Annotated in this window: 61 protein-coding genes and 5 tRNA genes (2 of these 66 running past the window's edge); 52 read left to right on the top strand and 14 right to left on the bottom strand. The window is 58.1% G+C overall.

Translation table 11 applies throughout. The features are described 5' to 3' along the window. From DW732_RS05780 to folB, 21 genes are all read left to right on the top strand, one after another. Positions 1–225 carry the 3' end of a GAF domain-containing SpoIIE family protein phosphatase gene (locus DW732_RS05780; RefSeq protein WP_118099036.1) on the top strand. It extends 2,121 nt beyond the left edge of the window, so the window shows 225 of its 2,346 coding nt (coding positions 2,122–2,346); its start codon lies beyond the left edge, outside the window; its stop codon occupies positions 223–225. Between the two features lie 81 nt (positions 226–306). Next, complete coding sequence (locus tag DW732_RS05775) at positions 307–1,053, top strand: anti-sigma factor antagonist (RefSeq protein WP_117735335.1); 747 nt, start codon at positions 307–309, stop codon at positions 1,051–1,053. Between the two features lie 105 nt (positions 1,054–1,158). Next, positions 1,159–1,234 (top strand) — tRNA-Gly (locus tag DW732_RS05770). Between the two features lie 35 nt (positions 1,235–1,269). Then, positions 1,270–1,343, top strand: a tRNA-Cys gene (locus DW732_RS05765). 42 nt (positions 1,344–1,385) lie between these two features. Continuing rightward, positions 1,386–1,461 (top strand) — tRNA-Gly (locus DW732_RS05760). Positions 1,462–1,605: 144 nt separating this feature from the next. Next, positions 1,606–1,681, top strand: a tRNA-Gly gene (locus DW732_RS05755). Positions 1,682–1,684: 3 nt separating this feature from the next. Then, positions 1,685–1,759 (top strand) — tRNA-Val (locus tag DW732_RS05750). A gap of 156 nt (positions 1,760–1,915) precedes the next feature. After that, entirely contained in the window at positions 1,916–2,545 is a 630-nt protein-coding gene (locus DW732_RS05745; protein WP_147326617.1) for a 4'-phosphopantetheinyl transferase superfamily protein, read from the top strand. Positions 2,546–2,573: 28 nt separating this feature from the next. After that, positions 2,574–3,191 carry a TetR/AcrR family transcriptional regulator C-terminal domain-containing protein gene (locus tag DW732_RS05740; protein WP_118099035.1) on the top strand — a complete coding sequence of 206 codons (618 nt, stop codon included), beginning with the start codon at positions 2,574–2,576 and terminating at the stop codon, positions 3,189–3,191. Between the two features lie 321 nt (positions 3,192–3,512). Next, positions 3,513–4,799, top strand: a complete 1,287-nt coding sequence (locus tag DW732_RS05735; RefSeq protein WP_233502238.1) for a thiolase family protein — start codon at positions 3,513–3,515, stop codon at positions 4,797–4,799. A 38-nt stretch (positions 4,800–4,837) separates the two neighbouring features. Further along, on the top strand, positions 4,838–5,260 hold the full coding sequence (locus DW732_RS05730; RefSeq protein WP_117583871.1) for a Zn-ribbon domain-containing OB-fold protein: 423 nt from the start codon (positions 4,838–4,840) through the stop codon (positions 5,258–5,260). Between the two features lie 105 nt (positions 5,261–5,365). After that, the gene (locus DW732_RS05725) at positions 5,366–5,599 is read left to right on the top strand and encodes an acyl carrier protein (RefSeq protein WP_055251381.1); all 234 of its coding nucleotides are present in this window, start codon (positions 5,366–5,368) and stop codon (positions 5,597–5,599) included. A gap of 5 nt (positions 5,600–5,604) precedes the next feature. Beyond that, on the top strand, positions 5,605–6,612 hold the full coding sequence (locus DW732_RS05720; protein WP_117735332.1) for a phosphate acyltransferase: 1,008 nt from the start codon (positions 5,605–5,607) through the stop codon (positions 6,610–6,612). Between the two features lie 3 nt (positions 6,613–6,615). Further along, positions 6,616–7,728, top strand: a complete 1,113-nt coding sequence (gene buk / locus DW732_RS05715) for a butyrate kinase (protein ID WP_117735331.1) — start codon at positions 6,616–6,618, stop codon at positions 7,726–7,728. Positions 7,729–7,802: 74 nt separating this feature from the next. After that, the gene (locus tag DW732_RS05710; RefSeq protein ID WP_117743879.1) at positions 7,803–9,002 is read left to right on the top strand and encodes an MFS transporter; all 1,200 of its coding nucleotides are present in this window, start codon (positions 7,803–7,805) and stop codon (positions 9,000–9,002) included. Positions 9,003–9,102: 100 nt separating this feature from the next. Continuing rightward, positions 9,103–9,573 carry a hypothetical protein gene (locus tag DW732_RS05705; protein WP_117763796.1) on the top strand — a complete coding sequence of 157 codons (471 nt, stop codon included), beginning with the start codon at positions 9,103–9,105 and terminating at the stop codon, positions 9,571–9,573. A 565-nt stretch (positions 9,574–10,138) separates the two neighbouring features. Beyond that, positions 10,139–12,361, top strand: coding sequence for an anaerobic ribonucleoside-triphosphate reductase (nrdD, locus tag DW732_RS05700; protein WP_117743877.1), 2,223 nt, complete (start codon positions 10,139–10,141; stop codon positions 12,359–12,361). Positions 12,362–12,787: 426 nt separating this feature from the next. Beyond that, a complete protein-coding gene (gene nrdG / locus DW732_RS05695; RefSeq protein WP_118099034.1) occupies positions 12,788–13,369 on the top strand; it encodes an anaerobic ribonucleoside-triphosphate reductase activating protein in 582 nt (193 codons plus the stop codon). A gap of 66 nt (positions 13,370–13,435) precedes the next feature. After that, positions 13,436–13,993: a GTP cyclohydrolase I FolE gene (folE, locus tag DW732_RS05690; RefSeq protein WP_022094399.1), complete on the top strand. Its 558-nt coding sequence runs from the start codon at positions 13,436–13,438 to the stop codon at positions 13,991–13,993. 2 nt (positions 13,994–13,995) lie between these two features. Continuing rightward, positions 13,996–14,577 (top strand): HD domain-containing protein, encoded by a 582-nt coding sequence (locus tag DW732_RS05685; protein WP_199406644.1) that lies wholly within the window; start codon positions 13,996–13,998, stop codon positions 14,575–14,577. 43 nt (positions 14,578–14,620) lie between these two features. Beyond that, positions 14,621–15,106: a dihydroneopterin aldolase gene (folB, locus tag DW732_RS05680; protein ID WP_117735325.1), complete on the top strand. Its 486-nt coding sequence runs from the start codon at positions 14,621–14,623 to the stop codon at positions 15,104–15,106. Positions 15,107–15,112: 6 nt separating this feature from the next. Here folB and DW732_RS05675 read toward each other — a convergent pair whose 3' ends face one another. Together DW732_RS05675 and DW732_RS05670 are read right to left on the bottom strand one after the other, a co-directional pair. Continuing rightward, positions 15,113–15,889, bottom strand: a complete 777-nt coding sequence (locus DW732_RS05675; RefSeq protein WP_158564884.1) for a M48 family metallopeptidase — start codon at positions 15,887–15,889, stop codon at positions 15,113–15,115. Positions 15,890–15,963: 74 nt separating this feature from the next. Continuing rightward, positions 15,964–16,977 (bottom strand): dipeptidase, encoded by a 1,014-nt coding sequence (locus DW732_RS05670; protein ID WP_117735323.1) that lies wholly within the window; start codon positions 16,975–16,977, stop codon positions 15,964–15,966. A 120-nt stretch (positions 16,978–17,097) separates the two neighbouring features. Here DW732_RS05670 and DW732_RS05665 point away from each other — a divergent pair, with 120 nt between their 5' ends. The 3 genes from DW732_RS05665 to DW732_RS05655 all read left to right on the top strand — a co-directional run bounded on the left by DW732_RS05665 (position 17,098) and on the right by DW732_RS05655 (position 18,989). Further along, complete coding sequence (locus DW732_RS05665) at positions 17,098–17,526, top strand: peptidylprolyl isomerase (RefSeq protein WP_117735322.1); 429 nt, start codon at positions 17,098–17,100, stop codon at positions 17,524–17,526. A 3-nt stretch (positions 17,527–17,529) separates the two neighbouring features. Next, positions 17,530–18,108 (top strand): urease accessory protein UreE, encoded by a 579-nt coding sequence (locus DW732_RS05660; RefSeq protein WP_118099033.1) that lies wholly within the window; start codon positions 17,530–17,532, stop codon positions 18,106–18,108. A gap of 83 nt (positions 18,109–18,191) precedes the next feature. Then, a complete protein-coding gene (locus DW732_RS05655; RefSeq protein WP_158567364.1) occupies positions 18,192–18,989 on the top strand; it encodes an HAD-IIB family hydrolase in 798 nt (265 codons plus the stop codon). Positions 18,990–19,064: 75 nt separating this feature from the next. Here the strand turns inward: DW732_RS05655 and DW732_RS05650 are convergent, their stop codons facing one another. The 5 genes from DW732_RS05650 to DW732_RS05630 all read right to left on the bottom strand — a co-directional run bounded on the left by DW732_RS05650 (position 19,065) and on the right by DW732_RS05630 (position 22,580). Next, positions 19,065–19,445, bottom strand: coding sequence for a Fur family transcriptional regulator (locus tag DW732_RS05650; protein WP_118099031.1), 381 nt, complete (start codon positions 19,443–19,445; stop codon positions 19,065–19,067). 61 nt (positions 19,446–19,506) lie between these two features. Then, the gene (locus tag DW732_RS05645) at positions 19,507–19,908 is read right to left on the bottom strand and encodes an acylphosphatase (protein ID WP_117735319.1); all 402 of its coding nucleotides are present in this window, start codon (positions 19,906–19,908) and stop codon (positions 19,507–19,509) included. Between the two features lie 2 nt (positions 19,909–19,910). Further along, the gene (locus DW732_RS05640) at positions 19,911–21,017 is read right to left on the bottom strand and encodes a Gfo/Idh/MocA family protein (RefSeq protein WP_117763795.1); all 1,107 of its coding nucleotides are present in this window, start codon (positions 21,015–21,017) and stop codon (positions 19,911–19,913) included. A 75-nt stretch (positions 21,018–21,092) separates the two neighbouring features. Further along, positions 21,093–21,578: a ribonuclease HI gene (rnhA, locus tag DW732_RS05635; protein WP_117763794.1), complete on the bottom strand. Its 486-nt coding sequence runs from the start codon at positions 21,576–21,578 to the stop codon at positions 21,093–21,095. A 63-nt stretch (positions 21,579–21,641) separates the two neighbouring features. Then, positions 21,642–22,580 carry a LysR family transcriptional regulator gene (locus DW732_RS05630; RefSeq protein WP_118099030.1) on the bottom strand — a complete coding sequence of 313 codons (939 nt, stop codon included), beginning with the start codon at positions 22,578–22,580 and terminating at the stop codon, positions 21,642–21,644. A 277-nt stretch (positions 22,581–22,857) separates the two neighbouring features. On the opposite strand from DW732_RS05630, the gene DW732_RS05625 reads away from it, so the two are divergent. The 3 genes from DW732_RS05625 to DW732_RS05615 all read left to right on the top strand — a co-directional run bounded on the left by DW732_RS05625 (position 22,858) and on the right by DW732_RS05615 (position 25,648). Further along, entirely contained in the window at positions 22,858–24,168 is a 1,311-nt protein-coding gene (locus tag DW732_RS05625; protein WP_118099029.1) for an O-acetylhomoserine aminocarboxypropyltransferase/cysteine synthase family protein, read from the top strand. Between the two features lie 312 nt (positions 24,169–24,480). Continuing rightward, positions 24,481–25,254 (top strand): hypothetical protein, encoded by a 774-nt coding sequence (locus tag DW732_RS05620; RefSeq protein WP_118099028.1) that lies wholly within the window; start codon positions 24,481–24,483, stop codon positions 25,252–25,254. Positions 25,255–25,441: 187 nt separating this feature from the next. Continuing rightward, a complete protein-coding gene (locus DW732_RS05615) occupies positions 25,442–25,648 on the top strand; it encodes a hypothetical protein (RefSeq protein WP_118099027.1) in 207 nt (68 codons plus the stop codon). Between the two features lie 108 nt (positions 25,649–25,756). Here the strand turns inward: DW732_RS05615 and DW732_RS05610 are convergent, their stop codons facing one another. Both DW732_RS05610 and DW732_RS05605 read right to left on the bottom strand, forming a co-directional pair. After that, entirely contained in the window at positions 25,757–26,671 is a 915-nt protein-coding gene (locus DW732_RS05610; protein WP_233539377.1) for a ketopantoate reductase family protein, read from the bottom strand. 123 nt (positions 26,672–26,794) lie between these two features. Beyond that, positions 26,795–27,565, bottom strand: coding sequence for a cyclase family protein (locus DW732_RS05605; RefSeq protein WP_118099025.1), 771 nt, complete (start codon positions 27,563–27,565; stop codon positions 26,795–26,797). A gap of 162 nt (positions 27,566–27,727) precedes the next feature. Between DW732_RS05605 and DW732_RS05600 the strand changes: the two genes are divergently transcribed. From DW732_RS05600 to DW732_RS05575, 6 genes are all read left to right on the top strand, one after another. Next, positions 27,728–28,918: an aldo/keto reductase gene (locus DW732_RS05600; protein ID WP_117763790.1), complete on the top strand. Its 1,191-nt coding sequence runs from the start codon at positions 27,728–27,730 to the stop codon at positions 28,916–28,918. 91 nt (positions 28,919–29,009) lie between these two features. After that, positions 29,010–30,029, top strand: coding sequence for a Gfo/Idh/MocA family protein (locus DW732_RS05595; protein WP_118099024.1), 1,020 nt, complete (start codon positions 29,010–29,012; stop codon positions 30,027–30,029). A 151-nt stretch (positions 30,030–30,180) separates the two neighbouring features. Then, a complete protein-coding gene (locus DW732_RS05590) occupies positions 30,181–31,050 on the top strand; it encodes a deoxyribonuclease IV (protein WP_117735309.1) in 870 nt (289 codons plus the stop codon). 143 nt (positions 31,051–31,193) lie between these two features. Beyond that, positions 31,194–32,054, top strand: coding sequence for an ABC transporter substrate-binding protein (locus DW732_RS05585; RefSeq protein ID WP_117794482.1), 861 nt, complete (start codon positions 31,194–31,196; stop codon positions 32,052–32,054). Positions 32,055–32,221: 167 nt separating this feature from the next. Next, entirely contained in the window at positions 32,222–33,532 is a 1,311-nt protein-coding gene (locus DW732_RS05580) for an ABC transporter permease subunit (protein ID WP_117799029.1), read from the top strand. Positions 33,533–33,544: 12 nt separating this feature from the next. Next, positions 33,545–34,297, top strand: coding sequence for an amino acid ABC transporter ATP-binding protein (locus DW732_RS05575; RefSeq protein ID WP_117629740.1), 753 nt, complete (start codon positions 33,545–33,547; stop codon positions 34,295–34,297). A 132-nt stretch (positions 34,298–34,429) separates the two neighbouring features. Here the strand turns inward: DW732_RS05575 and DW732_RS05570 are convergent, their stop codons facing one another. Next, complete coding sequence (locus tag DW732_RS05570) at positions 34,430–34,849, bottom strand: flavodoxin (protein WP_118099023.1); 420 nt, start codon at positions 34,847–34,849, stop codon at positions 34,430–34,432. A gap of 46 nt (positions 34,850–34,895) precedes the next feature. Beyond that, the gene (locus DW732_RS05565; protein ID WP_118099022.1) at positions 34,896–35,600 is read right to left on the bottom strand and encodes a DUF3793 family protein; all 705 of its coding nucleotides are present in this window, start codon (positions 35,598–35,600) and stop codon (positions 34,896–34,898) included. 177 nt (positions 35,601–35,777) lie between these two features. Between DW732_RS05565 and DW732_RS05560 the strand changes: the two genes are divergently transcribed. Continuing rightward, positions 35,778–36,161, top strand: coding sequence for a heavy-metal-associated domain-containing protein (locus DW732_RS05560; RefSeq protein WP_117735304.1), 384 nt, complete (start codon positions 35,778–35,780; stop codon positions 36,159–36,161). On the opposite strand, the gene DW732_RS05555 is transcribed toward DW732_RS05560, so the two are convergent. Both DW732_RS05555 and DW732_RS05550 read right to left on the bottom strand, forming a co-directional pair. Beyond that, on the bottom strand, positions 36,148–36,615 hold the full coding sequence (locus DW732_RS05555) for a hypothetical protein (RefSeq protein ID WP_233539376.1): 468 nt from the start codon (positions 36,613–36,615) through the stop codon (positions 36,148–36,150). The genes DW732_RS05560 and DW732_RS05555 overlap by 14 nt on opposite strands. Beyond that, on the bottom strand, positions 36,608–38,113 hold the full coding sequence (locus DW732_RS05550; protein WP_233502232.1) for a DNA repair protein: 1,506 nt from the start codon (positions 38,111–38,113) through the stop codon (positions 36,608–36,610). The genes DW732_RS05555 and DW732_RS05550 overlap by 8 nt, the downstream gene beginning before the upstream one ends. A 238-nt stretch (positions 38,114–38,351) precedes the next feature. On the opposite strand from DW732_RS05550, the gene DW732_RS05545 reads away from it, so the two are divergent. The 3 genes from DW732_RS05545 to DW732_RS09790 all read left to right on the top strand — a co-directional run bounded on the left by DW732_RS05545 (position 38,352) and on the right by DW732_RS09790 (position 41,167). Further along, on the top strand, positions 38,352–38,876 hold the full coding sequence (locus DW732_RS05545; RefSeq protein WP_158567363.1) for an iron-containing alcohol dehydrogenase: 525 nt from the start codon (positions 38,352–38,354) through the stop codon (positions 38,874–38,876). 199 nt (positions 38,877–39,075) lie between these two features. Further along, positions 39,076–40,770 carry a glucose-6-phosphate isomerase gene (gene pgi / locus DW732_RS05540; RefSeq protein WP_118099021.1) on the top strand — a complete coding sequence of 565 codons (1,695 nt, stop codon included), beginning with the start codon at positions 39,076–39,078 and terminating at the stop codon, positions 40,768–40,770. A gap of 148 nt (positions 40,771–40,918) precedes the next feature. Continuing rightward, entirely contained in the window at positions 40,919–41,167 is a 249-nt protein-coding gene (locus tag DW732_RS09790) for a hypothetical protein (protein WP_147356363.1), read from the top strand. Positions 41,168–41,367: 200 nt separating this feature from the next. On the opposite strand, the gene DW732_RS05530 is transcribed toward DW732_RS09790, so the two are convergent. Next, a complete protein-coding gene (locus DW732_RS05530) occupies positions 41,368–42,012 on the bottom strand; it encodes a hypothetical protein (RefSeq protein ID WP_199569761.1) in 645 nt (214 codons plus the stop codon). On the opposite strand from DW732_RS05530, the gene DW732_RS05525 reads away from it, so the two are divergent. From DW732_RS05525 to DW732_RS05455, 15 genes are all read left to right on the top strand, one after another. Then, a complete protein-coding gene (locus tag DW732_RS05525) occupies positions 41,930–42,448 on the top strand; it encodes a type IV secretory system conjugative DNA transfer family protein (RefSeq protein WP_233539375.1) in 519 nt (172 codons plus the stop codon). The two genes, DW732_RS05530 and DW732_RS05525, sit on opposite strands and share 83 nt — an antisense overlap. 289 nt (positions 42,449–42,737) lie before the next feature. After that, positions 42,738–43,412 (top strand): deoxyribose-phosphate aldolase, encoded by a 675-nt coding sequence (deoC, locus tag DW732_RS05520; protein WP_117743505.1) that lies wholly within the window; start codon positions 42,738–42,740, stop codon positions 43,410–43,412. A gap of 149 nt (positions 43,413–43,561) precedes the next feature. Continuing rightward, positions 43,562–44,404, top strand: a complete 843-nt coding sequence (locus DW732_RS05515; protein ID WP_117735297.1) for a Cof-type HAD-IIB family hydrolase — start codon at positions 43,562–43,564, stop codon at positions 44,402–44,404. Between the two features lie 64 nt (positions 44,405–44,468). Beyond that, positions 44,469–45,128: an HAD family hydrolase gene (locus DW732_RS05510; RefSeq protein WP_369831507.1), complete on the top strand. Its 660-nt coding sequence runs from the start codon at positions 44,469–44,471 to the stop codon at positions 45,126–45,128. Positions 45,129–45,278: 150 nt separating this feature from the next. Further along, the gene (locus DW732_RS05505) at positions 45,279–46,022 is read left to right on the top strand and encodes a GntR family transcriptional regulator (RefSeq protein WP_117735295.1); all 744 of its coding nucleotides are present in this window, start codon (positions 45,279–45,281) and stop codon (positions 46,020–46,022) included. Between the two features lie 218 nt (positions 46,023–46,240). After that, positions 46,241–47,704: a YfcC family protein gene (locus tag DW732_RS05500; RefSeq protein ID WP_117735294.1), complete on the top strand. Its 1,464-nt coding sequence runs from the start codon at positions 46,241–46,243 to the stop codon at positions 47,702–47,704. 9 nt (positions 47,705–47,713) lie between these two features. After that, positions 47,714–49,297, top strand: a complete 1,584-nt coding sequence (locus tag DW732_RS05495; RefSeq protein ID WP_117735293.1) for an amidohydrolase — start codon at positions 47,714–47,716, stop codon at positions 49,295–49,297. A 1-nt stretch (position 49,298) separates the two neighbouring features. Continuing rightward, complete coding sequence (locus DW732_RS05490; protein ID WP_117629752.1) at positions 49,299–50,150, top strand: sugar phosphate isomerase/epimerase; 852 nt, start codon at positions 49,299–49,301, stop codon at positions 50,148–50,150. A gap of 62 nt (positions 50,151–50,212) precedes the next feature. Continuing rightward, on the top strand, positions 50,213–51,181 hold the full coding sequence (locus DW732_RS05485; RefSeq protein WP_118099018.1) for an SIS domain-containing protein: 969 nt from the start codon (positions 50,213–50,215) through the stop codon (positions 51,179–51,181). Between the two features lie 13 nt (positions 51,182–51,194). Beyond that, a complete protein-coding gene (locus DW732_RS05480; RefSeq protein ID WP_035138847.1) occupies positions 51,195–52,058 on the top strand; it encodes a PfkB family carbohydrate kinase in 864 nt (287 codons plus the stop codon). A gap of 122 nt (positions 52,059–52,180) precedes the next feature. Then, entirely contained in the window at positions 52,181–52,981 is an 801-nt protein-coding gene (frlD, locus tag DW732_RS05475) for a fructoselysine 6-kinase (protein ID WP_117637477.1), read from the top strand. A 27-nt stretch (positions 52,982–53,008) separates the two neighbouring features. Next, positions 53,009–53,869: an amidohydrolase family protein gene (locus DW732_RS05470; RefSeq protein ID WP_233539374.1), complete on the top strand. Its 861-nt coding sequence runs from the start codon at positions 53,009–53,011 to the stop codon at positions 53,867–53,869. Between the two features lie 2 nt (positions 53,870–53,871). After that, a complete protein-coding gene (locus tag DW732_RS05465) occupies positions 53,872–54,300 on the top strand; it encodes a secondary thiamine-phosphate synthase enzyme YjbQ (RefSeq protein ID WP_117735290.1) in 429 nt (142 codons plus the stop codon). Positions 54,301–54,333: 33 nt separating this feature from the next. Next, positions 54,334–55,143 (top strand): BtpA/SgcQ family protein, encoded by an 810-nt coding sequence (locus DW732_RS05460; protein WP_117786628.1) that lies wholly within the window; start codon positions 54,334–54,336, stop codon positions 55,141–55,143. 6 nt (positions 55,144–55,149) lie between these two features. Continuing rightward, positions 55,150–56,274: the 5' portion of an FGGY-family carbohydrate kinase gene (locus tag DW732_RS05455; protein ID WP_118099017.1), read on the top strand. The gene runs 393 nt beyond the window's last position; the window shows 1,125 of its 1,518 coding nt (coding positions 1–1,125); its start codon is at positions 55,150–55,152; its stop codon lies off the right edge, out of view.

The raw sequence follows: 56,274 nt of genomic DNA, 5'->3' as shown, positions 1-56,274 counted from the left end.
GGTGACATGCTCTTTATGTATACCGACGGAACGATTGAAGCACGCGATTGCTCGGGTGCTTTCTTTGGCGAGCAGCGCCTTCGCGACCTTCTGCTCTCTGTCTCGGGTGAGGGCGTATCGGGAATCTGCGGTAAGGTCTTGGGCGAGCTTGACCGCTTTACCGAGTCGGCGCTGGACGATGACATCGCGCTGGTTTCCCTTGAATTTTTACGAGGTCGATCGTAGACCGCGACGCTTGACGGGCAAAATCTTCGCAGTTACAGATACGTATGCATCGAGCGAACTCTTTTGGGGAACCATGGTCGTATGAATGAGTGGAATGACATAGCGGTTTTGACGCCACCGGGCGATATCGACATCGCCTCGGTGACCGCGTTGCGCCGACGGTTGGATAATTTGATCGGCCGGGGCGTGCGTCGTGTTGTCATCAATTGCCAGACTGTGAGCTTCATCGATTCGACGGGCTTGGCGTTTTTGCTCACGCGTGCCAGGGAGCTCATGAGGCGCGAGGGCTTGCTTTCGCTTGTTAATGCGTCCGATGAGGTCGTTCGCTTTTTGGAGATTGCCCGACTTGTCGACATCCTCCATGTTGCAGGGCCGCCGCGCGAGTCAATTCCTGCCATTCCGGTGGGGGAGTTGCCGCGCTGGAGCAAGAGCGTCGAGGTGCGCCAGGGCATCGAGAATCTTCCGTACTACCGACACCGTATTGCCGAGCTGCTTGAATCGCTTCCGCTGCGTCGTGACGAGCGCTATGACGTCGCATTGGCATCGGGCGAGGCGCTGGGCAACGCGTATGACCATGCGGACGGTATCGGATGCATCCTGACGGTTCAGGCCTACGGCGATCGCGTCGTGATTGAGGTCGTCGACCGTGGGGCGGGCTATTCGATCGACGGGTCGAGTGAGCCGGTTACGACTGAGGAACGCGGGCGTGGAATCAAGCTCATGCGCATGTTGGTCGACAACGTGGAGGTTGCCCGTCGTACGGATGGTGCCGGTACGCGCGTTCGGATGGTCAAGCTGTTTAGCGGAACGTTGGAATCGTGCGCCTAGTAAATCGTTTTGACATGTTTATCTGCCAAGAGCATGTGGCGGACAACTTTTTTGAAAAAAGTACTTGCGTCTTTTGGGCAACTCGCGTAAATTAATAACCCGCAAGCGGACATGGCTCAGTTGGTAGAGCACAACCTTGCCAAGGTTGGGGTCGCGGGTTCGAGCCCCGTTGTCCGCTCCATTGCATTTCCGGACCGTCTCAAGCGGTCCTTTTTCGGCGAAGTGGCCAAGTGGTAAGGCAGAGGCCTGCAAAGCCTTTACCCCCGGTTCGAATCCGGGCTTCGCCTCCAGGCAACATCCGGGCGCTCCGGCGCCCGTTTTGTTTTACATATGCGGACATGGCTCAGTTGGTAGAGCACAACCTTGCCAAGGTTGGGGTCGCGGGTTCGAGCCCCGTTGTCCGCTCCAAGCGCAACAGCCCGACTACCACGGTAGCCGGGTTTTTTCGTACCCGTTGTTTCGTACCCGTTGCTTGGCCTCGAACTTTTTTCAAATTATTCGAAAATAGTTCTTGCATTTGGGTGGATCATCCCGTATATTAAATCCTCGCAGGCGGACATGGCTCAGTTGGTAGAGCACAACCTTGCCAAGGTTGGGGTCGCGGGTTCGAGCCCCGTTGTCCGCTCCATTTGGGCGTTTAGCTCAGGGGGAGAGCGCTTCCCTCACACGGAAGAGGTCAGAAGTTCAAATCTTCTAACGCCCACCAAATGTTCGCAGCTCAGAGGCTATGTCCTCTGGGCTGTTTTGTTTTGGTCGCCAAATGGGTCGCCAAATCGCCGGCAAAAGGTACCTCGATTCATGAAAGAGCGGTTCTGAGCGTCTGTTTAGCCTTGTCATCTCAATCGAGTGGGGGTTGACCATTTTGAATATAACCGTACATCTCGTTGATGTTTCTGCGATCGATCTCGGCGAGACCGTTGATATGGCATTAATCGCGGGACGCTATGCCTTACGTGCTTCCAACGGTGATCTCCCAATTGCGTCTCGGAGGGAAGCTGCAGGCGTGGGTCTGCTGCTTCGCGACGCCCTGGGTGTCTTCGACGACACCCAGCTTGCGCGTTCTGCTTTCGGCAAGATCGAGCTTGCGGATGGGGAGGCACCCTCTATTTCCATTTCACATGGTGGAGGCATGGTTGTCCTCGCTGTTTCCGATGTTGCTCGGTCGGTTGGAGGACCTATTGGCGTGGATATCGAGGCGATCGATGAGATTGCTCCCGTTGCGGTTGGGCGTATGGTGAACGATGACGAGCGCGCGTGGATTAACGCTGCTCCCAATTTGCAAGAACGCAATCTTCGCATGAGTCAGACGTGGACGAGCATCGAGGCCATCCTCAAGGCTGAAGGCGTGGGGTTTTCGATTGACCCTCGCAAAGATGGCATGCCCGGCGGATGGAATACTTCGTCGGTGACATACGGTCGCTGTCTCATCTCTTGTGCGGCACGCTCTAAGCCTCGTATCGTCGTCAAGGAGCATGCCTTTCGGGTAGCATAGGAGCCAATCGCCAATAGGGAAGGCCGCCATGTCACTGAACGCTCAAAACGATATTGCTTCACGGATCGAGGATGCCGTCTTTGAACTTATGGCGACAACTCCGGTGCAGTCGATTAAGGTGGCCGAGGTACTTCGCCTTGCCCATACATCCAAATCGACGTTCTATCGCTGTTATCGCTCTGTCGATGATGTGGTTAAACGTTTTGAAGATAAGCTGCTCCAGAATATGCAGGACATCAATGATGTTGCGCTGGAGGCTCGCTTTGGCGATGCGCAGCTGGACCCTACGCCCACGATGATCAAGCGCATGGAGATCCTCAAGACTAATCGCTCGAAAGTTTTGGCGCTTAACAGCGATAACGGCGACCCCGTGTTTGCTCACAAGGCAACGATCTTTATGCATGACTATTTTCGCAATCGGCTTCGCTCGACATTTTCCGATGAAACGGACCTCGACCTGTATCTAGCATTTGCGCTTGCGGGCCACCATAACCTCATTCAGTATTGGCTCGAGGCCCGGCCCGACCTTGAGGCGCGCACCGTTGCCGCCGCCCTCAATCGCATGTTCTACGCACCGCTCTTTGTCGACGATGCATCGCGTCATCAACACCCACGTATTCCCGATTTTGAAAGGCCAGTCGCGTGAGCGGTCGATATTTGGGGATAAACGGTTGTATTCAGGGCGAGTTTTAGATATCTCTGATCATTAGCTCAAATAATACGAGTCCGTTTATCTGCTATTTGGAACGCTTAGCCCCGATGCGTCCCATATGATGGGACACATCGGGGCTTTTTGTCTCACGTGTCTCGTTTAACCCCTCATAAACTAAAGCTACGTTCAAAAGAACCACTGCAGTAGTTCAACGTGTGACGGCACAGAAAAGCCGCGAGCGCTCTCTCACCTTCGCTCGCGGCCGGACTGCGCCATCACTCCGTACACCTTCACATGATTAGGATGTGATATTCAGTGGTTACGCTCGGAAAGAACATGCGCAGCGTCTCGATTGTAGGCGTGGGCTGCACCCCGTTCAAGGATTTTGAGGAGCATCCCGAGACCCAGGGTATTGGCGAGGGCGAGGCGTTTGGCTATGCGGCCCTCGAGGCAATTGCCGATGCCGGTCTTGAGCCCCGCGATATCGACTTTTTCTATCACGGCAGCGCCAATCCGTATCTCGTTGGCGATTGCATTACCCCCAACATGCAGGTTGCCGATTGGTTTGGCGTTCGTGCCAAGGGCTCCGTCCATCATTCCGAGGCTTGCTGCACGGGTTACGTCGCCCTTGAGCAGGCCGTGATGGCGGTTGCTTCCGGTGCTTACGACGTTGTCCTTACGGGTGCCTGCGATTTGGCTTCGACTCTTCCCGTCGAGCATATGCCCTCCCATATTCGTCAGGACTTTACGCTCGACGTCATGATTCCCTCGCTCGATAAGATCTATGACCGCGCGTATGGTCGCCCGCTCGACGGCGCCTTTGGCGTGTCGTTCGACAACTGGATCAACGAGTATTCGATGCAGTACGACCTTACCGCCGATCAGATTGATGACGCCCTGAACGGCCTTACCAAGAGCCTTCGCCGCGGTGCCGTCCTGAATCCCCTTGCCTGGTACGAGACTACGGTCGAGGAGGACGCGAAGGCAGCCGGGTTCGATACCGCCGACGAGTATCTCAAGAGCATGTATAACCCGCGCGTTACGCAGTACCTGCGTGTTACCGGCTTTGAGAAGAAATGCGACGGTGCCGCAGCTGTTGTCGTGATGCCCACGGAGAAGGCCAAGGCCATGGGCGTGCCGTATGCGCCTATTGAGGTTTTGGGTACGGGCGCTTCTGCGGTCGAGGCCGGCCTGCTTCACAACGAGCACTGGGCTACCGAGCTTGCCGCCAAGCAGGTCTACGACCTTACCGGCGTGAGCCCCGACGAGATCGACCTGTTTATGTGCAATGACTTCTTCCTTGCCTCCGAGATCGTCTCGGCTGAGGAGTGCGGCTATATTCCGCGCGGCGAGGCTTGGAAGTACGCGATCGATGGTCGCACCGCTTTTGACGGCGATAAGCCCATCAACCCGCACGGTGGTCGTTGCAACTTCGGTCACGCCCATGGTGCATCCGGCATCGCCGATATCGTTGAGGCCGTCAAGCAGATGCGTGGCGTCGCCGGTGCTACCCAGATGAAGAAGGTTCCCGAGACGGCGTTCCTGCGCGGTTTTGGCGGTTCTCAGAACGTGCGCTGCCAGATTCTTCGTACCGTCGCCTAAGCGACCGCGGTTTTCGATTTCCCATAAGGAGTATTCTCATGCAACTCAAAGATATGGAGCCCGTGGTCAAGAAGTTCTACACGGGTCTTGAAGAGGGCATCTATTGGGCGCGCCAATGCCCCGAGTGCGGAGCCGTCGAGTTTCCGCCCCACCTTGCCTGCAATGCCTGCGGCTATCACAAGACCGATTGGGTCCAGGTTTCCGGTCACGGCCATCTGATCGATTTTACCTTGCCTGGTCCGCAGAACGACAAGCCCTACCTTAAGGAGTATGGCAAGTACGCCTACGGCGCCGTTGATATCGACGAGGGTTCTCAGTACACCTACGTCATCTACGGCATTACCAAGAAGAAGGCCCCCGAGATTCGCGCCAAACTCATGGCGGGCGAGACCGTTGGCGTCCATGCCAAGGTCATCGACCGTCCGGGCTACAAGGAGCTTACGTTCGAGCTTGACGACTAAGTTTTCACCCTTGTAACAATTCGATTCCTCTCTTAGGCCACGGCGGGACCCATGTCTCCAGCCCGCCGTGGTCGCCCCTCTTTTTTATCTTAGAAAGGCTTTGCCATGAACGAAGAACTCACTCAGCAGATCTGCGATTTTGCCAAGTCCGCCTACAACTATGACGGCGATGTGACCCCCGAGACGACGTTCGAGACCCTGGGCAAGGGTTCGATGAAGATGATCGCCCTGACGTCCATGATCGAGAACGAGCTCGATGCCGAGGTTCCCGTTCGCGAGGTCATGGTCATGAAGACCATCGGCGAGCTTATCGAGCGCACTGCCGAAGAGATGGAGTAACTGCCATGGACCTGATGCAGACCCTGCGCGAGCAGGCTGCCGCCAAGCCTATGCGCGTTGCTTTTCCCGAGGGCGAAAACGAGACCATGATGCAGGCGGTCGCAAAGATCGCCGCCGAGCATCTTGCCGAATGCGTGCTGGTTGGCGACGGCGGTAAGCTCAAGGAGCTTGCCGACGAGCGTGGTATCTCCCTTGACGGCATCGAGATTGTCGATGTGACCGACGAGGAGGCGAACGCCGCTTGTTGCGAGCGCTACCTTTCTCATCCGGATTGCAAGTTTAAGCCCAAGGGCGCTGCGCGCCGTATGACGCGTCCGCTTGAGCGCGCCCTGATTTTGCAGGTGCTCGGCGATGTCGACGTTATGTTCGCCGGTATCGATAACGCTACGGGCGATATCATCCTGGCGGGTCAGGCCATCGTCGGTCTTGCTGACGGGGTGGACACTGTGAGCTCGTGCGGTATCGCCGACATTCCCAACTGGAACGGCGGCGAAGGTGGCCTTTTGGCTTTTGGCGATTCTGCCGTTTGCGTTGACCCCACGAGCGAGGAGCTTGCCTCGATCGCGATTTCGTCGAGCGAGACGGTGCGCTCTCTGACCGGATGGGATATCCGTTGCGCGTTGCTTTCGCATTCGACTGACGGTTCGATGGACAATGAACTTGTCGACAAAGTGCGCCGTGCTCGCGAGATTGCCAACGATCGCCGTCCCGATCTTGCCATCGACGGCGAGTTCCAGTTTGATTCGGCAATTAACCCCAAGGTTGCGGCCAAGAAGGTGCATCGTGAGTCCGCTGTTGCGGGCCAAGCCAACGTGGTCATCTGGCCCGATATCAACGTGGGCAATATCGGCGTCAAGATCATCCAGAATCTGACCGGCGCCAATGCTTACGGTCCCATGCTTCAGGGCTTCAAGAAGATCGTGTGCGATTGCTCGCGCTCTGCGCCCGTCGATGAGATCGTCGGCAACGTGGTGATGAGCTGCGTGCGCGCTCAGGCGCTTAAGGAGGCTTAAGGTATGTCCGATAAAAAGACTCCCTGGCGCATCCTGGTAATCAACCCGGGTTCCACTTCCACGAAGGTGGGCGTTTTTGAGGGCGATGAGTGCAAGCTCAGTAAGAACGTTGCGCACGATGCGAAGGACCTTGCCCAATTCGACGGGGTTTCGGCTCAGATGCCGTATCGCTGCGATCTGATTCTCGGGGCACTGGAGGAGGCGGGCCTAAAGCTCGAGGTCTTTGATGCTTTTGTCGGTCGCGGCGGTGGCTTGCTTTCGCTGCCCGGTGGTACGTATGCCATCAATGAGGTCATGCTCGAGCATGCTCGCGTTGGCGCAAATGGCATTCAACACCCGGCGCAGCTGGGACCCCAGATTGCCTACGAATTTGCCGTGAAATGTGGCAAGCCCGCCTTTGTGGTGAATCCTCCCGATACTGACGAGCTGTGCGACCTCGCACGTATGACGGGCATTAAGGGCGTGTATCGAAACGTGCATCTGCACGCCCTTAATCTCAAAGAGACCGCCATCCGCCATGCGGCAAAGCTCGGTTGCCCCTATGATGAGTGCAACTTCATCGTTTGCCATATCGGCGGCGGCATCTCTATCTCGGCTCATCTTAAGGGCAAGATGGTGGACGGCAACGACATCGTCGGCGGCGAGGGCCCCATGGCACCGACGCGCTGCGGATCGGTTCCCGCGATCGAGGTCGCAAAGTACACCGCGGAACACGGCCTTGATGTCGCCCGTGCCCATTGCATGAAGACCGGCGGTTTTGTCGATCTTTTGGGTACCTCCGATGCCATCGAGGTGTGCGAGCGTGCCGCTGCGGGCGATAAGGCTGCAGCTCGCGCCTGGGATGCAATGGTTTACCAAATCTGCAAGTGGATTGGCGAGATGGCCTGTGTGCTGAAGGGCGACGTCGACGGCATCTTGCTCGGAGGTGGCATGGTCCACAGCAAGGAGCTCGTTGCCTCGATTGAGGAATGCTGCTCTTGGATCGCCCCCGTGTCGGCTTATCCCGGCGAGTTTGAGCTCGAGGCGATGGCGTCTGGCGCTTGCCGCGTGCTCGATGGTGTCGAGGAAGCGCTCGTGTACAGCGGAGAACCCGTGTTCACCGGATTCAACGACTAATAGTGCTGTGTTTGGGGCGGCCGCTGGTGATGCCTGGCCGCTCCGACCCTTTTCTTTAAGTGTAAGGATGGATCATGGATAAAAGCAAGATCAAGTACCTGGTGGGCATTTATGCTGCCGCCATGTGCATTATGGGCATGTTGGTGCCCGTCCCCATCGTGGCCTCTGTCGCGGCGGCGTTTCCCAACGAGAACATCGCTGCCGTTCAGATGATTATCGGCATCATCCCGTTGATGATGGCGCTGTCCGCCATGCTCGTGTCTTCCCAGCTCGCTTCGCGCGTGTCCAAGAAGAAGACGACGCTCGTCGGTCACGTTATCGTGATGCTGGCAGGCGTCTCGGTGCTGGTGTTCCACGACTCGCTCGGCCAAGTCTTAGCGGCTTCTGCTGTCATGGGCCTTGGTCTCGGTGCCGTGCAGAATTCAACGGACGCTCTTATCGCGGATTACTTTGGCGGAAAGCAGCGTTCGTTTGTCATGGGCATCTACTCCACCTTTGTTGCTCTTGGCGGCATTATCTGGACCATGGTGTCCGGTATTTTGGGTTCCGCCGAATGGTTTCATAGCTATGCGGCGTACTTCATCATGATCATTTTCATCGTGATTGAGGCTGTTTGTCTTCCCGAGGGTCATCTTGAGCCCAAGCGCAAGGTCAATGTGTTTGCCAATATGCCTAAAGAGGTCGCGATTATCACGCTCATGAGCTTTGTGTTCGTACTCACGTTCCAGCTCTTCAGCTCCAACGTTTCGCTGCTTGTTGTGGGTCGCGGCTTTGGCGGTACCGTGGAGGCCGGTCTTGCCTCTACCGTTATGACCGTTGCCGGTATTGCGGCTGGTCTTTTGGTCGGTCCGCTGTTTGCCAAGTTTAAGAACCTGGCTATGCCGATTGCGTGGGGCGTGACGCTCGTTGGCCTGGGCCTGACGCTGGTTGCGCCCGCCTTTATGGTGCTGTGCGTTGCGGGCTTTGTCGTTGCGCTAGGCAAGGAGACCTACGTGCCGCTGGAGGGCAATTTTGCCGCCGGCAACTCTGCCCCCGAGGGACGTGCGTTTAACCTTGCCATTGGCATGGCCGGCATCAACTTTGGCATGGCACTGTCTCCCATTGTGTTTGAGGCCGTGACGTCGCCGTTTGGTGCGACGATTGACCAGAAGTTCATCGCCGGCATGATCGTCTGTGCGGCTTGTGTCGTCTTTGGCGCCATCAAGTATCGCAAACTCACCCCGGCCCAGCTTGCCGAGGCCGAGAAGATGGCGGCCGGCGGCGAGGCGGAGTAGCCGTTCGAGTAGTTGCTTTGCCGCACATCATGTTTTATCGGGGCCGCCGACATATGCCGGCGGCCCTCTTTCTATCAATGACTTTGAAAGGCTTACGGCTATGAAGTTACCTGTCAACCGCGTTACCGGTATTCTCAACGGCTTCTTTAACCCGCTATTGCTCTGCGCGTTTCTCCCCATCATTGAAGGGGCGCCCGGCTTGGATCTGACGAGCCCCACGGGCTTTTGGGGACAACTCATCGTGGCCACGGTGATCGCCGAGGTTCTGAGCGCACTCCCGCTGTTTGGCAAAACGGTTGGTATGTGCCTGGACTTTTTTGGTTTTGAGCGGGGGAGTGCGTCACACAAGATCGCCGGTACGGTCATCGGTGCCACGCTCCTTTTTATGGTAATCGGTTTTGGCGAGATTGCCTTCCGGGGAGGATTCGGAACGATTGAAGGCCGTACGTTCTTCGCGCGTTGGGCAGGTCTTGTCACAAAGGGGTGGGCTTTTGTGGTTATCGCCGGCGTGCTGCTCGATCCCTTTACAGCGGCTCTCGGCCGCATGGCAGCTCGCGAAGAGAAGAAATAGTTCCTCGTCTATCGAATGCCGGCGGACGGGGTGCCGGGGCTGCAGTCTTCCGAGCGTTTGCAGTCCTGTCACTCCGTCCGCCGGCATTCGACCGCAACATGTTGGTCAAGCATAATCTTTTGGATTCTTTTGGCGTGAGCGGCTTGGTTTTGGTAGGATTTGTCGGCGGCTTGACTAAGGGGGTTTTATAACTGCCATGCAGGTAGCCGTGTTGGTAACGTTTTACCGACTTGCCAAGAGCCCCTCATAATTTATGTGTCTGCAAAATGACCAATTGCTTTGACCTGCTAAAACACTATATGTTGTGTTTGATCTAAAAAAAGAATACAGGATATAGATGCGTCTTTGTCGTATGATAGATGGCGGACAGAGAACGAAGACCTTAACTGCCTCTTTTGAACGTGTCCCTGAGCCGCTTGATCGGCTCCTGGGCATGTCCGCATGGAGGCATATGGTTTATCGAGAACACAGATTGCGCGACGGCGCCGCAAGACAGGGGCACGCCCTGCCGGGCATCGTTTGGCTCTGAAGCGCAATGAGACTACGACGCGAAAGAGGCAAGAGGATGAAGATCATCAAGCGCAGCGGCACCGAGGTCGTCTTTGACATCGAAAAGATCGTCAATGCCATCCGCGCCGCAAACTTGGAGGTCGAGGAGAGCTCTCGTCTAACCGACCGTCAGGTGGTTTATGCGGCACAAAACGTTGCCGAGGCATGTGAGAATGCCGGACACACCGTTTCGGTCGAGGAGATCCAGGATTTGGTCGAGGACGAGATCATGCGTCTCGACTGCTACGAGGTTGCCCGCCACTACATCATCTATCGCTATGTTCAGAGCCTGAAGCGCCAGAAGAACACGACCGATGACAAGATTCTGTCGCTCATCGAGTGCAACAACGAAGAGGTCAAGCAGGAGAACTCCAACAAGAACCCGACCGTCAATTCCGTCCAGCGTGACTACATGGCCGGCGAGATCTCCAAGGATCTGACTCAGCGTGTGCTGCTGCCCCAAGAGATCGTGGATGCCCACAATGAGGGCCTGATCCACTTCCACGATTCCGACTACTTTGCCCAGCACATGCATAACTGCGACCTGGTGAACCTGGAGGATATGCTCCAGAACGGTACTGTTATCTCGGGTACGCTGATTGAGAAGCCGCACAGCTTCTCGACGGCCTGCAACATCGCGACACAGATCATCGCCCAGGTTGCATCCTCCCAGTATGGCGGCCAGTCCATCTCGCTGACCCATCTCGCTCCCTTTGTTGAGGTGAGCCGTCAAAAGATTCGCGGCGAGGTCACCCGCGAGCTCGAGGAGCTCGGCGTTTCCGCATCCCCCGAAAAGGTCCGCGAGGTTGTTGAGGACCGTCTGCGTGACGAGATCCGTCGCGGCGTCCAGACGATTCAGTATCAGGTCGTGACCCTTATGACCACCAACGGTCAGGCGCCGTTCGTGACGGTCTTCATGTATCTCAACGAGGCTCGTTCAGCGCAGGAGAAGCACGACCTTGCCATGATTGTGGAGGAGACGCTCCGTCAGCGCTATGAGGGCGTTAAGAACGAGGCCGGCGTGTGGATCACTCCGGCGTTCCCCAAGCTTATCTACGTGCTCGAGGACGATAACGTTTACGAGGATTCCCCGTACTTCTACCTGACTCAGCTGGCTGCGAAGTGCACCGCCAAGCGCATGGTGCCCGACTACATCTCCGAGAAGAAGATGCGCGAGCTCAAGCTGTCGAAGGGCGAGACCGCGGGCAACGGCGACTGCTATACCTGCATGGGTTGCCGCAGCTTCCTGACGCCCGACCGCTCTGGTAACGGATTTAACAACGTGGCCAACGCGCTGAACTATGACCCGAACAAGCCCAAGTACTACGGTCGCTTTAACCAGGGCGTTGTGACCATCAACCTGCCCGATGTCGCGTTGAGCTCGCATCAGGACATGGACAAGTTCTGGAAGATCTTCGACGAGCGTCTTGAGCTGTGCCATCGCGCCCTGCTGTGCCGTCATGAGCGTCTGATGGGTACGCTTTCGGATGCCGCACCGATTCTTTGGCAGTACGGCGCCCTGGCGCGTCTGAAGAAGGGCGAGACGATCGACAAACTGCTCGTGGGCGGATACTCCACCATCAGCCTGGGCTATGCCGGCCTGTATGAGTGCGTCAAGTACATGACGGGCCACAGCCACACCGAGAAGGAGGGCACGCCCTTTGCCATGGCCGTCATGCAGCGCATGAACGACAAGTGCGCCGAGTGGAAGGCAGAAAGCGATATTGACTTCTCGCTGTACGGGACCCCGCTTGAGTCGACGACCTACAAGTTCGCCAAGTGCCTACAGCGTCGTTTTGGCATCATCCCAGGCGTGACGGACAAGGGCTACATCACCAACAGTTACCACGTCCACGTGTCCGAGGAGATCGACGCATTCGACAAGCTCAAGTTCGAGGGCATGTTCCAGCAGCTTTCGCCGGGCGGTGCCATCTCCTATGTCGAGGTTCCCAACATGCAGGACAACCTCAAGGCTGTCATCCGCGTGATGCAGTACATCTACGACAACATCATGTACGCCGAGCTCAACACCAAGAGCGACTACTGCCAGGTGTGCGGCTACGATGGCGAGATCAAGATTGTCGAGGATGACGGCAAGCTGGTGTGGGAGTGCCCCAGCTGCGGCAACCGCGACCAGGAGAAGATGAACGTCGCCCGTCGTACGTGCGGCTACATCGGTACCCAGTTCTGGAATCAGGGTCGAACCGAGGAGATCCGCGACCGCGTGCTGCATCTCTAATAACCATCTCAGGCTGTCCCGTAGCGAGGCCCCGGACCTTTACTCGCTATTTCGGACAGTCCTGGCTCACGACGGAGGCGCCACTGGCGCCTCCTGTTCGTGCGGAACTCATATCGAGCAAAGGTCCGGGGCCTCGCTACGGGACAGCCAAGTTGATGTAGCTGAGATGCAGCATGCGGTCTGCTCACCCCTCGAAGTTCTTAGCGGAAATGAGTTGACTTGCAACAACGCTTTGCTTGCGATGACGGTTGAGCTGCAACCCAGTTTTTATTGGACCTCGAACCCTATGCTCGATGTTCGCTTCGTTCATTGAGTTACCCTTTGCATGAGGCCGGGACATATCGTCCCGCCCGCAGTTTCGCAGGCCGCAGGCCGAGAATGTTTGAGGACGGGATGATATGTCCCGGCCTCCCGGGAGAGTTACCTATGAACTATGCGAACATTAAGTATTTCGACATTGCTGATGGGGAAGGCGTCCGCACTTCTCTGTTTGTGAGCGGGTGCCGTCGTGGGTGCAAGAATTGCTTTAACTCCGTCGCGTGGGACTTTGCCGCGGGCGAGCCGTTCGATCGTGCCGTCGAGGACAAGATTATCGAGAGCCTCGATCATCCCTTTATTGACGGCCTGACGATTCTGGGCGGCGAGCCTATGGAGCCCGAGAATCAGGCGGGGCTCGTTGAGTTTGTTGAGCGTGTTCGTGCCGCTTATCCTGCGGGGTCAGGAAAGACCATTTGGTGTTTTACCGGCGACGTGCTCGAGGAGCTTATGCCGGGCGGTCGCCACCATGCCGAGGCAACGGATCGTATCCTTGCCTGCCTCGATATGTTGGTGGATGGCCCGTTTGTTCAGGATCTGTACGATATCTCATTGCGCTTTAGGGGTTCGAGCAACCAGCGCGTGATCGATATGAACGCTACGCGTGCCCGTGCTGAGCGCGAGGGCGTTGCGCTTTGTGATGCGGTTGAACTTTGGCGTGATGATCCGGTCTATTCGACCCATACTATGTAGCTTGTGGTCGATGCCGGAGGGCGTGGTACCATAGCGCGAACGTGAAATCGGAAAAGTGAGGCCCAGATGGTCGATCAGGAAAAAGTCGAGGCCGCCATTAAGCTGTTGCTTGAGGGCATAGGCGAGGACCCAACTCGTGAGGGCCTGCTGGAGACCCCGGCGCGCGTTGCCCGTATGTATGGCGAGATTGCCGGCGGTATGGACCAGAGTGCCGAGGAGCATCTGTCCAAAACTTTTGCCGTCGCTTCGAACGATTTGGTTATCGAGCGCGACATCACGTTTTACTCGCTGTGCGAGCACCATCTGCTGCCGTTTTATGGCAAGGCTGCGATCGGCTATATCCCTAACGGTCGCGTGGCTGGGCTTTCTAAGCTTGCTCGCACGGTTGAGGTCTACGCCCGCCGTCTGCAGCTGCAGGAGCAGCTGTGCGCGCAGGTTGCCGATGCCCTCATGGATTATCTCGCTCCCCAGGGAGCGATTGTGCTCATGGAAGCTGAGCATATGTGCATGACCATGCGCGGCGTGCAAAAGCCTGGCACCAAGACCGTGACGCTCGCTCGCCGCGGCGTCTTTGAGACCGATCCCGCGCTCGAGGAGCGGTTCTTTAGGATGCTGGGCCGCTAGCCATGAGAGTCGTCAACGACTTTACATCGAAGACCGATGAGGGAACGTCGCGTCGCGGCTTTATGGCTTCGGGCCTGGCCCCTTTTGGATCCATGCCTCGCATCGATTACATTTGTGCCAACGGGCTGTTCCGGCGGCACCTGGGCAATATTGCACAGCTGGAATCGGGGCGCATCTTCTGCCGCCACGGTATTGACCATCTTCTCGATGTCGCTCGCATTATGTGGATCAAGAATCTCGAGGAACAGCTCGAATTTGACCGCGAGGTCATCTACGCCACGGCACTTCTTCACGATATCGGCAAAGATGAACAGTATGAATCGGGTATATCCCATGATGTTGCAAGCGAGCGCGTCGCTGATGCAATACTCGCCGGCATGCCCGGTGACGTGGCGTTTGAGCCGGCCGATACCGCAGCCATTAAGACGGCCATTTTGGGCCATCGAAAGTTGCGCGTGAACAGCCAACCGCTTGAGCGTCTGCTCTATGCAGCCGACAAAGCGTCGCGTGCCTGCTTTGCATGCCCCGCGCGCAATGCTTGCAATTGGAGCGATGATAAAAAGAACCTGTCGATTCGCGTGTAGTTAGTTTGCGCGGTCGGGGTTCTAAACGAAGGAGACGATCGCGATGAGTAACAAGAAACTGCCCGAGAATGCAACCAAGGTTGAGGGTGCCGAGCTCGCCCGCCGTGGAAGGGGCGAAATATCCACCGCAACGGCGGTGCCTCACGTGAGCTATGACGATTTGCGCCATGCCGATCGTATTGTCATTGACGGCCTTGAGGTTTTTGCCAACCATGGCGTGTATCCCGAGGAGAACGCGCTGGGTCAGAAGTTCATCGTTTCTCTGGTGCTCTATGCCGACCTGCGCGCGGCGGGGGAGCACGATAACCTGGATGCCTCGATTGACTATGGCTCGGTGTGCCACGATGTCGATGGCTATCTGCGCGAGCATACGTTTAAACTCATCGAAGCGGCAGCCGAGGGGACAGCCCAGATGCTGCTACGTCGTTACCCCCTGCTGCTTGGTGTGCGCATCAAGCTCGATAAGCCGTGGGCTCCTGTTGGCCTGCCTCTGGCAAGCTGCGGCGTCGAGATCGAGCGCGTGCGCTAACCGGTTCTAATACGTCTCTATGGGTGGCTGCTTGAGCCGCTGCGACAGGGCTCTATTGTTGGGGCAGTACGTGTCGAGCAGGGTGTGGAACCGCTGGTTGTGGCTCGGCTCGAGTAGATGGACGAGCTCGTGGGCAACAACCATGTCGAGGCATTCGACAGGGTAGGCGGCGAGCTCGCGCGCGATGCGAATGGCGCCGGATTTGGGCGTGCAGGAGCCCCAGCGCGTCTTCATACTGCGCACGGAGGCGCGGGAGACGGCGACGCCCATTGCGATTTCGTATGCGTGCACAATATCGCGCAACGCTGCGGTGACTTCGGACGTATAGAGCTGGTCGATGCGGGCCTGGAGCTCATCGGGCGTTAAGCCGTCGAGGGCTGTGCGCCGCTTTGCTTGTGTGCTCCCACTTGGCTCGTCGGCACCCATAAAGCTTGCGAAGGTGGCCTGCTTGGGCCGCGGTGCGGGTGATGCAAAGTTATGATCGAGCGCGTCCTGTACCGTGATGGGCTTGCCCCAAAGCGCAATGATGGACGAGGGACTGCGCGGCTCTCGCGCCGTCGCCTGACGTTGCTCGCGCTGGACAAGTCGGCTGATAATCCAGGCGCTGTTGCGCTTCACAAACGCTTCGATACGCTCGCGGCTGGCGCCGATCGGTGCGCTGGCGTGGACCTCGCCGCTCGATGTGACGCGTAGGTTGAAGTTCTTGACGCGCTTTTTGGTAACGACGACGGGGATGGGCGTCCCATCCGGTCGGGATACGGAAATCGTAAACTGCTGCGTCAAAAGCGGTCCTTCAGATTGGGGACGGGCTGGCATGTCGACCGTTCGGCATGCCGGCCCGCTCAGGGGATGTGAAATTAATAACGCTCAAAGAAGGCAAGTGCGTTGTCGCTGCAGAGCTTCTGCATCACGGTCTTGCCAAAGTGCTTGGAGAGCATGTTCTGGAATTCTGGCATCTTGCTGGCATCGGAGAGGAAGGCGGGTACCTTGGCGCCGTCCCAGTCGCCGCCGAGCGCGATGACGTCCTCGCCACCCAGGTCAAGCCAGTGTTCGATATGCGCCGCCAGCTGGTCGAAGGTGACGTCCGCGGCGGTCTCGTCGGTTGCGCTGTTGGATAGGAACTCGCTGCAGTAGTTGAGGCCGACGATGCCGCCCATGTCGCGAATGGTGCGGAACTGGTCGTCGGTGAGGTTGCGCTTGACGCCGCAGACGGTGCGGGAGTTGGAGTGGCTGGCGACGAAGGGGCGCGTGGCGCGGGCGACAACCTCGTTAAAGCACTCATCGTTGAGGTGGGAGACGTCGAGCACCATGCCGGCGTGCTCCATCTGCGTAAGCGCCTCGATGCCGGCGGCGGTGAGGCCGGCGTGGGTGTCGTGGCCGCTCGCGAGCGGTCCCTGCGCGTTCCAGCTAAGCGAGGACATGAGTACGCCCAGGCTCTTGAGCACTTCGATCAGCGCGGGGTCCTCGGCAAAGAACGTGGCGTTTTCGATGGTATGGATGCAGGCGACCTTGCCGTCTTTGAGCGCGGGGCGAATGTCTGCGGCGCTGCGCACGTTGACCATACGGTCGTGATTGAGCATGGCCTGGCCGCTCATGTGCGCCATGATCTGCGCCTGGAAACGCGCTGCGTGGGCGGCGGGAATCTCGTCGGGGACAAACGTGGCGAAGCACTGTGCCCACGGCGTGTTGCCGATCTTTGCGAGCGAGATGGCGCAGGCGTTGCCCTCGATGAGGTCGAAATCTTGCGGATGCGTTTCGTCGCCGGGGAAATAACCGTCGGTGCCGGCGGTAAAGCGCAGGTCGAGATCGAGCGTGGCCCAGCCGATGCGGTCGGCGGTGTCGCAGTGTAGGTCGAATACGGGATATGCCATGGTTCCTCCGGTTGCAGCGTTTCTTTGCAAACTGTCTTTGAATTGTATGACTAGGGTATAGTTAGCGCCATATGTTCACGGCGGCCCGCGTTGTGCGCCGCCCTTATCACGGAGGTTACCATGTCCAACCAGGGCAAGAAGGTCAAGACTCATTATCGCGGCACGCTCGACGACGGCACGCAGTTCGATAGCTCCTACGATCGCGGCGAGCCGCTGGAGTTCACCTGCGGCGCCGGTCAGATGATCAAGGGCTTCGATGCCGCTGTTGTCGACATGCAGGTGGGCGAGAAGAAGACCGTGCACATTCCTGCTGCCGATGCCTACGGCGAGCACAACCCCGAGATGGTTCTGACCTTCCCGGCCGAACAGGTTCCCGACATCGAGCAGATCGAGAAGGGCATGAAGCTCTTCCTGTCCACGCCGAGCGGCATGCCCGTCCCCGCCGTGGTCATCGACGTAACGCCCGAGGCCGTGACGCTCGACGCCAACCACGAGCTCGCCGGCAAGGACCTCAACTTTGATATCGAGCTCGTCGAGGTCGAGGACTAGTTGATGCCCGCGGACCTGGTAGCTACGGAGCGCTTGGGAAATCTCAACGACCCGTCCTATGAACTTTTGCTTCGTCGGGAGCTGGGCGGTGTCTTTGAGACTGACGAGCTGCTGCTCGATTGGGACCAGGCTGACACACGCGCGTTTGCGGGCATGACGGAGCTGGGGCGCACGGTGAATGTCCAGCTGGATGCCGCCGACGTTGAGCGCCTTGCCGACGGCGACGTGCTCGCTGTCGACCGCACGGGTGCGTTGCCCGTGGCGGTTGTCGTGCGTCTGCGTAGCGCCGAGGTCTATTTGGTCGAAGTTGACCGCATGGACCCGATTGCGCTCGCGCATGCGTGCTGGGAGATCGGCAATATGCACGCGCCGCTTTTCCGAGGCGACTCGGACGAGCATACCGTGCGCATGTATACGCCGGTGCAGCCTGTTTTGGGCCGCATGCTCCGGGGTATTGAAGGCGTTCGGCTCTCGGTGGTTACGCGTGAGCTCGATGCCAGTCGACGCTTTGCGTCGAGCGCGGCGGATGTCGTCGTGAGCATGGCTCCCGACTTTACCATCGTAAAAAAGACGCGCGGTTAAGCGCGCGTATGCGCAAGACGGACCTTGAGGGGCGACCAATCAAGGTCCGTCTTGCTGTTGATGAGATGCTTTGGGGGAAGCATATGGGTCTTGAGGGAATCAAGCTGATTGCATGCGATTTGGATGGCACGTTGTTGCATCCGGGAGAGCGCGAGCCGCGTTCCGAGGCCTTTGAGCTTATCGATGAGCTGCATCGTCGCGGTATCGTGTTTATGCCGGCGAGTGGCCGTCAATATGCGAGCTTGCGTTACCTGTTTGCTCCGGTGGCCGACGAGCTTGCCTATGTGTGCGAAAACGGCGCCCTGGTCATGAGCGAGGGGCGCGCCGTCGTCAAGCGCCCTATGGATCGCTACCTGGCGATGGATATCGCGAATGCCGTGGTCGCCTACCCCCATGCCGACGTAACCCTTTCCTGTGAGGGGCACCTCTACACCATAGGCGGCAACGATGTGTTCGTTGACCATTTGCGCTACGAGGTCCATTGCGATGTGGCGGTGGTCGACCGTCCCGAGGACATCGACGAGGACGTCATTAAGATTGCCTTCCAGACGCCCGAGGCGGAGCAGCCGGCGGCGCTGGAGTATTTCGTGCGTCGCTTTAGCGACCGGGTCGATGTGATGACGTCGGGAACCGAATGGACGGACTTTATCGGCTTTGATTCGGGCAAGGGGTCCGCGCTTGCCGATTATGGCCGTGCGCTGGGGATCTCACCCAACGAGATGATGGCATTTGGCGACAATGAAAACGACCGCGACATGCTCAACGTGGTGGGTCATCCCTGCCTGATGGAGAACTGCAACCCCACTATGCGCGGTATCAATGACCGCGTCCGCTATGTGCGTACGGTCGAAGAAGAGCTGCATCGCTTGCTTGCTGAGTAGATATTTGGGACATGCCTAGAAATCTACTTTTGCCGTAATCGGTGGAAAGGTAGATTTTAAGGCATGTCCCAAAAACTACCTACAGTTAGGGCAGAGGCCCTCGAAGATCGTGTAGTGCGAGGTGACGTTCCAACCGATTTGTTCGGATGCCTTGGTATCGAGCTGGGCATCGAAGGGGAGCGGCACATCGATGACGCGGCCGCACGAGGTGCAGATGATATGCGCATGCGGCTCGATGGTGCGATCGAAACGGCTGCCGCCCGGCGTCTTGATGGAGAGAATCTCCCCGGCATCGGCCAAGAGGTTGAGGTTGCGGTACACCGTGCCGCGGCTGATCTTGTCGTCCTGTTCGCGCACGGCGTTGTAGATCTCATCGGCGGTGGGATGGCTATAGCTTTGGCGCACGGCATCAAGAACCAGCTTCCGCTGCTTGGTGTTTCTTCTTTGTACGGCCATGCGCCTCACCTCTTCTCCGTCACGGTAGGTAAGTAAATGATACCGTATTTAGCACACAATACTAATAGTGAGGGTCGAAACCATCTTCACCGGTAAGCGTGGCGCGGGCTTGTGCGTCCTCGAGGCGAAAACGAATGCCCATTCGCTCGTAGGAGGCGTGGAGTGCTTCGAGGTGAGACAGGATATTCGCAGGCGCGCCTTGTACCTCCATTTCGACCGAACCGTCTTCCATATTGCGTACCCAGCCGGTGAGTGTGTGTGCCTGTGCGAGATTGGTGTTGGTAAAGCGAAAGCCGACGCCCTGGACTTGGCCCTCCCACCGAAGAAAATAGCGCTGAGGGGCGTTTTGAGTGGCCGTGTCGCTTACCAACACCGTAAGCCTGCGCCGCAGTTCGAGCTCAACGCCGGACGGTTTTTGAGGCTCTCGATTGACGCCGGAGAAGAACTTGTCAAGAAAGCCCATCGCTAGGCCTGCTTCTCAGAGTCTGCGGGGAAGGCGATGCCGGCCTGCTGGCGCACGGCATCCATGATACGCAGCGAGACAAGCGTGACATCGCGATAGTGGCCAAGCTCATGGCGCCCGGCCGGCGTTTCCCAAATCTCTTCGTTGACGTTGTCGATGCCGCTGATGGCGGTGATAAAGTCGGCGAGCTCGTACTCCATGGTGTTATTCGATTTGGGCAGGTCGAGCACAATGCCGCTGTCATCCTGCTCGCGTGGGGCCTCGGTCGCCGATCCGCGCACGACGTCACCGCGATAGTCGATGCGTACGTTGCGGGGCGTGGACAGATGGTCGATCTGGATGGTGCCTCGCTCGCCTTCGATTTGCGAGGGCAGCAGGTCATTCGTGATCTTGGAATGCGCGAGTTCAACCGAGATGCGACCGCCGCCGTAACTGGCAAGGATGGAGCCGCAGCCGTCAATGGGCCCGTGCGTGAGCTTTTGCGTGGCAGGGTCGAGCAGCGTGGTCATGCTGGCGATGCCGGAGGGCATGCCGAAGATCTCGACCATGGGCTCGACGGTATAGACGCCGATGTCCATAAGGGAACCCGATGCCATGTGGCAGTCGAAGATATTGGTGGCGCGTCCTGCGAGAATCTCGTTGTAGCGCGAGGAGTACTTACCAAAGCGCAGCGAGGCGCGGCGAATGGGCGCGATTTCGCCCAGGGCGTCCTCGATGGCATGGAAGGCGGGGTCGTGGAGCGGGCGCATAGCCTCGAGGGCAACGACGCCGGCGGCCTCGGCGGCACGGAAGACCTCGAGCGCCTGTGCCTCGGTGGCGCAGAAGGGCTTTTCGACGATGACGTGCTTGCCACCGGCGATGCAGGCGAGCGCCTGTTTGTGGTGAAGTGCGTTGGGACTGCCAATATAGACGGCGTCGACGTCGTCGGCGGACGCAAGCTCGTCAAGTGCGGTGAAGTTACGCTCGCCGCCGTGCTTAGTGGTGAAGGCGGCGCCGCGATCTGCATCGCGCGAAAGCGTGCCCACAAACGCGGCTTGGTCGTTGGCGTTGACGACCTGGATAAAGTCGTCGGTAATCATGGATGTGCCGATGGTCGCTATACGCAGCATGTATCCCCCTCGTGCCGTTCGGTTTACAGGATGAGTGTAGCGCGAGGGGGCAGGAAATAGCGTGCGAAAACGCCGTTACAGGTCGCTCTCGATAAAGCCGGCGTCGATATCGAGGTTGCTGCCGTCGGCCGCCGTGGTGGCAAGCTCGTCGCAGCGCTCATTGAGCTCATGGCCGGCGTGGCCCTTAACCCAGATGAACTCCACTTTGTGCTTGCTCTTTGCGGTGAGCAGGCGCTCCCACAGATCGCGGTTCTTGACAGGCTGCTTGTTGGCGGTCTTCCAGCCGCGTTTTTTCCAGCCGTCGATCCAGTGCTTGTTAAAGGCGTTGACGACGTACTGCGAATCGGAATGGACTTCGACGTCGCAGGGGCGGTTGAGCGCCTCGAGTGCCACGATGACTGCCATGAGCTCCATGCGGTTGTTGGTGGTCTTGGCGTAGCCGCGTGAAAGCTCGGAGGTGAAGGTCTTGCCGGCGGGGTTGGTGTATTTGAGCACGGCGCCGTAGCCGCCGCGTCCCGGATTTGATCGGGCCGAGCCGTCGGTATGGATGATGACCTTCACATGGTTCCTTTCGTTAGGCGCTTCTCGCGTGGGTGTCCATTGTAGCGCCGCGTTCGGCGAGGGCTAGCAATCTATGATATCTATCCCGTCTCCAGATGGCTGGCTTTCGTGGATGATGCGGTCGAGCTCGTTGAGGTATTGCTGCAAGAGGGGAGAGGGCTTGCGCTCGTCGTGCATGATATAGCCCACATGCATCGTCGGGGCGTCTGCCAACGGGATCGATGCCATGCCCCATTGCATTTCATTGGAGAGGACGCCGGTCGACAATGTGTAGCCGTTCGACGTGATGAGCAGGTTGGTGAGCGTTCCGCGGTCCGAGATGCGAATGTTTCGATCGCAGGGGATATGGCTAAACGGTTCCTCGGCGTAATAGAAGGAATTTGAGGTTCCCTGCTCAAAGCTGTAGCGCGTGTAGGGCGTGAGGTCGGCAAGCGATAGCTGGGCACGACGTGCGAGTGGGTGGTGTTCGCTCACGAAGACGTGGACTGTTGCATCGAAGAGGGGATGGAAGCTCGCGCGGGCGTCGGTAAAGGTCTTCTGCAGGACGCGGGCATTAAAGTCATCCAGATACAGAATGCCGATATCGCTGCGAAATGCGCGGACGTCGTCGATGATTTGCGACGTGGTGGTTTCGCGCATGATGAACTCGAACTTGCTGTCGCGGCAGCGCTCGACGACGTTGATAAAGGCCTCGACCGAAAAAGCGTAGTGCTGGGCCGAGATGGCAAGGCGCGCCTGGGGTGTGCCGCCGTCCTCGTAGCGGGCCTCGAGCATATCGGCCTGCTCTACGACCTGGCGCGCATAGCCCAAAAGCTCGGTGCCGTCGTTGGTGAGCGTGACGCCGCGGCTGGAGCGCGTGAAGATCTCCAGATGGAGCTCCTGCTCTAGGCTTTTGACGGCGTTGGAGATATTGGACTGCGCGGTATAGAGGCGCTGGGCTGCGGCGTTAATTGAGCCAGACTCCGCCACGGCGATAAGAAAACGAAGCTGCTGGAGGGTCATCGGCGCCCGTCCTTTCGATAGCTATCTAAAAAACCGATAACAGGTTAGCGCTTTTAAGTGATTGACCGAGCGATGCAACGCTCGTACTATTCAAAACACACAAATGCGGTAGGTAATTAAGACGACCACGGAACCGGGACGTCAAAAAGGGGGACCGCATATGCACTGCTTACCAAGACGAATGCCGGGCTCCTGTTTGCGCCCGTTGGCGTGATCAGGAGGCAGCGACTAACTTCTCTCACTCTTAGTTACTTTTTATTCGATCAAGGAGATCATCATGAGCCAGTTCATCAACAACCCCGAGCACACCTTTGGTTTCGACACCCTGCAGCTTCATGTTGGCCAGGAGAGCGCCGACCCCGCATCCGACGCCCGCGCTGTGCCTATCTACCAGACCACGAGCTATGTGTTCCGTAACTCCCAGCACGCCGCTGACCGCTTTGGTCTTGCCGACGCCGGTAACATCTACGGCCGTCTGACCAACTCCACTCAGGGCGTCTTTGAGGATCGCATCGCCGCGCTCGAGGGTGGCGTGGCTGGTCTCGCTGTCGCTTCGGGTGCTGCCGCCATCACCTATGCCCTGCAGGCCCTCGCCCAGGCCGGTGACCACGTGGTCGCCCAGAAGACCATCTACGGCGGTTCCTATAACCTGCTGGAGCACACGCTCTCCCAGTTTGGTGTCGAGACCACCTTTGTCAACGCCCACAACCTGGACGAGGTCGAGGGTGCCATTAAGGACAACACCACGGTTATCTACCTCGAGACGCTCGGCAACCCCAACTCCGATATCCCCAACATCGACGCCATCTCCGAGATCGCCAAGAAGCATGGCCTTCCGGTCGTCGTCGATAACACCTTCGGCACCCCGTATCTGTTCCGTCCGCTGGAGCACGGCGCCAACATCGTCGTTCACTCTGCGACCAAGTTTATCGGCGGCCACGGCACCTCGCTGGGCGGCGTGATCGTCGACGGTGGCAACTTTGACTGGAAGGCGAGCAGAAAGTACACCCAGATCGCTGAGCCCAACCCCTCCTACCACGGCGTTTCGTTTGCCGAGGCTGCCGGTCCCGCTGCCTTCGCGACCTATGTCCGCGCCATCTTGCTGCGCGACGAGGGTGCTTGCATTAGCCCGTTTAACGCCTGGGTCCTGCTCCAGGGCACCGAGACCCTGTCGCTGCGCGTCGATCGCCATGTCGAGAACACCAAGAAGGTCGTTGAGTTCCTGACTGGTGACAGCCACGTCGCCAAGGTAAACCACCCGAGCCTGCCTGAGCACCCCGATCACGAGCTCTATCAGAAGTACTTCCCCAACGGCGGCGCTTCGATCTTCACCTTTGAGATTAAGGGCGGCCAAGAGGCCGCCTGGAAGTTCATCGATCATCTGCAGGTGTTCTCGCTGCTCGCCAACGTGGCCGACGTCAAGTCGCTCGTCGTGCATCCGGCTACCACCACGCACTCCCAGCTCTCTGCCGAGGAGCTCGCCGAGCAGAACATCACGCCCTCCACGATCCGTCTTTCCATCGGTACCGAGAACGCCGAGGATATCATTTGGGATCTGAAGCAGGCCTTCGCCGCGCTGGACGAGTAAGGCGACTTGTGCAAGGACCCCTTGCGACTCGATAGGCATAACTGCATAAAATGCCTGCTCAAGGCGCCTGTGCGAACATTGGTTGCACGGGCGCCTTTTTTGCATAGAGAGGGTGCAAAAACAGGGTTTTTGACACGCTTTATGCATTCGAGTTGTGGAAAACTCCTGTTGAGCGGATGTGAGTTTTACGCAAATGACGTGCACCTTTTGAGAAAAACCGCAGGTCGCGATTTGCTCGGGGTACTATGCAGCGCGATCGAATCACACGCAGCTTAAACGCAGCAAAAACGCACTACGGAGGTTTCCAGCTACATGAGGATCGATTCACGAAAACCGAAAGCCGCCGCCCTTTCCGCCGCTCTGACCGTGGCACTTTTGATGGGCGCCGGCGCAACTGATGCCCACGCGGCAACACTATCCGATACGGTCGGATCTACGCCGTCCGAGGCGACGCTGGTGCAGCCCGTCGACTACCGCGGCGACGGTTATGGCTCTATGCAGGAGTGGAACGCCTCTATGGGGGCCAAGCGCGATTCCCTAGAGGTCCGCGCTCAGATCATTATGAATATGTATGGCGACTATGCCACCGATGACGAGCGCACTGTGTTGCAGGGTTGCATCGACGGTGCGGGCAACCTGTTGACGATGGAGGAGGTCGACGCCAAGTCGACCGAGCTCGACGAGCTGCGCGCCACGCTCGAGGATGCCAAGCGTGAGGCGCTTGAGTTTGAGGCCGCCGAGGCCGAGGCCGCGGCCGCCCAGGCTTCGTATTGCAACGCCGGCTCCAGCCCGTCTTACACGTCTGCTGCGTATTACGCGAACGGCTCGGGTCTGACGCGCTTGAGCGGCGTCAATAACTATAACGGCCGCCGCGAGACCTATTACAGCAGCAACGTGCTCTACCATCACCGCACGGGCGAGTGGACGCAGGATTCCGAGGGCTTTTGGCGCGATTCCGATGGTTACTACGTCGTTGCCGCGGGCGATAAGGCCCAAGGCTCTACGTTTACCGGTTCCAAGGGCGAGTGCAAGGTCTATGACTCCGGCTGCGCTGCCGGAACCACCGACTACTACACTGGCTGGTAATCTGCCATAAGCCAATAGGACATGACGGGCGGGCGTCTTTACCGAGCTTTAGGGCAACGTAAGGACGCCCGTTTTTTGTGCGTGCTTGAGTTAACAGAGCGCTTACCGTGGCAGTACACCGCGCATATGGGAGCGGGGCACACTAAGTCATGAGAAGCAAGGTCTTTCCCGTGGAGGAAGTGGTCTCATGAACGCTCGAGATATCGCTATTGCCGCCGTTGCACTTGCACTGGGTTGTCTTGGTCCTACAGCCGCGCTTGTCGCGGGCATGCAGGGCTTGTGCGGAGCTGCTCCTATCGTTGTGGGGGCCCTGATTGCTGTCGCTGCGCTGGGAAGCGCCGGCGTCGTCCTTTGCCGTGAGGATGAGGGCGAGATGCGGGGCTCGCAACTCTAACAGCCGTGAAGCTGGTTTTAGCTATAGATGAAGCAGGAAACCGCCGCAAGTGGAATGTCCCTTGCGGCGGTTTTGCCGTTGAGTCTGTTGGCTGCGGTATGTCGAGCGCTACCAGCTGGCCTCGATTTCGCGGATGCGCGAATAGAGCCATTCGTTTTGCGGCACTTGGATATCATGCTTGGCCGCGAGGTGACAGATGGTACCCGCAAACTCCTCGACCTCGGTCTTGCGTCGTGCGATGCGGTCCTGTGCCATCGAGGGCATGCCGACGGGATCGAGCCCTTCGATGAGGTGCACCATCTGCGTCAGATCCGCTTCGGTGAGCTCGATGCCCTCGGCGTTGGCGACCGCAAGCGTCTCGCGCATGGCGGAGACAAAACTGCGGAGCTGCTCGGATCCCTGCTCCGTGGCGCTTCCGTAGGTGCCGCCGTAGGCCATGCAGGTTTGGTTGATGCCGTCGTTGAGCATGAGTTTGGCCCACATGCGGTGCGCAATGTCGCTCTCGACGGTATGGGCGATGTCGCAGCACGTGTAGAGCTCGTCGATTGCGGTGATGGTTGCGGGATCCGTGCCGGCCGCCGCGCCAAAGCGGATTTCACCAGCGTTGGTAAAGGTGAGCTCTCCGTTGAGGAACACGGCGTCCATGCCCTGGCAGATACCCAGGACGGTGTGCTCCCAGCCAAAGCGTTCGGCAATCTTTTGTTCGCTCGTGATGCCGTTGCACAGTGACGCAATCAGCGTGTCGGGACCCACGACGCTTTCCATGGTTTTGAGTGCCATATCGAGCCCGGTTGTCTTGACAGTGAGAATGACCAGGTCGACGGGCGTCGCCTCGCTCGCGCGGACGGACTTGAGCGCGCAGGGCTTGCCGTTGATATTGAGCGCATCGCCCGCATGGCGCTCAAAGCGTGCGTCGTCCATGACATATTCAACAGCGTCGTTGCCGAGCGCTTGGGCGATCATGCTGCCGTAGAGTAGGCCGACACCGCCCTTGCCGATGAAGGCGACCTTGTTGATCTGCATATGAATCATCTCCCCATATAAAAGGCGCCCGCGTAAGGGGCGCCTGATGGATTGTATGCTGCCAGGGTGATTGGTGGGTGCGCGGGGCGGCTGTTATGAAAAAGAAACTATTGCGCTGTGCGCTTATGCCGCGGTGCAGACCGCAAAGACGCGGGCGGGGTATCCGACGCCATCGCGGACCTTGGGGAAGGTGCAGAAGATGACGGCACCCGTGGCGGGAAGCTCGTCCAGATGGTCCATGACTTCGATCTGATAGCGGTCGACCGAGAGGATGTATTGCTCGCCGGGGTAGGGGTAGGCGTCCTCGCGCGTGGTGATGGTCGCCGGATCGGTATCTGCGGGCTCGTGACCGATGGCGCCGATGTTGCGCTCTTCTACAAGCCATTTGATGGCGTCGAGATCCCAGCCGGGGTAGTGGGGCCGGCCGTCCTTGTCCTTGTTTTCGAGGTCGGCGAGCTTGGACCAGTCAGAGCGGAAGGCGACGAAAGCGTCCTCGGGAATACGACCGTGCTCGTCCTCCCAGGCTTTGAGGTCCTCGATGGTCAGGATAAAGTCGGGATTTGCGGCGCACTCCTCGTGCTTGTCGATCACGCAGAGCGGATGCATAAACTCGATGGGTTCAATCTCTCCAAGGGAACGACCCTCAACATGGAAATGCCGCGGTGCGTCGACGTGGGTGCCGTATTGCGAGGCGACCGAATACTGAAAGCAGCGCATGGGCGCGAGCATGTCCCCGGGCGTGTCGGGCAGGTAGTCGAAGAGCTTGGTGGACTCAAACGGCTTAAAGCCAAACCAGTGCGGGGTGTCGCACGAGAGCGTGTGGGTGAGGTCGACCCAGCGATAATCGGTGCTTTTGAGCTGGGATGCGAGGTTCCAAAGGTCGAGCGTGGGCATGGGCGACTCCTTTCATCGGGCTTTTTGCTGATGTTAAAGCGGTGCCGTGACAGCTCGATTTCTGCTGCGTTACGATACGTTCTCGATTGCGATTCCGATGTGTTTCGATGACGTGACGGGTTTGTTTCGCCTTGTCAGGACTTCGATGGGAGGGGAGGGGCCGTGCAATATCGCGTTGACCCCAAAAGCGGCAACCGTATCTCGGCGTTGGGACTGGGCTGCATGAGGTTTCCCGGTGCGCCGGGACGCCCGGATGCGAAGACCGCCGACGCCATCATCTCCCGTGCGGTGGAGCAGGGGATTAACTACCTGGACACGGCCTATCTCTATCCCGGCAACGAGGCTTGTGTGGGCGCTTCGCTTGAGCGCCTAGGCCTACGCGACCAGGTTTTGCTCGCGACCAAGCTGCCGCATGCTTCGTGCAAATGCGCGGAGGATTTCGACCGGTTCTTCGACGAGCAACTGCGCCGCCTGCGGACCGAACATATCGACTATTACCTCATGCACAACATTACCTCGCCCGCCCAGTGGGAACGTGTGGTGGCGTTGGGCATCGAGGACTGGATCGCGCGTCAAAAGGCGGCGGGGCGCATTCGCCAGATTGGTTTTTCGTACCACGGCAGCGCGGCGGACTTCCTTACGATGCTTGACGCATATGACTGGGATTTTTGCCAGATCCAGTACAACTATGCCGGCGAGCATTACCAAGCGGGAACGGCGGGACTCATGGCGGCTGCGGAGCGCGGGCTCGCGGTGTTTGTGATGGAGCCGCTGCTGGGCGGTCGTCTAGCGGGTAAACTGCCGCCGCGGGCCCGCGCCGTGCTCGATAGTGCCCGTGACCCGCATTTGCGCACTCCTGCCGCCTGGGGTCTTTCGTGGGTGTGGAATCATCCTCAGGTGACGATGCTGCTTTCGGGTATGACCGATACCGTGCAGGTGGATGAGAACGCAGTGTTGGCCGATCGGGCCCTGCCGGATTCGATGACAGCTACTCAGCTCGATGCCATCGCGCGCGTGCTGACGGAGTTTGAAAAATCGAACCGTGTGCCCTGCACGGGATGCGGCTACTGCATGCCGTGTCCCAAGGGTATCAACATTCCCGGCTGCTTTGCCGCCTACAACGCGAGCTATGCGCACAGCTGGTTTACGGGTCTATCGCAGTACTTTACGGCGAGCGCGGTGCGCACAAGCGAGGCCAAGCTGGTGAGCAATTGCGTCAAGTGCGGCAAATGCGCGCGCCACTGCCCGCAGCATATCGATATCCCCGAGCGTCTCGATGACGTGCGCCGACGCTTCCAGCCGGGCCCCGTAACGGCCATGCTTAAAGTCTTCAGCAAAACTCGCTCCTCATGACCCTTTTATATCTTGTGATGGAATAGTTCCTGTTTGCGGCAGAATGGGGCGATAACAGGAACTATTTCGCCGCAACTGATGGGAGGCTATCGTGGGTGACCGAGGTTTACGTAATGATTCGCGTGAGGTCCGTTGGGGCATTTTGGGCGCTGGGCGCATTTCTCATCGATTTGCATCGTCGCTCAAGAAGGTCGACGGGGCACGGCTGGTGGCTGCGGCCGGCCGCACTCCTGCACATGTCGAGGAATTTTGCCGAGCGTTTTCGATCGATGCTGCGCATGGCCATGCCTCGGTCGACGATAACGGCAATGCGGCTTATGACGCGCTGATTGCCGACCCCGATGTCGACGCAATCTACTTGGCGCTTCCGCATGGCATGCATACGCGTTGGGCCTGTCGCGCGCTGTGCGCCGGAAAGGCCGTGCTGTGCGAAAAGCCGGCCGTTTTGAGTGAGGAAGAGGCTCTCTCGATCGCCTCCACCTCTCGCGAGCGCGGCGTGCTGTTTATGGAGGCGATGAAGAATCGGTTTTGCCCGATGCGCACTTGCGTGAAAGACTTTCTTGCGTCGGGTGAGCTTGGCCGTATTGTCTCGATTGAAAGTGTGCAAAAGCTCGATTACGGCGAGTCTCCTTCGGGCTATCTGCTTGATTCGCTGCAGGGCGGCTGTCTATATGACATGGGCTGTTATGCGGTCGGTTGGTTTGAGGATTTGCTCGCGGGCGCGTGCGAGGTTTCGTCCCGTGAAGTTCGCTGGCGTGACGTATCAGGCGGCCGTGTCGATTGGGCCGACGAGATCCATATGAGCGTCGGAGGTATACCCATTCATATGGTGTGCGACGGCAAAGCAGCATATGAAAGCCGCTTAACGATTGCCTGTGAGCGGGGCTCGTTGGAAATCGAGCGTCTCCATCGCCCCGAGCTCGCCCATGTGAAGTACTCCGACGGTCGAGTACTCGAAATCGATGCACCATTTGAGGTCGATGATTTTTACGGTGAGACATCGCATGCGACGCAGCTCATTCAGGCGGGGAAACGCGAAAGCCCCATCATGTCCCTAGCCGCCACACGGCGCTGCGCACGCATCATCGATGCGATTCGTTTGAAACTTTAGGGCGCGGGGGCATGGCGCCAGCGCTTGGAATGCCTGGAGGCCTTTGCCCCTGATGCCCCTTTTATAACGTGCGGTGGAATACGGTCTGTTTGCGCCAAAATAAGGCATCAATAGACCGTATTTCACAGCAACTGATGAGGGGGAGCTGGGGATGCTGACGATCGGGTGTCACCTATCCACGACGAAGGGCTATCGGGCAATGGGGGAGACGGCGCTGTCCATTGGCGCCAATACCTTTGCATTCTTTACGCGCAACCCGCGCGGCGGCAAGGCGAAAGACCTTGACATGGATGACGTGGCAGCCCTGCGCGAGCTTATGGAGCAAAACGATTTTGGTCCGCTCGTGGCACACGCCCCGTATACCTATAACCCCTGTTCTGCCAAAGAGCGGGCGCGCGAGTTTGCCTTGGAGGCAATGGCCGAGGACTTGCAGCGCCTGGAAGCGCTGCCCGGCAACTACTACAACTTCCACCCCGGCGCGCATGTGGGGCAGGGGACTGATGCCGGCATTCAGATGATCGTCGACACCTTGTGTCAGGTGATGTTTGAGGGGCAGCAGACGACGGTGCTGCTCGAGACCATGGCGGGAAAGGGTACCGAGGTGGGCCGTAGCTTTGAGGAGCTGGCGCTCATCATCCAGGGCGTTGCCGGCAAACGCCCCGAGCTGTCGGTCAAGTTGGGCGTTTGCCTAGACACCTGCCATGTGAGCGATGCCGGCTACGACATCATCCATGATCTGGACGGCGTACTCGACGAGTTCGACCGCGTGGTGGGTATCGACCGCTTGCGTGCCGTACACATCAACGATTCGAAGAACCCCTGTGGCGCCCATAAAGATCGTCACGAGTGCATCGGTAAGGGCTACCTTGGTAGCGAGGAGCTTGGCGGCGGTATGCAGGTTATGCAGAATATTGTATCGAATGACCGTCTGCGTGCGTTGCCTTTCATTTTGGAGACACCGAACGAACTTGCAGGTTATGCGGCTGAAATAAAACTCTTAAGGTCTTTGCGCAGTAATTAACAGCCACAAAGTGGGTGTTTCATTCACGTTATGGGCTTGTTTCAATCAGTTTTCTCATTGCAGATTCCTACAAGCGGGTGCATAATAGCCAACAGTTTTTGCAGACCTCTGAATCAAACGGGGTCACTGGAAGGAGACTGATTATGAAGCTCAAGAAGCTTGGCGCGTTTGCAGCCACGGGCGCCATGGCGCTCGCTCTTGCACTGACGGGCTGTGGTTCGTCCAACGCCACCTCTGGTTCCGATGCCGGTTCCAGCAGCCCTGACAACGCGAAGGTCGAGAAGGTCGACGGCTCCAAGGAGTATGCGCTCGTCAAGGACGGCACGCTGACCGTCGGCACCTCTGCCGAATACGCTCCGTTTGAGTATAAGGACGACAACGGCGACTATCAGGGCTTTGACCTTGAGCTCATCAAGGCTATCGCCGACAAGCTGGGCCTGGATGTCGAGTACGTCAACAACGACTTCGACACGCTCGTCCCCGGCGTTGCTTCGGGCGCCAAGTACGACGTCGCCATTGCGGCTATCACTGACACACCCGAGCGTGAGAAGGAAGTCGCTTTCTCCGACTCCTACTACATGGATGACCAGGCTATCGTGACCAAGGTCGATAACACCGACATTACGGCCGATAACTACAGCGAGAAGCTCAACAACGCCGACGCTACCATCATCGTCCAGTCCGGCTCGACCGCCGAGGCCTTTGCCCAGGAGAACTTCCCCAAGGCCAAGATTGTTCCCTACAAGGACGCCACCGAGTGCTTCAGCGCCCTGCAGTCTGATAAGGGCGATGCCGTAGTCACCAACCGCTCCGTCGCCAGCCAGCTGACCGCCGAGCAGTTCAACACCTGCCAGACCATCAAGCAGATCAGCACTGGCGAGGAGTACGCCATCGCCGTCAATCAGGGCAACACCAAGCTCAAGGACGACATCAACCAGGCCATCAAGGACCTGACCGATGACGGTACCGTTGACGCCCTCATGGCTAAGTACAACATCAAGTAAATTAATGCTTGATTGCGTGCGGGCCCTTTCCGTTTTGCGGAGAGGGCCTTTGCGCTTCTCTCGACGGAGAGCGTTTCCGTCTTGTTTTGCAGGCAACTTCTACGATAGGAGCCACCTTGTCTCGATTGAACAAAGGGACCGCGGAGCAGCGTTCTCCACGGTCCGCCTTGCTCCAAAAGCTAGCCTGCGCCATGGCCGTGGCGCTCGCGCTGGTGTGTGCGGGGACATATGCACCCTCGACCGCCCAGGCGCTTGAGACCGCAAAGATCACTGCCCGACCCAACACCGGCTCGGGCAGCGATGTGGTCGGCGGCACCGAGACGCGCATTACCTGGGAAGTCCAGGCCGATGCCGACGAGGAGCTGAGCGGTCTTTCGCTGACGTTTGTCGATGGCACGACGTTTAGTGCCGACGATACGCGCCTGACGATGCTTTCGGGCGAGGACCTTATGGACCGTACCCCCATGAAGCCCACGTGCAAGGCGGATGGCCAGACGCTCAAGGTCGACTTTGGCGAGACGGCGCCTGCCGGCGGCTTTTTCCGTGTCGAGGTGTACGGCGTGACCTTCCCCCTCGAGGGCGGCGACGAGGCCTTTAGCGGAACCTATACCCTGGCCGACGGCTCAACCAAGAAGATTTCCAAGATGTCCTCGGTGGAGATCAAGAGTGTGACGGCTTTCGATAACTTCCTGGCCGACCTTAAAGAGCAGCCGTGGGTCGAGGCTTGGAACTCCAATATGTTCCTGCGCCTGTTCCTGAACCCGGTCATTTTGGTCCAGAGCCTGCCGATCGTCTTTAAGGGCTTCCTCATGTCGCTCTCGATCGTGCTTGTGGCGTTTCCGTTGGCAATTCCCTTTGGCTTCGCCCTGTCGCTCATGCGCATCTCCAAGTCGCGCATCCTGCGTTGCCTTGCCGGCATCTACGTGAATATCATCCGCGGTACGCCGGCGTTCCTGCAGATCTATATCGCGTTCTTTGGCCTGCCGCTGGCCGGCGTCAAGGTAGATGATTATGCCCTGGGCGTCATCGTCATGGCCATGAACTCGTCTGCGTACCTGTGCGAGATCTTCCGTGCCGGTATTCAGTCGATCCCCAAGGGTCAAAACGAGGCTGCTCGCTCGCTGGGCATGAATGCCTTCCAGACGTTGCTCTACGTTATGATTCCGCAGACGTTCCGCAATGTCCTGCCTACGCTGACCAGCGAGTTTATCCTGCTTTACAAGGATACGTCGCTGCTTGCCGCCGTGGGCGTGGTCGAGATCGTCATGAACGCCCGCACCATCGTGGCTACGACGGGATCCATTACGCCGTATGTGGTTGCCGCCCTGTTCTATCTGGTCATCACCCTGCCGCTTGCCCGCTTGGTGAGCGGTCTTGAGGCGAGGCTTTTGGGTACGGCCGAAGTCAAGAAGAAGCGTCCCGCCAAGAGCGCCGGACAGGTCGTCGCGACGCCCGCCGATCACATCGCCGGTCTGTAAGGAGGTCCTATCATGAGCGAAACCAATAACTCGAACGAGGTCGTCGTCAGCATCAAGAATCTCCAGAAGGCCTTTGGCGATAACGTGGTCCTGCGCGACATCGATCTGGATGTGCACAAGGGTGAGGTCGTCGTGGTCCTGGGCCCCTCGGGCTCGGGTAAGTCGACGATGCTTCGCTGCATCAATCGCCTGGAGCATCCCACGAGCGGCTCGATTGTCGTTGAGGGCGTGGATGTGTGTGCCAAGGGCGTCGACCTCAATAAGGTACGCACGCACTTGGGCATGGTGTTTCAGCAGTTCAATCTGTTCCCGCACCTGTCGGTCAAAAAGAACGTCATGCTTGCGCAGCAAAAGGTGCTCAAGCGCAGTAAGGAAGAGGCCGAGAAGATCGCCATCGAAGAGTTGACCAAGGTCGGTCTTGCCGAGCGCATCGACTTTATGCCGAGCCAGCTGTCGGGCGGTCAGCAGCAGCGCGTTGCCATCGCCCGCGCCCTGTCGATGAACCCGCACGTGATGCTCTTTGACGAGGCGACGTCGGCACTCGACCCCGAGCTCGTCCGCGACGTCCTTGGCGTCATGCGCGATCTTGCGCGTGACGGCATGACCATGATCGTCGTGACGCACGAGATGGGCTTTGCCCGCGACGTTGCCGATCGCGTCGTCTTTATGGACGGCGGCGTTATCGTGGAAGAGGGCACGCCGAGTGAGGTCTTCGACCATCCCAAGAGCGAGCGTACCAAGGCGTTTTTGGGCAATATCTCGTAGCGGCGCGTCGAAGTTGTCGATATCACAAACGGGGACCGGATAGTATCCGGCCCCCGTTTTTGTTTGGGCATGAGCGACTGTTGTTGTGCGGTGCTCGGCTGTCAGTTGTCTTGCGACTTTCTGACGGCTTCGTTAGGCCAGCTCCGCTCCCAGGGCCTTGCAGGCCGCCTCGCCCTCATCGTCGGGCGCATCGTAGCAAATGACGGAATCGACGACGTTGACACCTGCCTCGTCGGCATCTGCCTTCCAGTTGTCCATCCATTCGCCCTCGGCCCACGAATAAGAGCCAAAGAGGACGACCTTCTTGTCGTCGAGAATTTCCTTGACTTCATCCCACATCGGCTGGAACTCGTCGTACTCAAGCTCCTCGTAACCCATGGCGGGGCAGCCGAAGGCAATGGCGTCATAGCTGGCGGCCTTGTCTGCGGAGAAGTCGGCGCAGGAGATGACCTCTGCCTCGGCGCCGGCACCGGTTGCGCCCTCGGCAACGAAGTTTGCCATGGCCTCGGTGTTGCCCGTACCGCTCCAGTAGACGACGGCGATCTTGCTCATATGTTTTCCTTTCGGTTGTGCGGCGTGCGGCCGTGTTTTGTATGCTCTATCGGGTTGCCTGGACAAGTTGTCCCAGGGTGCAGCCCTGTTGATAGATGTAGGTAAGGTATTGCGTGCATGCGCGATAGGAATCGAAGGTCGTGAGCGCCTGCTCAACGTTTGTGTATACCTTCCATGCGCCAAAGACCTTATAGTTTTCGCCATGCTGGACGATGAACTGATGGACGTCGTCGTAGGGGTATCCCAAAAAGTAGCCAATTTCGTGGGGGAACTCACAGGAGCAGCTGTTATTGCAGCGGGCTTGATGGTCCAATGCGCACCGTGCCTGGTCGCAGGCGCATTCCGCGGCGTTAGTGCTCGCGAGCGCGATGCGTGATGCCAGGTGCGCGAGACATATCGGCAGATTGTCGGTGTTGTAGCCCTCCTTGGCGAGCGCCGTTTTGGCGCGCGGGTCCGCAAGGTACGTAGCGAGGCTTTTGCGTCGATATGCGTACACAAGCGCCCCGCAGGGACGCCAGACCAAAACACTCAGGTGGATGCCGAGCGGGTCGAGTTCGTGGTTGCACTGGGCGATGACGTTGAGCAGGCGTGCGCGTCGATCGGCGATCGGCGCGGTCGCACTCGAGCCATCCTGATGGGCATAGATGCCGGGATAGGTAAAAAGCGATGCTGGTTTAATGCCCGCGAGCGTGGGGGAGCAGTTGCGCACGACCGCTGCCTGAAACGTTGGGATGTCTATGGTTCGAGTCATGGTTCCCCTTTTGAGTCCTCACTTGTTAAACAAGGAAAACTTATACACGAAAGTAAGCCTAGGTCAACTAAAAAGTAAGAAATACGAAACTATTTGATTGAACTGACATGAGCTTGGGGTAGGATGGTGACACCTCACGCGGGTATCTCTGAATGAGCTACGAGGAAAGGGGAGCGCATGGAAGATCTGCTTAACCCTGCGAATATCATCGTACTGGCCGTAATTGCCGTCGGTATGTTCTTTGGACTGCGCCGCATTGTCGCATCGACGCGCGGCAAAAGCTGCTGCAGCGATGGTTCGAGTGGCAAAAAAGTTAAAAGGGCCGTGGTGGCCGATACCGACAAATCTCACTACCCCTACTGCGATGAGCTGCTCATTGGCGGCATGAGTTGTGATGGCTGCGCGCACAACGTTGAGAATGCCCTTAATGCGCTGCATGGCGTGTGGGCAACGGTGACGTTTGCGGACCACACAGCGCGCGTGCGCTCGAAGTATCCGATTGGCCGCGAGACGCTTGAGGCCGTGGTAAGGGGCGCGGGTTATTACGTCATGAGGCTCTAGTCGCTCGCATCGAGGCCGAGGCGTTCGATTGGGCTCGGCCGCGCAGCTCCACGTCTTGGATATCGTCGAAGTTAATGGCGATATCCTTAAGTTTGAGCAGCTTGAATGCGGGGAGCACTTCATCGAGAATGCCGGTACGGCTACGATAACCGTACGTATCGTAATAGGTGACGCGAACCAAGTCGCCGCGTTTGAGGCCCTCGAGCTTTTTCGAAAGCTCGAGGGCTTTTTCTTCCGTGAGTTCGCATTTGGGCTCGACAGTGATTTCTTGCTTGCGTACGAGCTCGTAGTATCCCGTGAGAGCGGCGAAGGGCATAAACTGCGCGGCGCGCCCGGCGCGAACGGCGCCGTTGGCGGTGAGTTTGGGGTCGGCGGAACGACGTCTTCCCTCGGGGTCCGCCAGGCGCTCAAATGGTGTCGGCGGCCGTATCGGTTGTTGTTGGGGCTTAGGCACGATGTCCTCCTACCTGATCGTTGCGCTCGCGTGCGGTGGCGCCGGCGGTAAAGCTCAATCCTTTGACCAGGGCGTTCTTGCCGTACTTGCCTTTCACGGCCAACACGGCGCGCGCCAGATCGCGTTCGCGCTCGTCGGCCTCGACGTCGCTGAACAGATCGACGGTAGCGAATTCCTCGGGCATGAGATTGCCAAAGCCCAGGTTGATGCGCTTGATCGGTCGTTTGGGGTCGACAGTCTGCGCCCAGAGCTCATCGAAGTAACCCATGATCTTCTTAAATGAATTGGTGCGCTCGGGCAGTTTTCGCGAGGCGTTGGAGTGCGCGAAGAGTGCGGCATAGCCACCGCGCGGTTTGCCGCCGTGTTCCCCCACAAAGATGCCGTCGATTGCCTGCGCCTCGCGCACCAGGCGACGCCGTTCGTCATCGCGCTGGACGGGCTTGGGCGCACGGGGCGCGAGTTCGGGGCCGGCGGTCGCGGTAGGCTCGATACCTGACGTGCTCGAGCGCAGGTGTCCGCATCCGTCTACATATTGCGCCGTGCCGCTGGCATCGAGTCGGCGTATGTCGGCTCGCTCGCTCGCGTAGCCCACGAAGAGCGAGATGCTGTCACACACCACGTGCTTATCGACCAAGTCCAGTACGGCGTTGTCGACCATCTCGCGCAAGACGGTGTAGGCCTGCTCGTAGGCATAGCCCTTTGAGAGCACCTGTCCTGTGGTGGTTGAGGTTGCCTGCGGGCGATAGGCTTGGATATCGGCGATGGTTGTCGGCTCGCGCCCGAAGGCGTGGTCGATGAGATATTCGGCATTGACGCCGAGTTCATCGTAAAGCAGGTTTTCGTCGAGCGCGGCTACGCCCATCAGGTCGTAGACGCCGTACTTTTCGAGCCGGGCCGCCACGCCGGGGCCGATACCCCAGATATCGGTGATGGGTCGATGCGGCCAGATCTCCTTGCGAAAGGTTTCGTTATCGAGTATGCCGATGCGGCTGGGTACGTGCTTTGCGGTAATATCGAGCGCCACCTTAGCCTGGAATAGGTTGGGGCCGATACCGACGGTGGCCGTGATGCCGGTGCGCGCGAGGACCTCGTCGCGCAACATGCAGGCGAACCCTTCGGCATCGGTGTGGTAGAGGTCTAGATAGGGCGTCACGTCGATAAAGCACTCGTCGATTGAATAGACGTGAATGTCTTGCGGGCTCACGTATTCCAGATAGATGCCGTAGATTTTCGCCGACACCTCCATGTAGTGCTGCATGCGCGGTACGGCCTTGATGTAGTCGATGCCGTCGGGAATCTCGAACAGACGGCAGCGGTTGTGTATCCCGAGGTCTTTCATGGCCTGCGTGATGGCAAGACAGATGGTCGTGCGTCCGCGCGATTCGTCGGCAACGACCAGGCACGTGGTGAGTGGGTCGAGCCCGCGGTCGACACACTCGACGCTGGCGTAGAACGTCTTAAGGTCGATGCAGATATAGGTATGCTGCTCGTGTTCCACGCGTGCCCTCCCATCAAACACATGTTCTTATCGAATACCTGTTCGATAATACCTGCTTGCGCGGACATCGTCAAAACCTGTCAAAAAGGGACTGGTTTGTTTTGGTAGGTATGGTCGTGCGGCTGCATCGGGTTTTTAACGCGGCTCTAAAGAGTGCGAAACAGCTCGGAAAACCTCGCTTCGTAGCATGGGCCTAACGATTGATACCGCCTATACGCACGGAGGGGTTGTGGGAAAGATGGTCAATTATGGGTTTGGTATGCCGACGCGCCTTGTTGCGGATGGAGACGTGGCTCGCTGGTGCGGACGATTGGTCGCTCACTACGGTGGCACCAAGGCGTTGGTCGTGCTGGGTGGCGACAAGCACGCGCGCGATGAGCTTGTCTCGGCGGCACTCGGCTCGCTTGATCGAGCTCTGCTCGAGCGCGTGCTTTTCCGCTGCGGCTCGGTTGAGGGCGACGGGGGAGACGAGCCGATCGACGAAGCCGTGGCCCTGGCGACCGACGAAGGCGTGGACTTTGTCTTGGCGATTGGCGATGCCGATACTGCCGGCTTTGCACGCGAACTCGCCCGTCGCATGGCGACGCTCGATGCCGGCGAAGACGGCTTTGTGCCTTATGGATGCATTGTCTCGGAGGGCAAGGTGCCTGCTGTCGTGGGCACCGGTGAGGTTCCGGTTTTTGCCATTATCGCGCCCGAACTGCTGGAGGGCATTGGGTCTCCTCTGCGCGAGCTGCTCGGCAGTGTGTGCGCCGCGGCCTAATATTTGCCATAAAGGGACGGGTTATTTTTGGTTGATAAAGCGTTTGACCTGCCAAAATAAACCTGTCCCTTTTTGGTCGGTTGCCGTTTGGGGGCCGATTGGCAACGCTCGCTGATTGTAGTCTTGACCTGCGTTAGAATAGTGGAATCTGAATGTCCGGGCGCATGGAGGCGTGCGCCCGTATGCCGAGGAGGACTTTATGGCAACTGTTGCCGCACCTATCGATGCTACGTCGACTGACGCTTGGAAGGCGCTCGAGGCTCATCAGGAGAAGCTCGAGGCCGAGGGTATCGACCTCAAGGCCTGGTTCGCCGCCGATCCCGAGCGTGTGAACAAGCTGAGCTTTGACGCCGGTGACCTGCACTTCGACCTGTCTAAGAACCTGGTGACCGACGAGACCGTCAAGCTCCTGTGCGACCTTGCCCGCGAGGTGAAACTCGAGGAGCGCCGTGACGCCATGTTCTCCGGCGAGCACATCAACACCACCGAGGACCGTGCCGTCCTGCATACCGCGCTGCGCCGCCCGGCCAGCGAGAAGGGCCAGCTCATCGTCGACGGCCAGGACGTTGTCGCCGACGTGCACGAGGTCCTTGACCGCATGTATACCTTCGCCGAGCGCGTGCGCTCCGGTGGGTGGAAAGGCGTTACCGGCAAGAAGATCGAGCACCTGGTGTCCATCGGCATCGGCGGCTCCGATCTGGGTCCGGTCATGGCTTACGAGGCCCTGCGTCCCTATGCCGACGCCGGTATCGATTGCCGCTATATCTCCAACATCGACCCCAACGACCAGGCCGAGAAGCTCAAGGGCCTCGATCCCGAGACCACGCTCGTGATCATCGTCTCCAAGACCTTCACCACGCTCGAGACCCTCACCAACGCCCGCGAGGTCAAGACCTGGATGCTCGAGCAGCTCAAGGCTCAGGGCGCCATCGATGGTTCCAATGAACAGAACGCCGAGGCCGTGGCAAAGCACTTCGTCGCCGTTTCCACCGCACTCGAGAAGGTTGAGGCCTTCGGTATCGACCCGGCCAACGCCTTTGGCTTCTGGAACTGGGTCGGCGGCCGCTATTCCGTTGACTCCGCCGTGGGCCTGTCGCTGATCGTCGTGCTCGGCCCCGAGCGTTTCCAGCAGTTCCTCGAGGGCTTCCACGCCATCGACGAGTACTTCTGCAACACCCCGCTCGAGAACAACGCCGTCGCGCTGATGGGCCTGCTCAACGTCTGGTACGTTAACTTCTTTGGTTCCAAGAGCCACGCCGTGCTTCCGTACTGCCAGTACCTGCACCGTTTCCCGGCCTACCTGCAGCAGCTCACTATGGAGTCCAACGGCAAGCATGTCCGCTGGGACGGCAGCGCCGTGACCTCCGACACCGGTGAGATCTTCTGGGGCGAGCCCGGCACCAACGGCCAGCATGCCTTCTACCAGCTGCTGCACCAGGGCACCGTGGTGGTCCCGGCCGACTTCATTGCCTTCGCCAACACTGCCAACCCCGCAACCGACAGCGGTCAGGATGTCCACGAGCTGTTCCTGGGCAACTTCTTGGCCCAGACCAAGGCGCTCGCCTTTGGCAAGACGGCCGACGAGGTGCGCGCCGAGGGCACGCCCGAGCAGATCGTTCCGGCTCGCTGCTTTGAGGGCAATCGCCCGACGACCTCGATCTTCGGCGATACGCTGACCCCGTTCGCACTCGGCGAGCTCATCGCCCTGTACGAGCACATCACGTTTGTCGAGGGCACGGTCTGGGGTATCGACTCCTACGACCAGTGGGGCGTCGAGCTGGGCAAGCAGCTTGCCAAGCAGATCACTCCGGCCTTCCATGACGACGCCGCCAAGGCCGAGCAGGACGCTTCGACCCAGGCGCTCATCGAGTTCTACCGCGCTCACCGCAAGTAGTCTTTGTTGCTGAGATAGGTCATTGCCGAAAGGGGCCTGTATCCGTTGGGATACGGGCCCCTTTGCTATTTGAATGGGCATGAGGGCGTATTGGGGGGATGTCTGGCTGTCGGTATCCGCGTACGGCTTTACCGAGATTGACTAATTTTTGAATCAGGAGCCGGTCGAGAACCGCGATTTTGATGTCATCGAGCGCGAGATGACTGCCATTGTTGATTTTTGTCGCGAACCACCATATCCGAGTCGAATGCTCGTCGAAGAACATTTTTTGAAAAAGATACTTTCCAAAACGCCAAATCCTGTTTACCTTAAAGAAGACCGCTCCGGTGGTCGTCATTTGATCGAGCATATTAAGTTTCAGTTTTCAGCGTGTAAGAGAAAGAAGATCGGCATATGAACACCAAGCATCTTTTATCGACAACTAAATAACAGGGTAAAACAGCTCACGGCACGCCGACCGTTCCGTATAGGCATCGAGCCATCTTCCGCACGACAAGCCGCCCTCGAGCACATCACTCCTTAGCATCCAACCCAGCATATCAAGCACAGCAAGCACATCGTCAACGACACCCAGCACATCACCAACAGGCAAGCACATCACAGATTGGAAACGCCATGAACACTACCCGTACCCAGACCGCAAACACCGTCCTCAAGGCACGCATCGACCGTGCTCTGCACGGCAGCTACGACACTGACTTCGCCGCCGCAACGATCGCAAACTTTGCCCTGCTGCCAGTCGACGAGGCACTGAGCAACCACGAGTTTTCGGCAAATCGCTGCGCCGAAATTATGAACGATCCGGCCGTCCACAAACTTTCCGACCCTTATCTCGGATCCCACGGTAAGACCGAAGGCCCGTACACCATGGGTCATCTGGCACACATGATTACTGCACTCGACACTAAGCTTCGGCTCGAGATGGACGATGAGACGCGGATGACATTGATGGATCATCGATATGACCTGCAGAACGCCCTGACCTTTCCCATCCATGACCTCGCCATGGGCCTCAACGCCCTGGAGGCGCGGCATCAGCAGACAACCTGCGGGCAAGATGACATGCAGGGCCCGCCGGGCATCATGGTGCTCGACCGCGAACGCTACAACCGCGCAACCGCCCGGTTTCAAGCCGGCCCGGCAACGGTGCGCGCCCTGATTGACATGCTCCGCATACTCAGCCCCAATCGTCTCTTCGACGGCTACCGGGCACTGGCGCCCGCAGGCCTTCGCGGAACTCATCCGCCACGCCGGCGCGCAGCCCGACGGCCGCCTTGCGATACCGGTCCGCTTTATGCTCGACGACTTTGCCAACCTGCAGATGCCGCAAATCGACAACGTTCTGTCCATCATCCGCAGCCGCGAGATCTGGGCAACCCTATTGCTGCAGTCAACCAATCAACTCGATGCGCTCTATGGCGAGGCGCGCGCTCGCTCCATCATGGGCAACTGCGACACGCAGCTCGTACTAGCCTTCCAGGACCTCGAGAGCGCCCGCGTCTTTTCCGAGCGTGCCGACGTGCTGCCCAGTACACTCATGGCAACGCCCGTCGACCGCTCCTGGCTGTTCGTACGCGGCCGCGCTCCCCAGCAGGTCGAGCGCTTTAAGCTCGAGGATCACCCGCTCTACACAGAGCTCCCCGAAGCCCAAAGCGCTCAGGTCGATTTCGATCGCTAACGACGTTGTGCGGCCCATCATTTCTGATCGCAAACAGTAAAGGGGCCCGCATCCCAACAGATATGGGCCCTTTGCAATTTGAATGGGCATGAGGGTGTATTGAGGGGGGGTGCCTGGCTGTCGGCATCCGCATGCGGCGCCATTCGCTTTCCGTAGATATACTTCTACAGCTAATTTCATACCGCTTGCCGGAATGCGGACGCTGTCCTTGCGTATCGGGCGTACATTGGACGTGGTATTTCGCGTGAAACCACAAATCGGTTGTCGGTCCTGAACAAGGAGGCCCAGCATGACGCTTGCCAAACCCATCAATAAATACATCGACTATATCGACGCTCCCGAGGACACATTTGAGCAGTATGTCGAGAAGGCGCTAAAGTACAACTTCCGTTGTGTATTTGCGAACCTGCAGGAGTACGAGACGGGTCGCGCAATGCTCGAGGGCTCTGACATTATCCTTGCCGGTGCTATCGACTTTCCCCAGGGCACTATGACGCTTGAGGAGAAGCTTGCGAGGTTTGAGGAATACGCTGCGTGCGGCTTTACCGAGATTGACTACGTTTTGAATCAGGAGTCGGTCGAGAACCGCGATTTTGATGCCATCGAGCGCGAGATGACTGCCATTGCTGATTTTTGTCGCGCGCATGGCATCACTGAGAAGGTGATCGTCGAGATGTGCAAACTGGACGGCGACGATGCCGCCAAGCACCGTGTGTGTGAGATTGCGCTGGAGGCTAAGCCGGGATTCCTTAAGACATCGACTGGTAGAAGCTTTGGCGGCGCTAAGCTCGAGGACGTGCGGCTGATGCACGAGGTGCTCGGCGATTCCGTGGCAATCAAGGCGGCGGGCGGTATTCATAATTACGAAGAGGCTTGCGCATTCATCGAGGCCGGCGCTAGCGCGTTGGGTGCATCGGCGGGCATTGCGATCGTCGAGGGTGCACCGACGGAGGAGCGTCGTTAGCAGGCGTATTTGACCTGAGCGATAAAGCTTCACGACCACGCGTCGTTCATGTTCGGGACAATATGACTTTTTACCCGTTGCAGACAGAGCTGCCGTGGGTGTTCTGTATGATGGCTCAGACAAGGTTGTTCAATGACAGGGAGGCACATATGGCAATTAAAGCCATCGCAATGGATATCGACGGTACGCTTACCAACGATCAGAAGGTGATCAGCCCGCGTACGCGCGAGAAGCTGCTCGCGGCACAGGAATCGGGCATTAAGCTCATCTTGGCTTCGGGTCGTCCCGCCTGGGGTCTTCGCGCCCTGGGTCAAGAACTCGATCTTCACAACCACGATGGCCTGCTGGTCGCCTTTAACGGTGCGCACGTGGTCGATGCCCAGACCGATGAGGTGCTGTTCGACCAGGCCATGCCGGTCGACGAATTGCATCGCCTAATTGACCATCTTCGCAGCTTTGACGTGATCCCTATGATTTCGCTCGGGCGTGACCTGCATGTAGAGGACTCGTATCGCTGCATGATTACGCTGCCGGACGGCTCGCAGAAGAATATCGTCAAATACGAGCGCGACGCCTGCGATCTTAAGATTCGCGAAGTCGAGAGCCTTCATGAGGTGGCGGATGCCTATCCGGTGGACAAGCTACTCACCGCGGGCGATCCGGCCTATCTGCAGGCGCATCACGAGGAGATGTACGCGCCCTTTACCCAGACGCTGTCGGGTATGTTTACGGCTGACTGGTACTTTGAATATACGGCGCCCGGCATCGACAAGGCTCGTGCGCTCGAGGGTGCCCTGCCCAAGCTCGGCATCGATGCCAGCGAGGTCGTATCGTTTGGCGATGGCCAGAACGACAAGTCCATGATTGAGTGGGCCGGCACCGGTGTTGCCATGGGCAACGCCGTCGATGAGGTTAAGGCTGTAGCCCAGATGGTGACCGCCAATAACAACGAAGACGGTATTGCGGTAGCGCTGGATAAGCTGCTGGGTTAGAATCGCCGATTAATGCATGGTTCGGGCGCCTGCTCGCGGGCGTCCTTTTGTTAGGGAGGGTGCCGTGTCCGCATTTCCGTTCGACGCCGTTATCTTTGACATGGATGGCGTCATCGTCGATACCGAGTATTACTACCTGGGGGAGACTGCCGCGTTTGCCAAGGAGCTTGGGTTGAACCTGACCCAAGAGGAGCTGAACGGGCAGATTGGCACCTCGCATCAGTTCTTCCTGCATATGCTGGTCGATTGGTTTGAACGCGCCGGTAAAGGGCACTTCACTGGCGAGGAAGCGTTGGCCCGTTGGGACGAGTGGGCGCATAAGCGTCCGCGTGACTACCAGGCTTTGATTAACCCGGGCGCTGTGGATACGATTCGAGAGTTGCCGCGCCGCGGCGTTCGCGTGGCGCTGGCGAGTTCGTCTCCCATGGACAGCATCGAGGAAGTGCTCGATGCATGCGGGCTGTCGGATGCCTTTGAGTATGTGGTGAGCGGCGAACAGTTTAAGGAGAGCAAGCCCGAGCCCGACATCTACCTGCATGCGCTGGATCTGTTGGGGCTGCCTGCGGACCGTTGCTGCTGTGTTGAGGATTCGGTGCCTGGTATCACTGCCGGCAAACGCGCGGGGTTAACGGTGATTGCCAAGCGCGAGGAGCGCTTTGGCTTTAGCCAGGATGCCGCGGACAAGATTATCGACCAGCTGCCGGAGCTGCTCACGCTTTCTTAGGAGCGCGGTAGTTGCGCGTTTTTCGGGTCTGATGAGTAAATTGCCGACATTTTGGTGCGACACCTAGCATACTTTAAGCTAATGCGGGCTTAAGGACTTGTTGAATGCCCCTAAGCCCGTTTTAGACTTAATTGTGCTTGGAGAGGGTATATGCCACCGACTGAAGGGCTAACTGACGGTAAAGCAGCGATACCGCTGTACCAACAGGTTATCGATATCATCAAAAACGAAATCAACTCCGGTGCCTACAAGGCAGGCGCGCGGATACCCAACGAATTCGAATTGGCTGAGAGCTATAAAGTTGGCCGCGTTACCGTGCGACGCGCTATTGAGGAGCTCGTCCAACAGGGCTATCTAACGAAGCAACAGGGGAAAGGCACGTTTGTCAATGCCCCCAAGCTCAAGCGCAAGATTCGCCAGAAGGATGACGTCCAGAGTTTTTCGGACGCATGCCGCGTTAACGGAATGGAACCGGGGGCGCGTGTCATTTCGAGAAAGATACTGCCGGCGGATTCCACCGAAGCACAGTTCTTTGGTGTTCCCGTTGGAACTGACTTGATCTGCGTTGAGCGCGTGCGTACTGCCGATGGCGTCCCTGTCATGCTCGAGAACAACATATATGTTTACGAGGACAACGCCTATCTATCAACGGCACCTCTATCTAACCAATCCATTTTTGAGTTCGTGCGCAACCGGACGGGCCGCACGCCCGCGTTTACCGACCCATGCACGCTTGAGATCGCGTGCGCGTCGCCCGAGGTCGCTCGGTTGTTGGCAGTTCCCGTTGGCGAACCCATGTTTTATATGGAAGCCTTCTTTTTCGATGAGCAGCGGCGGCCGTTTATCATCGGTCGTCAGCGGATCGTTGGGTCTCGCTACGTTTTTGACATCTAGGACATTGCGTATGGAAACGTCCGGTGAATCATCTCACCGGACGTTTCCATACCGTTCACGGCGCAAACGCAACCGTTCAACCGCGTTGCGGCAATCAGTTTGAAATTATCTTGATGACGAGAAAAGCTGCTGGTAATCTATAGAACGTCATAGAACGTTTGCTTTGTGCAAACGTTGAAGCGAGATGCGATGCAGTCTCGAGTTCTTTGGAGGTATCTATGTCAGATACGAAGGCGAAGAAGACAAACAGACGTTTTAAGTTCAAATTACCGCATGTCTATACGATCATGTTCTTGCTGATCGTTGTCTTTGCGGTCTTGACTTGGATCGTTCCCTCTGGTCAGTATCAGCGCAAGACGATTTCGACAGCGGCGGGCGAGCGTGAAGTCGCCGTTGCTGGAACCTATGAACAGGTCGATAAGAACTACACAGATTCCGAGACCGGCGAGACCATCAATCTGGGTCAGGATATCTTCGCGGTCCTGCAAGCGCCCACTAAGGGCATCCAGGAGGCTGCCGACGTCGTTGCGTTTGTCTTATTGATTGGCGGATCGTTCGCAATTATCACCAAGACCAACGCTTTGAATGCCGGTATGAGCCGTGTGATTAAAAAGCTCAAGAACAAGGACATCCTCATCATTCCCATCACGATGACGTTGCTGTCCATTTGCGGCACCACGTTTGGTATGTCTGAGGAAGCCCTGCCGTTCTATGCCATCTTCATTCCCATCATGATGGGTATCGGTTATGACTCGATGACGGCATTCATCATCTGCTTCCTTGGTCCTAACCTGGGATATTGTGCTTCGACCATCGACCCGTTTAATGTTTTGATCGCCCAAGGCATCATTGGCATCGAGGGCAATCCGCAACTGTGGCTGCGCGCCGTTTCTTGGGTCATCTTCACTGCCGTCGGTATCGCATGGGCCATGCGCTACGCCATGCGCGTCAAGAAAAACCCCGAGTCGTCCATTACGTACGAGGACGATAAGCTCAAGCGTATCGAGTTTTCCGTGATCGATGCCTCCATCGAGGAAGAGTTCACTATCCGTCAGAAGCTCGTGCTTATCGATTTTGCTTGCGGTATGGGCATTATCGTCTGGGGTCTTGTTACCCAGGGTTGGTACATGAATGAGATTTCCGCCGTGTTCCTTGGCATGGGCTTGCTTGCCGGTATCCTGGGCGGTCTTGACCAGCAGACGATTGCTGAGGAGTTCGTTAAAGGCCTCGCCGACTTTGCGTACGCCGCCATCGTTATCGGTATCGCTCGCGGTATTCTGGTCATCGCCGAGGGCGGCATGATCATCGACACCATCCTCCAGGCGCTCGCTACTGCGCTCGCCGGTGCACCCGCCGCCGTCTACACCACGTTTATGTATATCGTCCTTGGCCTGCTCTCTTTGCTGGTTCCCTCGAGTTCTGGCCTGGCGGCACTCACCATGCCCGTTATGGGCCCCCTGACCGAGCTCATGGGCCTCAATCCCGAGGCGGCCGTTACCGCGCTCCAGTTTGCCAACCAGACCATCAACACCATCAGTCCCGTGGCGGGCATGACGGTTGCCGGCCTTGGCGTGGCTAAGATTTCGTTTGGCCAATGGTGGAAGACCATTTGGAAGTTCTTCATCTTCATGGTCGTGTTTGGCTTGGTCATTACTGCCATTTCTGGCATGCTTCCGGCGTAGGTGATTATAATGTCCGATCGTTTGACGGTCCTGACGTCTAAGAGCGTCTTTACCGGTACGGGGGACCTGCCGTTTGAAGGTTTCGTAGCGGTCCGTGACAATCGAATTGAGGCGGTTGGCACCAAGTGTGAGGTAGCTTCGTATTTGACCCAGGCGGACGAGGTAGTTGACCTGGGCGACCGCACTGTCATGCCTGGCCTGATCGATGTGCATACCTTCTATACAGGCTGGGCGCTGCGGACGTTGGGGTCTGATCTGTCCGGCATCGCTGATGCCAAAGAGGCCGTGTCGCTCTTGCGTGCATGGAAAGAAGATCATCCGGATTGCGCGGCGGCTTTTGGCCACAACCTGCCCGAAACGTTGGCATCGGATGCCGAGAACGCAAATACGGCAGCTGTGTTTGACGATTGTTTTGGCGATATCCCTGTCGTCTGCTTTACACCGGGTGCGGAGACCTGCGTTCTCAATGCTGCCGCCAGTGCGCGATACGGCTTCACACCCCAGGCGTGTTATGCCGAGAAGATCTGGCGCATGATGAGCGATTTCCTCTCGCTGCCCGAGGTACGTGCGGGGTATTCGGACTACATGGGCATGCTTAACGAGCGCGGCGTTACCGCCATCAAGGAGATGGCGTTTGATGACTACTACGGTTTTGCCGACGAAATGGCTCGCCGTGAGGAATCTGGTGAGCTGACGGTTCGCGTCTCTATGATGTCGCAGCCGGTGGGTGCCGGTGCAAATCTGTCATATGCTCGCGAGGCACGAGAGCGCTTCCGGGGTCCGTTCGTTCGTTTTTCTGGCTTCAACCGTATGACCGATCGCGGCGTATGGGCGGGGCTTGCCGAGATGATTGACCCCTATGAGGACACGGCCGATGCGGGCGCTGCCGGCAAGACGGTTGTCGAGGAGCCCGAGTGGGATCTGATTGAGAACGAGCTGCGCGCAATTGATGCTGACGGCTTCCGATATTCCTTGCATTGCCAGGGCGATGGCGCCGTTCGTCGCACCGTGGCGCTCTATGCCTCGCTGCCTCGAGACGAGCATGGACGGTTGCTTCGCCGCCATGCGATTACCGATCTCGAGAACTCTGATCCGACCGATCTTGTCGAGTTTGGCAAGTTAGGTGGAATTTGCGAGGTCTATCCGCAGATTTTGACGCTGGACCGGCGCGAGGATTGCCTGTCGATGATGTGTCGACAAATTGGCGAGACGCGACTTTTGCACAGCTGGAATCGCCGCGGCATGGAAGATTCCGGATGCACGGTGTGCTGTGGTACGGATTTGCCGCTGCTGATTCCGAGCCTGGGCGAGTCAATCTACAGCGCGTGCGGCGGATACTTCGACGATGGACTGCCCGTGAATGAGGCCAACGCGCTGACACTTGTCGAGCTCTTGCGCGCTTGGACTGCCGGCGGCGCGTACGATCTGATGCGCGAAGACGAGCTGGGTACGCTCGAGGTCGGCAAGCTTGCCGATATCTGCGTGCTCGATCGGGATGTGTTCGACCTCGATTATCACGACGCACGCAATCTTGCGGTTGATATGACGATGTCGGACGGACAAATCGTGTTCGATAGAAATAGGGAGGCATAAGATGTCTGAATCCAAGCCGACGCTGCGCCGCGAACAGATTGCGGGCATGAATATCCACTACATCATGTGGTCGCTCGATTACTTCCTTGATGTGCAGCAGCGTTTGGGCTTTGAGTCCATTGAGCTGTGGTGTGCGGAGCCGCATGTGACACTCGACCATACGGGCTACTTTGAGGCTGAGGTCCTGGCGAAAAAAGCTGCAGACCGTGGGCTTAGGTATCGTACTCTGTGTCCCGAGAATGTTGTCTATCCTTGGCAGTACTGCGCACGCAAACCGCTGCATGAACAGCGCAGCCTGGCGTACTTTAAGCACGGCATTGAGCTTGCCGAGGTACTTGGGTGCGACCGTATGTCCGTCAACTCGGGCTGGGGCGACTGGGACGAGGACCGCGAGGAAGCCTGGAAGCGCAGCCGCGAGCACTTGTCCATTCTGGCGGAGTATGCCGGCGAGCACGGTCTGGTGCTTACGATGGAAAGCCTGCGTCCCGAGGAGAGCAACCTTGTGACGACGGTTTCCGATGCGAAGCGCATGATTGACGAGGTCGCGAGCCCGTACTTACAGCCCATGGTTGATACAACCGCGATGGGCGTTGCAGGCGAGACGCTTGAGGACTGGTTTGCCGCCTTTGGTGATGGGGCAATTCACGAGATGCACTTTATCGACGGCGACCCGTATGGCCATCTGGTGTGGGGCGATGGCAAGCACGATATGGACGCCTTCGTCGCCACACTCAACGCCCATGGTTTCGACGGCATGCTGGGCCAGGAAATCACGGATGGCCGTTACTACGATGACCCGGCGGCGGCAGATGCCAAGAACATGGCCGCATTCGAGAAATATCTGATTGACTAAAACAACTATCGGCCACGCAGTCAACGTCATTGATTGCGGACTAAACAAGAAAGGAACTGGATATGAACGCACACGATCTGATCAAAGAGGCAATTGCCGAGAAGGGCAAGTTTGACAGCGTCTACTGGATTGCTTGCGGTGGTTCCATGATCGATTTGATCCCGGCTCATGAGCTTCTGCAGCGCGAGGCAACCACCTTCACTTCGTATATCTATACGGCTCGCGAGTTTGATATCATGCGCCCACGCCGCTTGGGTGAGAAATCCCTGGTCATTGCTTGCAGCCACAGTGGCAACACCCCCGAGGTCGTCGAGGGCTGTGAGATTGCCCTTGCTGCCGGCGCTACGGTAATCGCCCAGACCGACAACGCTGGATCCAAGATTGACTCCGGCAAGTGGACCACGTGGGTCTACCCGTGGGGCGAGGGTGTGCCGCAGGCCGAGGTCCCCGCTGGCATTTCGCTGTCGCTTGCGGCAGAGCTGCTCGATCAGCAGGAGGGCTACGCCGATCTTGCCGATATGTATGCCGGTATCGCCGAGATGGATAAGATTCTTCCCCCGGCACGCGAGAAGGTTAATGCCGAGCTGGGCGATCGTTTTGCCAAGCTTTGCCAGGAGCATGAGTTCTTCTATATTCTGGGCAGCGGTCCCAACTTTAGCCAGACCTACGGTTTCGCTATCTGCTCTCTTATGGAGATGCAGTGGCAGCACTGCAGCTACATCCACTCTGCCGAGTACTTCCATGGCCCCTTCGAGGCTACTCAGGATGGCGTTTTTTACTTCCTGCAGATGGGCTCCAGCGAGTGCCGTGCTATGGACGAGCGCGCCCTGGCGTTCCTTAAGACGCATACCGATACGCTGATGGTGCTCGATGCCAAGGAGTACGGTATGGAAGCCGTGCCGGCGAGCGTCCGTGCCTATCTGGACCCGGTGCTGTTCTACGCCATGAACTGCGAGCTGCGTGCCGCACGCGGCAAGGTGCTTGACCATGATCCCGATTTCCGTCGCTACATGGGCGTCGTCGAGTACTAGAGGGGTAAATACCATGGCATTTAACGTTAACGCGCTCGGATTTGGCGACAACGTCGTCGATCGCTACGAGCATATCCACACCATGTATCCTGGCGGCAACGCGGTGAACTTCGCCGTTTATGCCAAGAAATGCGGTGCCGCACGCTCCGCATACATGGGCATTTTTGGCAATGACGCCGCTGCCGAGCATGTCATTGCAAGCCTCGAGGATGAGGGTATCGAACTTGACAAGTGCGAGCAGATGATTGGCGAGAACGGAGCGGCTCGCGTGACCGTCGTTGACGGTGACCGTGTCTTCCTCGGCTCCAACGAGGGCGGTATCCGTGGCGATGCGCGCTATGTCCTCGATCGCTTTGACCTTTCGTACATGAAGCAGTTCGATGTGGTTCATTCGGGCAACTATTGCTTTACCGAGCGCGAGCTGCCCAAGTTGAAGGCTGCGGGCGTCACGGTCTCTTTTGACTTTTCGGACGACTCCACCGACGAGTACTACGAGCAGATTGCGCCCTACGTCGATTTTGCTTTCTTTAGTGCGGCGGATGCCGCGAGTGAGGACGAGATTCGCGAGCGTCTGGCATGGGTGAAGGGCCTGGGTCCGCGTTTTGTGTCGGCTACGGCGGGCGCCGAGGGCTGCATTGCTTACGACGGCGAGCGTTATTACCGCCAGCTGGCTAAACCGGTAACGGACATGAAGGACACCATGGGGGCGGGCGACTCGTTCCTCACCTCGTTTTTGATGTGCTATCTCGATTCCGCCAAGCGTGGTGAGGATGGCGCCGAGGCCATCGAGCGCGCGCTCGATTTTGCTGCCGGGTTTGCCTCGACCGTGTGCGGCATGGAAGGTTCTTGGGGCCACGGAGCACCAATCGTCGAATAGCTTAAGAAAGCGTACGGCGGTCTGGCTATGAGGCCTTGGACAGCCGATGCAAAACAATAAGCGAAACGCAAAAAGGGGGGCTCGTTATGTGGTGGGTCCCCTTTTGAACATTGGAGAAGAGTATGGGTATTAAAGCGTGTGCGGCTGGTTTTTGCTGCGCGGACGTCTATCAAAACATCGGCGTGTTCTATCCGACTGGTAACGGCATTGACTGGGGTATCCATCTTGCACGAATGGGCGTTTCGGTATCCGCCGTGTCGGTTGTCGGCAAGGACGAGTACGGAGACAAGATGAGGGAGGCGCTGGCCGCTGAGGGGTTCGATATCTCACACCTGCGGGTGGAGGATGGCGACACTTCGGTGATGCTCATGGCATTGAAAGACGGCGTCGATCGTGTGCATCTCGAGGCAATCGATGGCGTAATGGAGACATATCGACCGAATGAAGACGACCGGGCGTTTATCCTAGAGCATGACATCATTCATACCGACCTGTTTGGCAATTGTTTGGACCTCCTGCCCGAGTGGCATGATGCGGGCAAGACGGTGGTTATGGACTTCTCGGTGTTCAGCCAGGATCCCGAATATGCCTGCGAGAATCATTTTCCCTACGTTGACTACGCATTTATGTCGTTTGAAGATGACACTCCGGAGCTGCGAGACTGGGTACGTCACGCGCAGGAATTGGGGCCGCGCGTTGCGGTTGCCACGCTTGGCGAGAAGGGAAGCATTGCCTATGACGGTGAGCGCTTCTATGAGTGCGGGATCGTGCCGGCGGAGAAGGTCGTTAATACCGTGGGTGCCGGCGACTCGTATATCGCCGGGTTTACCAAGGGCGTGATCGATGGCCTTGATATTCCGGCGTGTATGAAGGCGGGCGCCGAGCTGTCGTCCCGAGTGATTGGTTCTTTTGAGCCGTACTAGGGTCAAATGCCTGGAAAGGAGTACGAAATGGTTATCGACATGTTGGTCCATCCTATGCTCTACGGCGAGATCTGTACGCCGGGTGATGAGCCTGATGGATTCGGTTTTTGGTCACGAGAATTTGGTATGGGGCATATGGGCCCCATGGATTGGGATGAGCTTCAAGTCGAGATGGACGTCTGCGATGTGCAGAAGAGCGTGCTCATGCCGCTCGATGTAACCACGGCATGCGGAGGGCACTTTGGCACCAATGACCAGATTGCCATGCTGGTTGCCGCACATCCCGATCGTCTGTGGGGATTTGCGAGCGTAGACCCGCAGATGAGCGGTGCCGCAGACGAATTGGAGCGCGCCTTTACCGAGTTGGGGGCAAAGGGGCTTTGCCTGCATCCTGCAAAGCAGGGTTTTGCCCCCGATGATGCTGTGGCCGAGCCGCTTTACGAACTGTGCGAGCGCTATAACAAGCCGGTGGTTTTCCATGCCGGTATGTCTTGGGAGCCGGGCGCAGAGCTCTCGCGCAGTAACCCGCTTGCATTTGAGCACACAATCGCAACGCATCCAAATGTGCGTTTTAGTTTGACCCATTTTGGCTGGCCGTGGGTGCGCGAGACCGTGGCGATGCTGCTCAAGTATCCCAACTGCTACGCGGACACCTCTATCACTTACATCGATTCGCCCGAGGAGATGATGCAGCGTCTTTTCACGGTCGATATGGGGCCGCTGTGGTATGAGCGCGCGCTATCGCACCAAGTGATGTTCGCCAGCAATACGCCGCGCTTCCGTGCATTCAAACTCAAGCGGGCGCTCGATACCGTGCCCATGCGCGATGATGCGCGAGAAAGGCTCTACTGGGGTAATGCCCTGCGTTTTCTTGAAGGGGATGAGTGAACATGGTGACGCTCGAGACATTGAGCTATCTATCGACTGCTCCGGACCAGTTCATCGATATTACCGAGGACGTGCACGCTGCCATCGAGCGCAGCTCGGTGACCAATGGCTTGGCGGCGATTATTTTGTCGCATACGACCTGCGGAATCGTGGTAAACGAGGGGCTGCCCTGCGTGGAGACGGATCTTATGGAGACGCTTGATCGCATCGCCCCACTCGATGCCCCCTATGCGCATGCACACTTCCTGCCGAGCTATGGAGCCACCGGTAACAACTCCTGTGGGCATATCAAGAGCATGATTTGTGGAAACAGTTGCTTCTTTCCCGTCCAAGATGGCCACATCGTGTGCGGAGGTGCCCAGAACATCTATCTTGCGGAGTTTGACGGTCCGCAGAAGCGAAAAGTGTACGTCGAGGTGCTGGGGGAGTAACGTCCCTGCAATGACCCTAAGAAGGAGCACGTTATGTCGTTTCTAACCTCGATGTTCAAGACCGAAAAGCCGGTTATCGGAATGCTGCACCTGCGTCCTCTGCCGGGCGATCCACTGTATTACCCGGGCGGAAGCGTGTCGCAGGTCGTGGAAGCCGCCAAGCGCGATCTCGAGGCGTTGCAGCAGGGCGGTGTCGATGGCATTTTGATTACCAATGAGCTCTCGATGCCCTATGAGCAGCATGTTTCTCCCTCAACCCTTGCATCGATGGGCTATGTAATCGGGGCTCTATCCCATGATCTGTCGACTCCTTGGGGAGCTGAAGCTATTTACGATGGTGATGCCACAATCGAGCTGTGCGCTGCCGTCGACGCGCAGTTCACGCGCTGCAATTTTTGCGGTGCCTGGGCCGGTGATCTCGGGCTGATTAACCGAGATTTCGCTCACACCATGCGTCGCAAGGCGGCGCTGCGCCTGGACGACCTCAAGCTTTTTCACTTCATCACGAGCGAGGGGGAGGTTTATCTCAACGACCGCACGACTGCGGACATTGCCGATTCACTTCTCTTTAATTGCCTACCGGATGCGATGGTCATCGGCGGTTCGGCTGCCGGTCGTGGCGCTTCGGGCGAGCTTGCCGATGAGGTCCGCGAGCGTGTTGGCGAAGTGCCCGTGGTATGTGGCACCGGTTGTCGCGAAAATACCGTGGCTGACGTATTTGCTCACTACGATGGCGCGTTTGTCGGCACGTGCTTAAAGCGCGACGGAAAGCTGGATGCCCCGGTTGATGTTGAGCGGGTAGCTCGTTTTATGGCTGCCGCTCGTACGGCGCGAGGGGAGTAGGCACCTATGGCGCTCTATCTGGGTATTGATATTGGGACAAGCGCCTCTAAAGGCGTTTTAATCGATGATCGATGCAACATCGTTTGCCAAGCCTCTTGTGGACACGAGACGGACAACCCGTGTGATGGATGGTACCAGCATGATGCGGAGGCAGTTTGGTGGGGCGATTTTTGCCGCCTGTCGCGCGAGCTGGTGGCGCGATCGGGGGTTAACGCGGCACAGATCGGATGCGTGGGCCTTTCCGCATTGGGTTGCGACTGTGTGCCGGTCGATACCGAGTGCAACGCGCTGGCGCCCGCGATTTTGTATGGAGTCGATGCACGTTCGAAGCCGCAGATTGACGAGCTTCTTTCCGAATATGGGTCAGATCGCGCGCGCGAGCTTTTCGGGCACGATCCCTGTTCGTCAGATATTGCTCCTAAGATCTTGTGGTTTAAGGAGAATATGCCCGAGGTGCACGAACGTGCCGCGAAGTTCCTGACGGCGTCATCGTTTCTGTGCGCAAAGTTGACGGGGCGTTTTACGGTGGACCGTTATTTGGCGGAGGATTTTCTTCCCCTATATGACCGCTACACTTGGAAGGTTGATGCTCGGGAATGTGCTCGTTTCTGCCGGCCTGACCAGATGGCGGAGGTAATGTCGGCTACCGATATTGCCGGGGTGATTACGCAGCGTGCGGCTGAGGCGACGGGGCTCGCGGCAGGGACACCTGTCTTAGTGGGAACGGGCGACTCTGGTGCCGAGGCAATTTCGACGGGTGTATTCCGTCCCGGCGATATGATGGTTCAGTTGGGGAGTACGGCGTATTTCATCTACCTAGCTGATCATATGATCGATGATGCCCGTCTGTGGCCAGGGACGTTTATCATTCCCGGAACTTACGGGATCTGCGCGGGGACCAATACGGCGGGTGCGCTCACATCGTGGCTGCGCCAAGAGCTGTATCGCGACGTTGTAGAGGCCGAGGGCCACGGTGGCCCCGATGCATATTCGGTTATGGCGCATGATGCCGCCGACGTGGCGCCGGGTGCCGATGGGCTCCTGTGTCTGCCGTACTTTGCGGGGGAGCGTACTCCGCTCAACGATCCCGAGGCGCGTGGCGTCTTCTTTGGCTTGACCGGAAGGCATACG

Origin of the sequence: Collinsella sp. AM28-11LB, assembly GCF_003469895.1 — a bacterium.
In the GTDB taxonomy this organism is placed as follows: domain Bacteria; phylum Actinomycetota; class Coriobacteriia; order Coriobacteriales; family Coriobacteriaceae; genus Collinsella.
This window is presented reverse-complemented; position numbering and strand designations above follow the sequence as displayed.

Coding starts and splice junctions, on each gene's coding strand:
- DW732_RS05655 (WP_158567364.1), top strand. CDS start 18,192: ATGGGTCTTGAGGGAATCAAGCTGATTGCATGCGATTTGGATGGCACG.
- DW732_RS05560 (WP_117735304.1), top strand. CDS start 35,778: ATGGAAGATCTGCTTAACCCTGCGAATATCATCGTACTGGCCGTAATT.
- DW732_RS05620 (WP_118099028.1), top strand. CDS start 24,481: ATGAGGATCGATTCACGAAAACCGAAAGCCGCCGCCCTTTCCGCCGCT.
- DW732_RS05630 (WP_118099030.1), bottom strand. CDS start 22,580: ATGACCCTCCAGCAGCTTCGTTTTCTTATCGCCGTGGCGGAGTCTGGC.
- DW732_RS05640 (WP_117763795.1), bottom strand. CDS start 21,017: ATGCTGCGTATAGCGACCATCGGCACATCCATGATTACCGACGACTTT.
- DW732_RS05775 (WP_117735335.1), top strand. CDS start 307: ATGAATGAGTGGAATGACATAGCGGTTTTGACGCCACCGGGCGATATC.
- DW732_RS05705 (WP_117763796.1), top strand. CDS start 9,103: ATGAAGTTACCTGTCAACCGCGTTACCGGTATTCTCAACGGCTTCTTT.
- DW732_RS05495 (WP_117735293.1), top strand. CDS start 47,714: ATGTCCGATCGTTTGACGGTCCTGACGTCTAAGAGCGTCTTTACCGGT.
- DW732_RS05565 (WP_118099022.1), bottom strand. CDS start 35,600: ATGACTCGAACCATAGACATCCCAACGTTTCAGGCAGCGGTCGTGCGC.
- DW732_RS05625 (WP_118099029.1), top strand. CDS start 22,858: ATGAGCCAGTTCATCAACAACCCCGAGCACACCTTTGGTTTCGACACC.
- buk (WP_117735331.1), top strand. CDS start 6,616: ATGTCCGATAAAAAGACTCCCTGGCGCATCCTGGTAATCAACCCGGGT.
- DW732_RS05500 (WP_117735294.1), top strand. CDS start 46,241: ATGTCAGATACGAAGGCGAAGAAGACAAACAGACGTTTTAAGTTCAAA.
- DW732_RS05515 (WP_117735297.1), top strand. CDS start 43,562: ATGGCAATTAAAGCCATCGCAATGGATATCGACGGTACGCTTACCAAC.
- DW732_RS05585 (WP_117794482.1), top strand. CDS start 31,194: ATGAAGCTCAAGAAGCTTGGCGCGTTTGCAGCCACGGGCGCCATGGCG.
- frlD (WP_117637477.1), top strand. CDS start 52,181: ATGGGTATTAAAGCGTGTGCGGCTGGTTTTTGCTGCGCGGACGTCTAT.
- pgi (WP_118099021.1), top strand. CDS start 39,076: ATGGCAACTGTTGCCGCACCTATCGATGCTACGTCGACTGACGCTTGG.
- DW732_RS05670 (WP_117735323.1), bottom strand. CDS start 16,977: ATGGCATATCCCGTATTCGACCTACACTGCGACACCGCCGACCGCATC.
- DW732_RS05490 (WP_117629752.1), top strand. CDS start 49,299: ATGTCTGAATCCAAGCCGACGCTGCGCCGCGAACAGATTGCGGGCATG.
- DW732_RS05660 (WP_118099033.1), top strand. CDS start 17,530: ATGCCCGCGGACCTGGTAGCTACGGAGCGCTTGGGAAATCTCAACGAC.
- DW732_RS05605 (WP_118099025.1), bottom strand. CDS start 27,565: ATGCCCACGCTCGACCTTTGGAACCTCGCATCCCAGCTCAAAAGCACC.
- folE (WP_022094399.1), top strand. CDS start 13,436: ATGGTCGATCAGGAAAAAGTCGAGGCCGCCATTAAGCTGTTGCTTGAG.
- DW732_RS05720 (WP_117735332.1), top strand. CDS start 5,605: ATGGACCTGATGCAGACCCTGCGCGAGCAGGCTGCCGCCAAGCCTATG.
- DW732_RS05610 (WP_233539377.1), bottom strand. CDS start 26,671: ATGCAGATCAACAAGGTCGCCTTCATCGGCAAGGGCGGTGTCGGCCTA.
- DW732_RS05480 (WP_035138847.1), top strand. CDS start 51,195: ATGGCATTTAACGTTAACGCGCTCGGATTTGGCGACAACGTCGTCGAT.
- DW732_RS05740 (WP_118099035.1), top strand. CDS start 2,574: ATGTCACTGAACGCTCAAAACGATATTGCTTCACGGATCGAGGATGCC.
- DW732_RS05730 (WP_117583871.1), top strand. CDS start 4,838: ATGCAACTCAAAGATATGGAGCCCGTGGTCAAGAAGTTCTACACGGGT.
- DW732_RS05645 (WP_117735319.1), bottom strand. CDS start 19,908: ATGGGCTTTCTTGACAAGTTCTTCTCCGGCGTCAATCGAGAGCCTCAA.
- DW732_RS05710 (WP_117743879.1), top strand. CDS start 7,803: ATGGATAAAAGCAAGATCAAGTACCTGGTGGGCATTTATGCTGCCGCC.
- DW732_RS05615 (WP_118099027.1), top strand. CDS start 25,442: ATGAACGCTCGAGATATCGCTATTGCCGCCGTTGCACTTGCACTGGGT.
- DW732_RS05650 (WP_118099031.1), bottom strand. CDS start 19,445: ATGGCCGTACAAAGAAGAAACACCAAGCAGCGGAAGCTGGTTCTTGAT.
- DW732_RS05545 (WP_158567363.1), top strand. CDS start 38,352: ATGGTCAATTATGGGTTTGGTATGCCGACGCGCCTTGTTGCGGATGGA.
- DW732_RS05530 (WP_199569761.1), bottom strand. CDS start 42,012: ATGAGTTCCGCGAAGGCCTGCGGGCGCCAGTGCCCGGTAGCCGTCGAA.
- nrdG (WP_118099034.1), top strand. CDS start 12,788: ATGAACTATGCGAACATTAAGTATTTCGACATTGCTGATGGGGAAGGC.
- DW732_RS05570 (WP_118099023.1), bottom strand. CDS start 34,849: ATGAGCAAGATCGCCGTCGTCTACTGGAGCGGTACGGGCAACACCGAG.
- DW732_RS05665 (WP_117735322.1), top strand. CDS start 17,098: ATGTCCAACCAGGGCAAGAAGGTCAAGACTCATTATCGCGGCACGCTC.
- DW732_RS05460 (WP_117786628.1), top strand. CDS start 54,334: ATGTCGTTTCTAACCTCGATGTTCAAGACCGAAAAGCCGGTTATCGGA.
- deoC (WP_117743505.1), top strand. CDS start 42,738: ATGACGCTTGCCAAACCCATCAATAAATACATCGACTATATCGACGCT.
- DW732_RS05590 (WP_117735309.1), top strand. CDS start 30,181: ATGCTGACGATCGGGTGTCACCTATCCACGACGAAGGGCTATCGGGCA.
- DW732_RS05485 (WP_118099018.1), top strand. CDS start 50,213: ATGAACGCACACGATCTGATCAAAGAGGCAATTGCCGAGAAGGGCAAG.
- folB (WP_117735325.1), top strand. CDS start 14,621: ATGAGTAACAAGAAACTGCCCGAGAATGCAACCAAGGTTGAGGGTGCC.
- DW732_RS05465 (WP_117735290.1), top strand. CDS start 53,872: ATGGTGACGCTCGAGACATTGAGCTATCTATCGACTGCTCCGGACCAG.
- DW732_RS05575 (WP_117629740.1), top strand. CDS start 33,545: ATGAGCGAAACCAATAACTCGAACGAGGTCGTCGTCAGCATCAAGAAT.
- DW732_RS05725 (WP_055251381.1), top strand. CDS start 5,366: ATGAACGAAGAACTCACTCAGCAGATCTGCGATTTTGCCAAGTCCGCC.
- DW732_RS05505 (WP_117735295.1), top strand. CDS start 45,279: ATGCCACCGACTGAAGGGCTAACTGACGGTAAAGCAGCGATACCGCTG.
- DW732_RS05470 (WP_233539374.1), top strand. CDS start 53,009: ATGGTTATCGACATGTTGGTCCATCCTATGCTCTACGGCGAGATCTGT.
- DW732_RS05685 (WP_199406644.1), top strand. CDS start 13,996: ATGAGAGTCGTCAACGACTTTACATCGAAGACCGATGAGGGAACGTCG.
- nrdD (WP_117743877.1), top strand. CDS start 10,139: ATGAAGATCATCAAGCGCAGCGGCACCGAGGTCGTCTTTGACATCGAA.